Genomic DNA, 56389 nt, shown 5'->3' on the forward strand with positions numbered 1-56389 from the left:
TCCGCCTCCGCGTCGAGCGGGTTCCAGCCCGCGGTCGGGTTCTCGCTGCGGTCGGCGGGGACGAAGTGCTTGGGTCCGGTGGACGGTGCGGCGGCCGCAGGCGCGGCGGCGCGCGGCATGGCGCGGCTGCGCGGATCGACCGCGGCGAAGCCGGCCGGCGGCGCGAACACCGCATGGAGGATATTGGCCGCCACCTCGTGCCGGCTGGCGAAGCCCGCGACGAACTCAGACATAATCGTCCTCCGCCGCGCCCATCTGGATCGAGCCGTCCTTGGCGAGGTTGCGCGCGATCGCGATCATCGCCTTCTGCGCCTCCAGCACCTCGGCGAGCTTCATCGGGCCGCGTGCCTCCATCTCGTCGCGGATGCCGTCGGCGGCGCGCGCCGACATGCAGCCCAGGAAGCGGTTGCGGATCGCCTCGTCGACGCCCTTGAGCGACTTGACCAGCACCTCGCCATCGACGTTGCGGATGAGCGTGCCGAGGTTCTTGTCGTCCATCTCGAGCAGGTTCTCGAACACGAACAGCGCCTCTTCGATCGCCTTGGCGACGTCGCGGTCGATCTTGAACAGCTTGGGCATGACCCGCTGCTCGGTCGACTTGCGCGCGCCCGACAGGATCTTCGCCGCCTCGCGCGCACCGCCCAGCGACACCTGGGTGCCGCTGCTGCCGCCGCTGCGCTGGGCGAGCAGCGCCTTGAGCGTCTCGACCGCCTCCGGCGTGATCGGGCCGAGCTTGGCGATGCGGTGGAGGATGTCGGGCTGCAGCCCCTCGGGCAGGATCTCCAGCACCTGGCCGCCGATGGCGGGATCGAGATTGGCGATCACCACCGCGGCGATCTGCGGATGCTCCTTCTCGATCATCTGGGCGATGTCGACGGGCTCCATCCAGTCGAGCAGCTCGAGCTCGCACGCCGCCTCGGCCGGGGTGATGCGGGCGAGCACGCTCTCCGCCTTCTCGGCCCCCAGCGCGCGGTTCATCACCGCGGTAACGGTCGGACGCGGGTCGAAGGTGATGCTGGTCCGCTCGCGGGCGCGGTTGACGAATTCGTCGAGCACCGCCTCCACATCCTCCTCGGACACGTCGGCGACCGCGAACATCGCGGTGCCGAGCTGGCGCACCTCGTCGGGCTCCATCTTCTGGAGGATGGCGGCGGCCTCTTCCTCGCCGACCACCATCATCAGCACCGCCGCCTTCTCGATCCCCGTGAAGCTGCGCGATGTGGTCAGCGCGTTCACTTCTGGTCCGCCTGGATCATGTCGCGGACCGCCAGCGCGGCGCGCGCGGGATTGTCGCGGGTGAAGCCGCGGACCGCACCGATCCGCTGGTCATAGCCCTGGGTCGCCTCCATCTGGTCGACGGTGACCGCCGGCGCGACCATCGGCATCGCCGCGACCGGCTGGCCGTCCGGGCCGATCACCGGCGCCGCGAGCCGGCCCGCGCCCTCGGCATCGTCCCGCTTCTTCATCAGCGCCTTCGCGAGCGGGCGGACGCCGAGCAGCAGCACCAGCAGCGCGATCACGATGGCGGTGAGGTTGCGGGCCAGCATCGGCAGCCAGCTATTGTCGTACCAGGGCGCCTTGTCGGCCATGTCGCTGGCGGCGCCGGCGAACTGGCGGCTGATCACCGTCACCTGATCCTGGCGCTGCTGGTCGTAGCCGACCGCGCTCTTCACCAGGTCGGTGATCTGGTTGACCTCCATCGCGGTGCGGCGGCCCTTTTCCGGATCGCGCAGCACGACCGCGACCGACAGCCGCTTGACCGAGCCGGGCGCGGCGCGGGTCACCGAGACCGCGCGGCCGAGATCATAGGCGCGCTGGTAGCTGTCGGACTGCTTGTTGGGATCGGGCGCGGGCCCGCCCGCCACCGGCTGCGGCCCGCCGCTCGCGCCGACCGCGGGGGTCGGCACCTGGAGCTGGCTGGCGGGCGGCGGCGTGTTCGACAGCGCGCCGGGGATGCCGCCGGGGCCGCCGCCATCCTTCTGGTTGCCGGTCCACTGGCCCGTCTCGGCGCGCAGCGCGCCCTGCTTCTCGTAGCTCTCGCGCGTCGCCTGCGTCTCGTCGAGATTGACGTCGGCCTGCACCTCTGCGGAGAAATTGCCCGCGCCGAGCAGCGGGGTGAGCAGCTGGGTGAGCTGCTGGCGATACTTGTCCTCGACCCGGCGCTGGAAGTCGATCCGCTCGTCGCCCATCGCCCCGGCGGCGTCGCGGCCGCCCGGCTTGGTGAGGAGCGCGCCGGCCTGGTCGACGATGGTCACCGCGTCGGGCTTCATCCCCGGCACCGACGAGGCGACGAGGTTGACGATCGAGGAGACCTGCGCGTCCGACAGGCTGCGCCCGGCGGCGAGCTTGACGATCACCGAGGCCGAGGGCGCGGCATGGTCGCGGACGAAGACCGACTGTTCGGGCGTCGCGAGATGGACGCGCGCCTCGATCACCGTGTCGATGTCCTGGATCGAGCGGGCGAGCTCGGTCTCGCGCGCCTGGCGCAGCCGTTCGCCCTCCACCGCGCGGCTGACGCCCATCGGCAACTGGTCGAGAATGGCGTAGCCGCCCGGCGCCTGCTTGGGCAGGCCCTGGCTGGCGAGCAGCATCCGGGCGCGGCTGTAGCTTTCCTCGTCGACGGTGATCGCGCCGGTGCCGTCGTCGACATGGGCGCCGATGTTCGCCTGTTCCAGGCTCTGCATCACCGCCGCCTTGTCGGCATCGGCGAGGCCGGTGAACAGCGTCTTCTGCGTCGGCGTCGACAGCGTCGCATAGGCGAGCGCGGCGGCGCCGATCAGGCCGACCATCATCGCCATCGGCGCGGACCGGCGCACCGCCGGCTGGGCGAGCACGCCCTTGATCTGCTGGAGCGGATTGGCGAACCGCTCGGGCAGTTCGGCGGCGGGGGTGGTGGTGAGGGCAGTGCTCATCGATTACACCGGCATGCTCATGATGTCCTTGTAGGCGGACAGCAGTTTGTTTCTGACCTGCAGCGTCGCCTCGAACCCGACCGACGCCTGCTGGCGGGCGAGCATCACCTTGGCGATGTCGACCGTCTCGCCGCGCTCGTAGCTGTCGGACAGGCGGCTGGCCTCGTTCTGGCCGTCGTTGACCGTCTTCAGCGCGCTGTCGAGCGTGTCGGCGAAGCTGACCGGCTTCGCCTCCGCCGCGGGCGCGGCGGCCGGGGCCGGCGCGCTGGCGGCGCGGCCCAGCGCCTGGTTGCGTTCGAGGATCTGGGCCCGCAGCTGCATCACGCGGTCGATCCCGCCGACGCCGCCCACCCCGCCGACGCCGCTCATGCGATCGCCTTACGATCGGCGGCGGGGACGATCTCCTCGCCCTGTTCGCGGGCCCGGGCGAGGCGATAGCGCAGCGTCCGCTCCGAGATGCCGAGGCGGCGGGCCGTCTCGATCCGGCTGCCGCCACAGGCGCGCAGCGTGTCGCGGATCGCGGCGAACTCGCTCATCTGCACGACCTTGCCGAGCGATTCGGGCAGCGCCGGCCCGGCCTCGTGCATCGGCGGCAGTTGCGGCGCCGGCGTGTTCGACGGCGCCGGCAGCGTGCGGGTGAAGGTCATCGTGACCGGCCGGTCGAAGACGATATGGGCGGCGTCGATCGTCTCGCCGCCGGCGAAGAGCAGCGCGCGCTGGATGACATTCTCCAGCTCGCGGACATTGCCCGGCCAGTCGTGCGCCTTGAGGGTCTCGATCGCCTCGACGGTCGGCCACGGCACCGTCTGCCGGCCGCCCGAATGGCGCAGGATCATCGTTGCGGCGAGCGCGGGGATATCCTCCGGCCGCTGGGCGAGCGACTTGGTGGTGAGCGGGAAGACGGCGAGGCGGTAGTAGAGGTCGGCGCGGAACCGGCCCGCCGCCACCTCTGCCTGAAGGTCGCGATTGGCGCAGGCGATGACGCGCACGTCGATCGGCTGGGGCACGGAGGCGCCGATCGGCACCACCTCGCGCTCCTGCAACACGCGCAGCAGCTTCGCCTGGAGCGACAGCGGCATCTCGGCGATCTCGTCGAGCAGGATGGTGCCGCCGTCGGCGGCGCGGAAGAAGCCCTCCCCGCCCGACGACGCGCCAGTGAAGGCGCCCTTCTGGTGGCCGAACAGCAGGGCCTCGAGCATCGTCTCGGGCAGCGCGGCGCAGTTGATCGCGATGAACGGCTTGCCGGCGCGAGGCGAGTTCGAGTGGATGGTGCGGGCCAGCACCTCCTTGCCGGTGCCGGTCGGGCCGTTGATCAGCACGGTGATATCCGCCTGCGCGACCCGCTCGGCGAGCGCGAAGAGCGCCAGCGTCTCGGGATCGGCGGCGGTCGGCATCTCCGGCCCGCCGAGCAGCGCGGTGACGAAGGCGTTGCCGACCGCGGCATCCCGCGCGTCGAAGGCGATCCGGTGCGGCGCGCCGTCGCGGGCGGGCACGATGTAGCGACCGTCCGGGCCGCTCGGGTCGCCGACCACCAGCGTGCGGGCGGGCAGCGCCACCGGTTCGCCGGCCGCGACGACGAACAGGTCGCCGGTGCGGGGCGCCGAATCGGCGGCCGCGATGCCGAAGCCCTGGGCCCGCAGCGACGAGATCATCGCATAACGGCCCTCATTGATCGCGGCGGACGGGAAGATGGTGCGCATGGTTGCCCTCTGTTGTGGGGCCTGCATGCGACATTGGTGGTAAACCGCCGGTAAACTTCTGCCAGCGGCCGGCAGATATTTTCCGGGCGCGCGGGCCCGGGCGGGCGGGGTGTCCCCTTACGTGCGCGAGGGGCGGCCGGACCAGGCGAAACGGCGAAAAATCATCCTTAAACCCGGCGGCGGACGGCCGTTCCTTGTCCCGACGGCTCGGCCCTCTGCTCTGGGGGCGGCGGGGAAGCCGTGAAGACGGAGACCAGACATGACCGTTATCTCGACCAACACCGCGGCGCTCCGCGCCGCCAATGCCTCGACCTCGGCCGGTTCGGCCCTGTCGACCGCGATGGAGCGCCTGTCGACCGGCAAGCGCATCAACTCCGCGAAGGACGACGCCGCCGGCCTCGCCATCGCCAGCCGCATGACCAGCCAGATCAAGTCGATGGCCGTTGCCGTGCGCAACGCCAATGACGGCATCTCGATGGCGCAGACCGCGGAAGGCGCGCTGGGCGAAGTCACCACGATGCTGCAGCGCATGAAGGAGCTGGCGACCCAGTCGTCCACCGGCACGCTGGGCAATTCGGAGCGTCAGGCGCTGCAGGCCGAAGTCACGCAGCTGACCAACCAGATCGACGACATCTCGAAGACGACGAACTTCAACGGCATCAACCTGCTGGACGGTTCGGCCAAGAACATCCGCCTGCAGACCGGCGTGAATGCGTCCGAGCAGATCAACGTGTCGATGGCGAGCGTCTCGACCGCGGCGCTGGGCCTGGCGGGCAACCGCATCGAGGGCCAGACCGTCACCGGCCGCGTCGGCGACGTCAGCGGCCTGGCGGTCGACGACATCCTGATCAACGGCAAGAACGCGATCGGCAACACCATCACCGGTGCGACCGACGGCGCGAACAAGCTGGCCGAGCAGGTCAACGCCAACACCGCCCAGACCGGCGTGTCGGCCACCGCGTTCAACACCCTGAAGAGCGGTTCGATCGCGGCGAGCGGCGTCAGCGCCAACTTCACGATCAACACCGTGAGCGTCACCGGCGCCAATGCCGATGAGATCGCCAAGAACATCAACCGCGACGTCGCCGGCGTGGTCGCCCAGGTCAACAGCGACGGCACCCTGTCGCTGACCAACGACACCGGCAAGGACATCGTGATCGGCGGTTCGGACGCGGGCAAGGCGGGCTTCACCGCCGGCACCTATGGCGGCTATGTCGCGATGAACAGCTCGGACGGGAAGAACATCGCGGTTACCCGCAACACCAACGGCACCACCGCGGACCTCAAGAAGCTGGGCCTCAACGCCTCGACCGACGGCGCCAGCCAGATCAGCGGCGTCGCGACCAAGGACGCGCTGCTCGAGACCGACGACGTCAAGATCAACGGCGTCGCCGTCGGTCCGTCGACCGATGGGTCGGCCGGTTCGAAGGCCGCGGCGATCAACGCGATCACCGACAAGACCGGTGTGAAGGCGAGCGCCAGCACCACTGCCACCGTCAAGGTCGACGGCAGCAAGATCGTCGACGGCAACACGCTGGTCATCAACAGCGCCACGGTCACGATCACCAAGGCGTCCGGCGCCGCCGGTGCGACCATGGCCGACCTGGTCAAGTCGATCAACGATGCCAACACCGGCGTCGTCGCCTCGGCTGACACCAAGGGCAACCTGGTGCTGACCTCGGTGTCGGGCAACGACATCACGCTGAAGGAAGGCACGGCCACCGGCCTGCTGCTCGGCGCCACGGGGGCCGACGGCTCGACCGCGGTCAAGGCGGGCACCGACACGGCGGCGGTCGCGGGCGACTATGCCACCGGCGGCTCGGGCGTCACCGTCCGCGGCCAGGTCACGCTGAGCTCAGACAGCGGCGGCGACATCCGCGTCGAGGGCAAGGCTGCCTCGCTCGACAAGGTCGGCCTCGCGGCGCAGGGCGCTTCGACCGACGTGGTCGGCGGTCGCCTCAACATCGGCTCGGCGGCGTCGGCCCGTGCGGCGATGGGCGCGATCGACAAGGCGCTGGACATGATCTCCCAGACCCGCGGTACGCTGGGCGCCATCCAGAACCGCCTGCAGGTCACGGTCAACAACCTGACCACGACCACCGCCAACCTGACCGACTCGCGCAGCCGCATCGAGGACGCCGACTTCTCGACCGAGACGACGGCGCTCGCCAAGGCGCAGATCCTCAGCCAGGCCTCGACCGCGATGCTCGCCCAGGCGAACCAGTCGCAGCAGGGCGTGCTGAAGCTGCTCCAGTAATCCCGGACCGGCGCCGGCACCTGCCCCCAGGCTGACAGGGGTGCCGGCGCCGGCCCTTCCACGGGAGGGCAGGAACCCCGGCGACGTCGCCACCGACGTCGCCGGGGTTTTCGCGCGTCAGGCGGCCGCGACGGGCAGGAACTTGCCGGTGGTGCGATCGAGCCCGCGCGCGACGACGGCGTCGAGCGCCGTCACCGCCGCGACGAAGCCGATCGCGCCCCACACCGCGCCGCGCTTCGGACTGGCGCGCAGGGCGAGGCCCAGGCTGGTCAGGTCCATCGCGTCGCCGGCCAGCCGGTTCCAGATATTGGCCGAGGCCGCGGGCGCGGCGAGGATCGCGGCTCCCGACAGCATCTCGCGCCCGCCAAAGCCGCGCACCACGCCCTCATGCTCCTCGACGCCGAGCGCGCGGGCGATTCGCCGCGGCGCGATTAGCTCGGCCAGGCCCAGGCCGATCGAGAAGACCCCGAGGCCAAGCGAAAGCTTCCTGTAAATCATAGACTTAACCCTTCCGTCTGCATGCGGCAGGCAACGGAAGAGCCCGCGTCGCCGTTCCGGGCCGGTCGGTGCGAAGTGGCTGATGCAGGTCAGGACGGGGGCGGAAGGCCAGGCGGCCGGCAGACCGGCCGCCCGCCTCTCCTCATTTGGCCGAGCCGGCGAGCTTCTCGAACTCGGACTTGCGGACGTTGAGCATCAGCTGGCCGCCCTTCTTGCCGAAGACATCGGCCGGCACCATCGCCCGCGACGTATCCGACTTGAGCTGGACGCCCTGATCGTTGACCAGCTCGATCGTGCCGAGGGGCTGACCGGTCATGTCATAGACCGGCGTGCCGGGCGCAAAGTCGGCCGCGGTGGCCGCCACGATCGGCTCGCGTGCCCGCTTGCGCGCCTTCTTGCCCTCGGGATTGTTGGTGTCGAGCTCGTCGCGGATGTGATCGAGCGCGAATTGCTGGTTGCGCTCGTTGCCCGCCGACCGCGACGTGTCGTCGCCCAGCGTCGCGGGACCGGGCGCGGAGGTTCCGCTCTGCGCGTGCGCCACGCCGGTGACGAGCAGCGCCGCCGCAGCGGCCATTGCGATCTGCCTTGCCATGCCATCCTCTCCTCGCCGCCGCGCATCTTCGCGGGCGTGTCCGGGGCCAGCATATCAACGGGCCGGGATTTCGCAAAGGGAGGAGTGATTTAGGGGGTGGTCCCAGCCTGACCGAACCGGCGTCATCCCAGCGAAGGCTGGGATCTTCCGGTTGTCGGGCGAGGCAAGAGCGCTTGAGGCCCCAGCCTTCGCTGGGGCGACGGCCGAGGCTAAGGGGATCGGGCTGGAGAAGTGCCTACCCCCGCATCGCCTTCTTCAGCCGGGCGTGCGCGCTCGCCTTGATCTGGCAGATCCGCGCCGAGCCGACGCCGAACACCTGGCCGATCTCCTCGAGGTTCAGTTCCTCGACATAATAGAGCTGGATCACCTGCGCCTCGCGCTCGGGCAGGGCGGCGATCGCGGCGATCAGCTTCTCGCGCATCTCGCCCTCGGCCAGCTGGGCGAAGGCGTCGGGCGTATCGTCAGCGAACCAGGGCAGGTCGTCGGCATAGACCTCGTCGATCGAGTCGAACCGCACCGCCTCGGCCGAGACATATTCGCTCCGGAGCCGCTCGACGCTGACGCCGAGCTGCGCGGCGAGCGAGCCCTCGTCGGGCTTGTGGCCGGTCAGCGCGGTGAGTTTCTGCACCGCCTCCGCATATTGCTTGCGCCGGCGCATCGCGCCGCGGGTGGTGGTCGCCTGGCGGCGCAGCTCGTCGATCATCGCGCCGCGCAGGCGGGTGGCGAGATAGTGTTTGAACGTGACCTGCCCGCGATCCTCGAACCCGGCCGCGGCCTCGACCAGCGCGACCAGCCCGACCTGGATCAGGTCCTCGACCTCGACCAGCGTCGACATCGAGCCGTGGACATGCCAGGCGATGCGGCGGACCAGCGGAAGGTGCTGGCGAATCAGCGCCTCGCCCTCGCCGCGCGGCTTCTGCGCCGGGCGATAGGTCAGCGGGCCGGCGAAATCGCCGGCGGCCGCGGGGGCGGCGCTCTGGAAGGCGCCTTTCATCGGCTCGGCGCTCATGCCGCCAGCGCCGCGTGCTGCTGCTGGCTACCGATCACCGCGACTACCTCGACCGCCTTCTCCTCGGGCACCTCGAAGAAGGAGAGGACCGGCGTGTCGGGCAGGCAGGTGCGCACCAGCTTGCGGATCGCGAGGCGGATGGCGGGCTGCACCACGAGCGCGAAGGGCCTGGCCTCCGCGATCAGCGGCTGCGCCGCCTCCTGCAAGGCCTCGACGATGCGGCGGCCGAGATCGGGCTCGATGACATGGCGGCGCGCGGTGTCGGCGCGGGCGGCCTGGCCCAGCAAAGCTTCCAACTGTCCCTCCAGCGTCATGACGCGCAGGGGCTCGCGCACCCCGCACAGCTTCTGGATGATGAGCGGCCCCAGCGCGGGCCGGATCGCCTCGATCAGTTCCTCGGGATCCTGGCTGCGCGGCGCGACCGCGGCGATGGCGCCGGCGATGCGGCGGAACTCGCGCAGGGGGATGCCCTCCGCCAGCAGACCCTTGAGCACCTGGGTCAGCTGCGTCAGCGGCAGCGGCGCGGGGGTCAGCGAGGCGACGAGATGCGCGGCCTTCTCCTTCAGCTCGTCGAGCAGGCTCTGCACCTCGTCGGGGCCGAGCAGCTCGGCGGCGTTCTGGCCGAGGACATGGTTGAGATGGGTCGCCATCACCGTGCCGGGATCGACCACCAGATAGCCCGCGCCGGTCGCGACATCGGCGTCGCTGGCCGGGATCCAGATCGCGTCCAGCCCGAAGGTCGGGTCCTTCACCGTCTTGCCGCGCAGCCCGCCGACCGCCTGGCCGGTGTCGAGCGCCAGCATCTCGTCGGGCGAGATCTGGTCCTCGCCGACGCAGACGCCGCCGATCATGATGCGATAGGTATAGGGCGCCAGGTTGATGTCGTCGCGGACCCGGCATTGCGGCACGACGAAGCCCAGCTCCTTGGACAGCTGGCGGCGCACCCCGGTGATCCGCCCCATCAGCGGCGCGCCGCGACGCTCGTCGACCAGCGGCACCAGGCCGTAGCCGATATCGAAATTGACCTGCATCGAATCGGTCACCTCGTCCCAGCCGATCCTGGAGGGATCGGCGGGCGCGGCGCCTTCCGCTGCCGACGCGGTCGGCTCGACCGGCGGCGGGCGGCGCTCGATCTGGCGCAGCTTCCACGCGGCGAACCCGGCGATCGCGGCGGCGGGCAGGATGATGAGGTGCGGCATGCCCGGGAACACGCCGAGCAGCGTCAGGATCACCGCGACCGGCAGCCAGGTGCGCGACGAGCCGAACTGGCTGCCGATCTGGCCGGCCAGATCCTTCTCCGAGCTGACGCGCGTGACGATCGAGGCGGCGGCGATCGACAGCATCAGCGCCGGCAGCTGGGCGACGAGCGCGTCGCCGATCGCGAGCAGGATATAGCTCTTGGCCGCGTCGCCGATCGACATGCCGTGGCTGACCGGGCCGAGGATCAGCCCGCCGAGCACGTTGGCGGCGAGGATCAGCATCGCGGCGACCGCGTCGCCCTTCACGAACTTGGACGAACCGTCCATCGAGCCGTAGAAATCGGCCTCGGTCGAGACCTCGACGCGGCGCTTCTTGGCGTCGTCCGGCGTGATGAGGCCGGCATTGAGATCGGCGTCGATCGCCATCTGCTTGCCGGGCAAGGCGTCGAGAGTGAAGCGCGCCGAGACTTCCGACACGCGGCCCGCGCCCTTGGTGACGACGATCAGGTTGATGATCATCAGGATCGCGAAGACGAAGATGCCGACGACATAGTCGCCGCCGATCAGGAAGGTGCCGAACGCCTCGATGACATGGCCCGCCGCGCTCTCGCCCTCATGGCCGTGGACCAGCACGATGCGGGTCGAGGCGACGTTGAGGCCGAGGCGGAACAGGGTGGCGAACAGCAACACGGTCGGGAAGGCGCTGAAGTCGAGCGGCTTCTGCGCGTTGAGCGCGACCATCAGCACCGCGAGGCTGATCGCGATGTTGGCGACGAAGAAGATGTCGAGCAGCGCGGCCGGGATCGGCACCACCATCACGACGACGAGGAGCAGGATGGCGAGCGGCAGGGCGCCGCCGCGCAGCTGGGCGAGCATCTTCATCGCGCTCAGGCCCCCAGCCGCGCGAGCATCATATAGGCGAGCCGCGCGGTATCGGGCGTCGGACGCAGCACGCTGGCGGCCTGTGCCCCGGCCCGCCCGCCGAACTTGCCGAGCGTCGAACTGGCCCAGGCGAGCGCATCCTGCGCGCTCTCGCCCGAGCCGGTGACGACGGTGGTGTCGTCGCCCATCGCCAGCGCCTGCGCGGCGAAGGAGAGGTTGGCGGCGCGCGTCTCGGAGACGCTGTCCGCCCCCTGCCCCAGCTTGCCGGCGAAGCGGCGATAGATCTCGCCGAGCGAACGGGCCGAGCCGTCCGCCTCGAAGAAGACGCTGCGATTGGCGCGGGCCGCGGAGGGGAAGAGCGCCGCGCCGCTCGCCGAGGGATTGGCCTCCATCGCCGAGAGGAACTTCGAGGCGCCGCCGATCCCCAGGAAGTGCGCCATATAGAGGTCGGTACCGGTCGCCTCGCGGCCCAGCGTGGCGGAGATCGCCTGGCCGTTGTCGGCGGCGTGGCTCGCCGCCATCAGGCTGGCGGTGGCGGGATCGTTGCGCAGGTTCAGGATGGCGCGGCGCGTGGCGGGGTCGGACACGGTGTAGCGGCCCGAGCCGGTCTGGCTGATCGCGTCCGCGGCCCAGGACAGGCCATGTTCCGCGCCGTGCTTCTTCATCACCGCGAGCCAGCTCGACTCGATGAACTGGTAGAGCCCGGTCGCCGAGGAACTGCCCGCACGCGCCGAGGCGTTGAGGCCGCTCTCGACCCGCGCCTGGCCCATCAGATAGTCGAAGTCGACGCCCGTGCGCTGGCTGGCATAGGCGATGGCCGACTGGATGCGGCTGGCATTGACTGGATTGATGCTCACGAATGTCGTCCCCGTTCGGTGACGACACAGCAAGGGGCGTGCCAGATTGCGGCAGGCCCGCCGCGTGCGGCATCAGGCCGCCGGGCGAAAGGATGTTTTCCGGGTCCGCCGGGTCAGGCGTAGCTGCCCCGCAGCATCGGCGCGGTGCCGGCAAAGGCGTTGCCGGTCAAAGTTTGCAGGCGGCGGCGGGTATTTGCCGCCATCAGGTTGACGTAGATCCGGCACGTCTCGTTCAGCCGGTTCGCCTCGTCCGCCAGCTCGCGCAGGTCGGGGCCGGCGGGTCCGGTGCCGGCGGCGGCGATCGCATCGATCCCCGCCAGCTTGTCCGCGGTCGCCCGTTCGAGCGCACGCACGTCGTTCGATTTCAGCGCCGCGATCTCGGCATGCAGGGCATCGATCACGCGGATCAGCGCATCACGCCTTGTCATGGGGGTTCCAGGCGAGCTTGAGGGCGATCATCTGGTCGGCGATCGTCGAGGGCAGCAGCGGGAAGGTCCCCTTGGCGATGGCGGACCGGATCTCCGACACGCGGTCGCTATCCACCGGCGGCGCCGAGGCCAGCGACTTGGCCAGCGCCGTAGGGTCGGTCGAGGCGACCGTCGCCGAGGTATCGGTGGCCGTCGTGCCGCGCGCGGCCGACACGGGAGCGGCCGGCGCAACGCGCTTGACGCTCCCCACTCCCTTGAAACCAATCGAATCCATCATATCCGCACCTGTCGGTTCTGGCTGACACAGCAGGAAACGACCGGTTGCGGGGAGACTTTAGAAGTTTTTTATTGCCACCCCGGCAAGGTCGCGCGGCCGCTCTCCACGGCCACCGCCTGAACGGGCTGCGTTGCGCCCTCGACCTTGATCGCGAGCCGCGCGCCGGGGGCGGCATCGCCCATCGCCACGCCTTCGCGGGTGATCGCGAAACCGGCCGAACCCGCCTCGATCACCACCGGATCGCCGCGCCGGATCACCGGCTCCGCCTTGACCGCCGCGGCAGGGCGCGTCGGCGAGGCCGCGGCGACCGCGACGGGCGCGTTGGCCGGGCGCACCACCGGAACGAACAGCCGCCAGTCGGGGCCGGTACAGGCGACCACGACCGCGTCATGCGCCTCAGTCCGCCACGACAGCGACACCATCGGGCAGGACTGGAGCCTGAGCCGCGTGTCGATCGCCGTGCGCGGGCCGCCCTCGCTGCCCTGCGGCTTGCCGGTGAAGGCGACGACCGCGCGGTCGAGCGCGGCGATGTCCTGGAAACCCGGCACCGCCACGGCGGCGGCGAGGAGAAGAAACGGGGTCATGGTCGGTTCCTGCTGGGATCGCCGGCAAAGGCCAGCGTGACGGTGACGCCGGCCGGGCCGGTCGTGGTGGCGATCGCGACCCGGGCGGGCGCGAGCGGGGCGAGCCGGGCCGCCAGCGCGCGGGCGCGGTCGGCGGCGAGGATCGCGGCGGAGCGGGTGGCGGGGTCGACATCGCCCCGCGCGGCATCGGCGCTGCCGGTGACGGTGAGGACGACGCGCGGATCGATCAGCTGGTCCTTCGCCCAGCCGGCGATCGTGTCGGCACCGGCCGGCAGGGCCGCGGAGCCGGGCGCGAACCCGTCGAGCCGGTTGGCGGCGACCGCGAGCAACGGCTCGGCCGGCTTGCTGTCGACGAAGCCCTCGCGCAGCGACCGGGCGAGCTGGCGCGGATCGGCCTGATGCGCCTGCACCAGCACGAAGAATCCGACCATCAGCAGCGCGAGGTCGGCGAGCGTGACCAGCCAGAGCGGCCGGCCGGAAGCGATGTCTGGGAATTCGCCGGTCATGCGACGCTCTGCAGGGGCGGGCGCGGCGTCTGGCAGGCGGCGAGCGCGGCCAGCGGCGCCTCGAGCCGGGCGCGCTCGGCCGCCTCGGTACGCCCCGCGGCGCGCAGTCGCGCGGCGATGGGGGAGAGGACGAGATTGGCGAGCAGCGCGCCATAGAGGGTGGCGAGCAGCGCGATCGCCATGCCCGCGCCGATCGCGCTGGTGTCGGACATGCCGGCGAACATGCGCGCGAGGCCGATCAGCGTGCCGACCATGCCCATGGCCGGCGCCGCCTCTGCCGCGGAGGCCCACATCTCGGCCGCGGCGACGTGGCGGTCGATGCGGACGCCGCGGTGATAGCGGACCAGCGCCTCCACCTCGGCCGGCTCGTCGCCGTCGACGATCGCCATCACCGCGGCGGCGACGTCAGGATCGGCGATGATCGCGCGGTCGAGCTGGAAGACGCCGTGCTTGCGCGCGATCCGGGTCAGGGCGGCGATCTGCGCGACCAGCGCGTCGGCGACGAACGGCCGGCGCACCAGCACGCGCAGCGCGGCGATGCCGGCGACCAGATCGTGCAGCGGCGTGCGCAAGAGCGTGACCAGCACCGTACCGCCGAGCACAATGCCGAGCGCCGCGGGATCGAAAAGCGTCATCCATTCCATGCCCGCACGATACGCAAGGAGCGGGCCAGTTGCCGCGCCTGCCTTGCCGCCATCGGCCGACCGGCAAGCCTTGCCGCCCCGCCGGCAACATCTTGCCGCCCGACCCCGCCCGGACGGCAAACGTCCGGCAAACCGCGTCCGAGCGGCTCGATTCCCGGCAGCAGAGCAAAACTGGCACGGCGGTTGCTTAGCTGTCGGGGCGCATCCGGCGCGAAGGAGGCCGTCATGGCAGGAGACACGCTTTTCGGGGTACATGGAGCCGCGCTCCAGGTGCGCGCCCAGCGTATGGGCGTGCTCGCCTCGAACATCGCCAATGCCTCCACCCCCGGCTTCAAGGCGCGCGACTTCGACTTCCAGGCGGCGCTCGCCACGGCGGAGAAGAGCGGCGGCGCGGGGACGCTCGACGGCGCGCTCAAATATCGCGTGCCCCTCCAGACCTCGATGGACGGCAACACGGTCGAGCTGAGCCAGGAGCAGACCGCCTTCGCCGAGAACGCCGTCCAGTACCAGACGACGCTGTCGTTCCTCAACGGGCGGATCGCCCAGATCACCCGCGCGCTGAAGGGAGAATAAGGCATGGCCTCCAGCCCCCTCACCATCTTCCAGGTCGCCGGCCGCGCGATGACCGCGCAGCTGGTCCGGATGAACACGACCGCATCGAACCTCGCCAATGCGGGCGACATCGCGAGCTCGGCCGAGGCCGCCTACAAGACGATGAAGCCGGTGTTCCGCACCAGCTTCGACGCCGCCTCCGGCCTCGCCACCGTCGATGTCGAGAAGGTGGTCACCGCCGGATCGCAGCCGACCAAGCGCTACGACCCCGAAAATCCGCTCGCCGACAAGGACGGCAACATCTGGGAAGCCGCGGTCGACGAGACCCGCGAGCTGGTCGACATGATGGAGACCGCACGCGGCTACCAGAACAATGTCGAGGTGATGCAGACCGCCAAGTCGCTGATCATCGACACCCTCAAGCTGGGACGCTGATAGATGGCCACCACGTCCGCCACCGCTGCGAGCAGCGCCTTCGACCAGACGCTGACCGGGCTCGGCATCACCCGCGCGGGCTCGAGCAGCACGCCCAAGGCGACCGCGACGGGCACCAAGACCACGCTCGACCAGTCCGACTTCCTGAAGCTGATGACGGCGCAGATGAAGAACCAGGACCCGTTCAGCCCGGTCGACAACACGCAGATGGTCGCCCAGATGGCGCAATTCTCCAGCACCGCGGGCATCAGCCAGATGAACACGACGCTGACCGGCATCGCCAACAAGCTCAACGCGGCCAGCTCCGCCGACGCGATGGGCTATGTCGGCAAGGCGGTGCTGACCGAAGGCAAGACCGCATACGAGCGGACCAAGGGCGGCATCGCCGGCGCGGTCGAGCTCGACGGCGCGGCGACCGACGTGAACGTGTCGATCAGCGACAAGGACGGCAACGTCGTCAAGACGATCCAGCTCGGCAAGCAGGATACGGGCACCGTCACCTATGACTGGGACGGCACGGACGAGGCCGGCAACAAGATCGACAACGGCCCCTACACCGTCGCGGTCGATGCCGCGAACCTGTCGAAGATCGTCACCGCGCGCGGCCTTGTCTGGGCGCCGGTCGAATCCGCCTCGTTGCCCCCCGGCGGCGAACCCACGCTCAAGGTGACCGGCATCGGCACCGTCAAGACGACCGCGATCCGCGGCGTCGCCTGAACCCCTTTACCCCAGGAGTAGTCCCCCATGTCCTTCTACACCGCGCTTTCCGGCCTGCAGGCCGCCCAGACCGATATGTCGGTGATCAGCCACAACCTGGCCAACGTCGCGACCACCGGCTTCAAGAAGAGCCGCACCGAGTTCGCCGACATCATCGCGTCGAACGTCTCGACCGATCCGCGCAAGATGGTCGGTTCGGGCGCGGTGGTGAAGGGCAACACCCAGCAGTTCAAGGAGGGCAACCTCCAGACCACGTCGAACGCGCTCGACCTCGCGCTGGTCGGCGAGGGCTTCTTCGTGATGAAGTCGACCGGCACCAGCGACTCGATCACCTATTCGCGCAACGGCTCGTTCCAGGTCGACTCGAACCGCAACGTGGTCGACTCGCAGGGCAGCTATCTGATGGTCTATCCGGTCGACAATGACGGCAACGTCACCGCGACCGGGCAGGACGGCCTGACCAACCTCCAGCTCCAGCAGACCAGCGGCGAGCCGAAGGCGACCACCAAGGTGCAGACCGCGGTGCAGCTGTCCTCCACCTCGACGCCCAAGACGGCGGCGAACGTGTTCAAGCGGTCGGACACCACCACCTACACCAACTCGGTCGCGACCCGCGTCTATGACGCGAACGGCAATCCGATCACGATGACCAACTATTATGTCCGCACCGCGGGTGCGTCGCCGGCGGTGCCGGCCGGTACCGATGCCAATGGCAACCCGACCCCCGCCCAGCCCGCCACCACCGGCACCTGGGACGTCTATACCTATTTCGGCGACCAGCCGATGGAGGTGAGCGGCGTCGACAAGGTCACGCTGCAGTTCGACTCGACCGGTTCGCTGATCACGACCGCGCCGACCCAGCCGATCACCTTCGACGCCTTCAACCCGACCTCGGGCGCGGCGCTCCAGCAGGTCTCGCTCGACCTGCGCAGCTCGACCCAGCTGTCCTCGGCCTTCTCGGTCAATTCCAAGACGCAGAACGGCGTCGCGGTCGGCCAGCTGGCGGGCGTGACGGTCAACGACGCCGGCCTGATCTCGGCCAGCTTTTCGAACGGCGACATCGTGCCGCTCGGCAAGGTGGCGCTGGCCAAGTTCTCGACGCCCACGGGCCTGCGCCAGATCGGCAACAGCTATTGGGCGGCGACCGGCGTGTCGGGCGCGGCGAGCCTGGGCGCGGCCTCGGCCGACGGCTTCGGCTCGCTGATGTCGGGCACGATCGAGGGGTCGAACGTCGACATTACCGAGGAACTGGTCAACCTGATCGCGGCGCAGCGCAACTTCCAGGCGAATGCCAAGGCGCTCGATACCGCCAGCCAGGTCTCGCAGACCATCTTCAACATCCGCTCGTAAGCATCGGCGGCTGAGGGAGCGGACAGGTGGACAAGCTCGTCTATACGGCGGCGACCGGCCTCAAGGCGCATATGGCGGCGCAGGCGGCGATCGCCAACAACATGGCGAACGCGTCCACCACCGGCTTCCGGGCCGACCGGGTGGTGTTCGACCGGATCGAGCTGAAGGGCGGCGGCCAGCAGATCGAGGCGCGCGCGCCGACGTCGGAAGAGATTACCGATGCCGACCGGGCGCCCGGCGCGATCCAGCAGACCGGCCGCCCGCTCGACGTGGCGATGGCGGGCGACGCCTGGCTGGCGGTGCAGGCGGCGGATGGCAGCGAGGCCTATACGCGCCGCGGCGACCTCGAGATCGCGCCCTCCGGCGTGCTCCAGACCGGCGACGGGCATATCGTGATGGGCTCCTCCGGGCCGATCACCCTGCCCCCGGCCAGCGCGATCTCGATCGGCGGCGACGGGTCGATCTCGATCATCCCGGTCGGTGGCGACGCCACCCAGACCCAGGTCGTCGACAAGCTGAAGCTGGTCAGCCCCAAGGGCACCGCGACGCTGAAGGGGCTGGACAATCTGCTGCGGGTGAAGGGCGGCGGCGTGCTGCCCGAGAATCTCGACGCCAATGTGATCGGCGGCGCGCTGGAAGGGTCCAACGTCAACATGACCCAGTCGCTGGTCGACATGATCGAGAACCAGCGCAGCTACGAGGTTACGGCCAACCTCATGAAAACGGCCAAGGACATGGATGAGGGCGGGGCATCGCTGATGCGCCTGCCGAGCTGAGGAATTCACCGATGACCACTGCGGCCATGCATATCGCGCGCACCGGGCTCGACGCCCAGGACATGCGCATGCGCGTCATCTCCAACAACCTCGCCAACGTCAACACGACGGGGTTCAAGCGCGATCGCGCCGCCTTCGAGACGCTGTCCTATCAGGTGGTGACGGCGCCCGGCGCCGCCTCGACCAGCGAGACGCGCTACGCCACCGGGCTGAACCTCGGCACCGGCGTGCGGGTGCAGGGCACCGCGCGGATCGACACGCAAGGGTCGGCCCAGCAGACCGGCAACTCGCTCGACATGATGCTCGACGGCGACGGCTATTTCCAGGTGCAGCTGCCCGGCGGCCAGCTCGGCTACACCCGCGCCGGCAATTTCTCGAAGTCGGCCGAGGGGCTGCTCGTCACCGCCGAGGGCTATCAGGTGATGCCCGGCATCACCATTCCCGAAAACGCCACGGCGATCACCGTCGGGCTCGACGGCACCGTCACCGCGAGCGTGCCCGGCCAGACCGACCAGGCGCAGCTCGGCCAGATCCAGGTCGCCAGCTTCGCGAACGGCGCAGGCCTTCAGTCGAAGGGCGACAATTACCTGCTCGAGACCGCTGCGAGCGGGCCGGCCAATCTGGGCCAGCCCAACCAGGACGGGCGCGGCGGCATCCGCCAGGGCACGCTGGAGGCGTCCAACGTCAACGTCGTCGAGGAGCTGGTCGACATGATCGAGACCCAGCGCGCCTATGAGGTCAATTCCAAGATGATCTCGGCCACCGACGAGATGCTCAAGACCGCGAACCAGAACCTGTCATGAGCCGCGCTCCCCGCCCCAATCACGCGGCGATCGCCGCGCTCACCGCCGCCGCGGTCGCGGTCGCGGTCTGCGCACCGGTGCCGGCCCAGGCCGGGCTGTTCGGCAAGCGCCGCCCGCCCGAGGACTATTCGGCCGCGACCCCGCCGCCGATGGTCGCGACCCCGGCCGCCGCCAACGGCTCGATCTTCCAGACGAGCGAGGGCTATGCCGCGCTCTACGAGGGCTGGCGCGCGCGCAAGGTCGGCGACCCGCTGACGATCGTGCTGGTCGAGCGGACCGCGGCCTCCAAATCGGCCAGCTCCAAGCTCGACTCGGGCGGCGGGTTCGGCATCACGCCGCCTTCGGCCGGCCCGTTCAAGCTGTTCGACCCGGCCGAGGCCTCTGCCAGCGGCAAGCGCAATTTCGACGGCAAGGGCCAGGCCGATCAGGCGAACAGCCTGTCGGGCGAGGTCTCCGTGACGGTCGCCGAAGTCTATCCCAACGGCACCATGCTGGTGCAGGGGCAGAAGCGGGTGACGCTGAACCGCGGCGACGAATATGTCCGCATCAAGGGGATCGTGCGCACCGCCGATGTCGACCGCGACAATCGCGTGCCGTCGACCCGCGTCGCCGACGCCCAGATCTCGTATACGGGCAAGGGCGATGTCGCCCGCGCCAGCCGCCAGGGCTGGCTGTCCCGCTTCTTCTCCGCCGTCAGCCCGTTCTGAAGGATGCCGATCGTGAAGGCCTTCATGCGCTATATCCTCCCCTTCCTGATCCTGCTGACGACGTCGGCGCCGGCGATGGCCGACCGGATCAAGGACCTGGGCGGCTTCCAGGGCATCCGCACCAATCAGCTGACCGGCTACGGCATCGTCGTCGGGCTGCCGGGGACGGGCGACGACAATCTGGAATATACCGTCCAGAGCGTGAAGGCCGCGACCTCGCGCTTCGGACTGCAACTGCCGCCGGGCGCCAATCCGGGGCTGAAGAACGCGGCGGTGGTGATGGTGACGGCCGAGCTGCCGCCCTTCGCCAAGCCGGGGCAGAAGCTGGACATCACCGTCGCCTCGATGGGCAAGGCCAAGTCGCTGCGCGGCGGCTCGCTGATCCTGACGCCGCTGCTCGGCGCGGACGGGCAGATCTATGCGATGGCGCAGGGCAACCTCGCGGTCGGCGGGCTGGGCGCGGAGGGCGCGGACGGATCGAAGATCGTCGTCAACATCCCCTCGACCGGCCGCATCCCCGAGGGTGCCACCGTCGAACGCGCGGTCGCGACCGGGTTCGAGAATGCGCCGGCGCTGACCTTCAACCTCCAGCGCGCCGACTTCACCACCGCGCAGAATGTCGCGGGAGCGATCAACCAGCGGCTGGGCGCCGGCACCGCACAGGCGATCGACGCGGTCTCCGTCTCGGTCCGTGCGCCGGTCGGCGCGGACGTGCGCGCGACCTTGATGTCGACGATTGAGAATCTCGACGTGGTCTCGGCCGAGCCGCCCGCCCGCGTCATCGTCAACGCCCGCACCGGCACCGTCGTGATCAGCTCGGCCGTCCGGGTCGGCACCGCGGCGGTCACGCACGGCAAGCTGACGGTGCGGATCGACGAGAGCCAGCGGATCAGCCAGCCCGCGCCGCTGTCCAACGGCCAGACCGCGGTCGAGCAGCGCTCCAACGTCCAAGTCGAGGAGGAGAAGAAGCCGATGTTCCTGCTCAATCCCGGCCCCCGGCTGGCCGATGTGGTCAAGGCGGTGAACGCGATCGGCGCGAGCCCGGCCGACCTCGTCGCGATCCTTGAGGCGCTGAAGGAAGCGGGCGCGCTGAAGGCGGAGCTGGTGGTCCTGTGACGGCCCCCTCGCTCCTCCCCGCCGCGCCGACGGTCGCGACCAGCGGCATCTCCGCCGATGCCAGCCGGCTCAAGTCCCGCGAGAATCTGGAAAAGGCGGGCCAGCAGTTCGAGGCCGTCTTCACCGGCATGATGCTGAAGTCGATGCGCGAGGCGAAGCTGTCCGACCCCCTGTTCGACAGCAAGGCGCTCGACACCTTCCGCGAGATGCAGGACCAGAAGACGGTCGCCGCCATGGCCGAGCACACGCCGCTCGGCATCGGCAAGGCGATGACCGCATTCCTGTCGAAATCTCAACCCGATCTTAACGATCGCACCGGATAAAGGCGGGTCATGAGCGACCTCCTTGCGATCGGCGCTTCGGGCGTACGCGCGTATCAGACCGCGCTCTCCGTCGTTGGCGAGAATATCGCCAATGTGGGGACGACCGGCTATACCCGTCGCACGACGCGGATGACGGAGGTCTCCGCCGGGGTCGGCGCGGTCGATGCGCGTAGCGCCGGCAACGGCGTCCTGCTCGCCGGCATCGGACGCGGCGGCGACAATTTCGCGACCCAGCAGGTGCGCAGCGCCGGGGCCGACCTCGCCCGGACCGAGACCGGGGCGACCTGGCTCGACCGGATCGAAAAGGCGATGACCGGCAACCAGCTGACGGCGCGGGTCACCAGCTTCTTCAACAGCGCGACGGCACTCGCCGCCGAGCCGACTTCGACGGCGCTGCGCACCGGCATGATCAGCGCTGCCGACTCGGCTGCGATCGCCTTCAAGTCGACCGGTCAGGCGCTGGCGCAGATGGGCACCGATCTCGACCGTAGCGGCAAGCAGACGGTCGATACGCTCAATGCGCTGTCGTCCTCGCTCGCCAAGGTCAATGACGGGCTGGGCCGCACCCTGCCCAACACCGCCGCCGCGGCGCAGCTCGCCGACCAGCGCGACCAGATCCTCGAACAGATGAGCGCGATCGTCGATGTCGGCGTCGCGATGGACTCCTATGGCCGCGCCACCGTGACGGCGGGCGGCAATGGCGGACCGACGCTCGTCCGCGGCGATGTCGCCAGCTACGCCTCCTATACGCGCACCGGCGCGAACACCCAGTTCACGGTCGTGGTGCCCGGCGAACCCGCGTCGCTGACCATCAGCCCCAATGGCGGGGCGATGGCGGGGATCGCCGAGGCGGCCGAGCGGGTGTCGGACGCAACCGACGCCGTCAACGATCTCGCCGCCGACTTCGTCGGCAAGGTCAACGCGGCGCAGGCGCTGGGCAAGGACATGGCCGGGGTGACCGGCACCGACCTGCTGACCGCCAGCACCACCGATCCCACCGACATGACGGTCGCGTTCCGCGATCCGACGCTGATCGCCGCCGCCAAGAGCACCAGCATCCGCGACGGCAGCAACCTCGCCGAGTTCGCGGCGATCCGCACGACCGGCGACTTCGAGGCGAAGCTGACCGCGATCATCAACGAGAATGCGACCGCCTATCGCCAGAAGACCACGATCGCGGAGGCGCAGACCGCGATCCGCGACGGCGCCGCGACCGCGCTGAGCAGCGCGGCGGGCGTCAACATCGACAGCGAGGCCGTGGACCTGATGCGGTTCCAGCAGGCCTATCAGGCGTCGAGCCGCGTCATCCAGGCCGCGCGCGACACCTTCCAATCGATCCTGGAGATCCGGTAACCGCCATGCAGGTCTCCACGAGCAACTTCTACGCCGATACCGGCAAGCGGATGAGCGCGATGACGCAGCGCGCCCAGACGCTCCAGACCGAGATCGCGACCGGCAAGAAGATCCAGACTCCGTCCGACGCGCCCGGCGTCTCGCAGCAGCTCGCCGAGATCGCCAAGAAGGACGCCAACTCGGCAGTCTATGCCGACAATATGAAGACGGCGGGGTCGCTGCTCGACCAGGCCGACAGTGTCATCAAGCAGATCACCGCGCAGCTGACCCACGCCAAGGAGCTGGCGACCAGCGCGGCCACCGGCACCCAGTCGGCCAGCGAGCGCAAGATCATCGGCGCCGAGCTCGATTCGGTGCTGGGCTCGCTGATCGGGCTGGCCAACATCAACAATATCCGCGGCGAGCCGCTGTTCGGCACGCCCGGCAGCGTCAAGGCGGTCGTCGACAATGGCGACGGCACCTATACCTATACGCCGACCAACGTCTCGCCAGTGCCGATCGCGGACGGGCAGGACGTGCAGGCGACGGAAAGCGCGGGGCGGCTGTTCCAGCTCACCGACGGCACCGACGTGCTCGCCACGCTCCAGACGCTCGCCAAGGCCCTCCAGACCAGCGACCCGGACTCGCAGGCGACCGCCAACGGTTCGCTCGACACCATCCAGCAGGGGCTCAACCAGCTGGGCGACGTCCAGGCGTCGGTCGGCGCGCGCGGCGCGCGGATCGACCTCCAGCAGCAGCTGCTCCAGACCGCCGATACCGACCGGACCGAGCTGCGCTCGAAGCTCGAGGACACCGACATCCCCTCGGCGGTGGTCGAGCTCCAGCAGATGCTGACCGCGCTGCAGGCGACCCAGGCCAGCTTCTCCAAGCTCGCCCAGCTCTCGCTCTTCGACTATATCCGCTAGCGCTGGATGACCTGAGGGCACCCCCTCTGACCGGTCGCCCTGCGCGCGGTCGAAGGGCCTGGGATCCACCTGTGCTTCGACTTCGCTCAGCACGAACGGGTGATCCGGCTTCAGGATCAAAACCACCGTCATTTTGCCGTCATCCCCGCGCAGGCGGGGATTTAGACGCGCGGAAGCGTTCCGCGTCACTCGCAAAGGTCAGAGGTTCTGGATCCTCGCCTGCGCGGGGATGACAAAAAAAGAATCTCTCGCGCAGGTCTCGCCTGTGCCGGGATGACGCCCCGCCCCCCGACCGGCAAATAATGGCCGCACGTGGTAACGGGTTGGCGAGGAAATGCGGTTAATCGGGGAACCATGACGCCGGTGTTCCGGCTCGATGACTCCGGGATTGCCAAAAGATGTTTCCTGCAATCGGCCTTGTTGTCCTGTTCGGCATGGTGTTCGGCGGCTTCGCCATCACCGGCGGTGCCCTCGGCCCGGTGTTCGAGGCGATCCCGCACGAGATGCTCATCATCGGCGGCGCCGCGGCCGGCGCGCTGATCATCGGCAATTCGGGTAAGGAACTGAAGGCCATGGGCGGCGGCCTGGGCAAGGTGTTCAAGGGTCCGAAATACAAGAAGCAGGATTATCTCGACACGATCTTCCTCGTCTCGAAGCTGATGAAGATGCTGCGGATGGAAGGGCCGATCGCGCTCGAGCCGCATGTCGAGGATCCGCAATCCTCCTCGGTCTTCGCCGAATATCCCAAGCTCCTGAAGGACCATACGCTGATCAACCTGATCGCGGACACGCTGCGCCTGGTCGTCGTGTCGTCGGGCACGCTCGACGTGCATGCGGTCGAGGAGGTGATGGACCATTCGATCAAGACCCATCACCACGAGGTCGAGAGCCCGCAGCATACGCTGACCAGCCTCGCCGATTCGCTGCCCGCGCTCGGCATCGTCGCGGCGGTGCTCGGGATCGTGAAGACGATGGGCTCGATCGACAAGCCGCCCTCGGTGCTGGGCGGGATGATCGGCTCGGCGCTGGTCGGCACCTTCATGGGCGTGCTGCTCGCCTATGGCGTGGTCAATCCGCTCGCCAACCGGCTGAAGCAGGTGATCGATGCCGATTCGGCAATCTACGATGTGGTTAAGCAGATCATCATCGCCTCGCTCCACGGCCATCCGCAGCCGCTGGTCATCGAGGCGGCGCGCAGCGGCATCGACCACAAGAACCAGCCCGGCTTCGCCGAGGTGTTCGACGGCCTGCGCGGCAAATGATGTTTGTTCGGCTCACGCCGACGGGCGGCACCAGCCCGCTCCCCCACCCCGCCTCCCACAACGGTATCCTTGATGGGAGGCCGGGTGGGGGAGCAACGGGTCGGTCATGCCCCCGGCATGACCTGACCAGCGCGGGGCGCTGGTCGCCCGATGCTGGCTGGTGCCGCTGCTCCGAAGGAGCCCGATAATGGCGAAGGCTGCGCCGCACGGGTCGAACGTCCCGCCCAAGGTCATCGTCAAGAAGGTCTATATCGAGGGGCATGGCGGCCATCATGGCGGTGCGTGGAAGGTCGCCTATGCCGACTTCGTGACGGCGATGATGGCCTTCTTCCTGCTCCTCTGGCTGCTCGGCGCGACGACCGAGAAGCAGCGCAAGGGCCTGGCCGACTATTTCGCGCCGACCCTGCTCGATTCGAAGAAGCTGGGCATCGGCGGCAGCGGCCCGCTGGGCGGCGAATCGGTGATGTCGAACAACAAGACGGGGCCCAAGGCCGCCGCCTCGCTGATCGCGTCGATGGGCATGCCCGCCAAGCAGATGGACGGCGGCCCGCAGGTTGGGATGGGACCCAAGGGCTCGCTCCGCTCGCAGGCGCAGCTTCGCGAGGAGGACGCGAAGGCCTTTGCCAAAATGAAGCAGCAGATCCTGCAGAAGATGGCCGCATCGGCCGATCTGCAGAAGCTGGCCAAGCATGTCCGCTTCATCCCCACGGACACCGGGCTACGCATCGATCTCGTCGACGACGCCGATTATTCGATGTTCGCGCTGGGCACGACGATGCTCGACCGCAAGGCGTCCGACCTGATCGGGATGATCGCCGGCACGGTGCGCGACCTGCCCAACCCGATCATGATCCGCGGGCACACAGACTCGGTCCCGTATGGCGATCCGCGCGCGATGAACAACTGGATGCTCGCGACCGGCCGGGCCGAGGCGACGCGGCGGCGGCTGGCGCTGGGCGGGCTGCCGGAGAACCGGTTCGAGCGGATCGAGGGCGTCGCCGATCGCGAGCCGATGATCGCCGCCGACCCGAGCGACCCGCGCAATCGCCGCGTGGCGATCACGCTGCTCTATCGCAAGGGCGTGTTCGGGCAGTAGATCCACACGATGCCGACCGTCGCCCCGGCGCAGGCCAGGGCCTTGAGCGGCTCCTTTATCGCGCGATCACCGGAAGCTCTAAGCCTTCGCCGGGATGACGTCCGATCGGGTGCGGCCAGACCCGGATGACCCGGAATCGACCCGTCCATCCCGGGCGACGTCGCAGCACAGGTGAGGCCCAGGCTCTTCGACTGCGCTCATGGCGAACGGGTCCATCGATGCCGTCCGGCTCGAGGCATTGGCTCAACCCGCGGCCCGGCCCATGCGCCAGCGGAGGATGCGCAGGAAGTCCTCGGGATCGTCGAGGCGGAAGGCGATGGCGTCGATGCGGCGGCGGCGCGGGCCGGCGCGATGCTCGACGGGTCCGGACAGGCGCAGCAGGATGTTGGGCCAGGCGAGCAGCGCAGCGTTGAGCGTCGCCGGATCGCGCACCGCGGCCCCGTCGATCAGGCCGCCCTCGATCGAGACGATCCGGTCGAACGGCACCAGCCGGTCGATCAGGAAACCCGCCCGCACCCGCACGCCGTCCGGCGTCAGCAGCACGGGGCGGAGGCGGAAGGACTTGATCAGCCCGACCAGATAGACCAGCCCGAGATCACTCAGCACGAACATCACGATCGCGGCGGTGCGGCTCCAATGGCCGACGAGCAGGTGATACGTCCCGACCTCGATCCCCGAGAGGATCAGCAGCGCCGCGCTGATCGGCGCGAGATGGCGGTGATAGGCAAAGCCGCGGCATCCTGCCGGCACGTCCCCCGTCCCGCCCCAGCGGAACAGCGCCATGTGCAGGATCGACCATTCCGCCGCGGCGAAGCGGCCGAGCGGCGGCGGCAGCAGGTCGCCCAGCCCGATTCCGACCCGCGCCTCCAGCGATAGTCCGTCCGCCGCCGCCGCGCGCCGCACCGCGAGCGCGACATGGAGGAGCAGCAGCGCCGTCATGACGAGCGCCAGCGCGGGCATCGTGGAGAGGGCGTGTCGCATCGGTGCCGGTGCGCCGATCCAGACGGCCAGTGCGGCGAGCGCCAGCGTGCCGATCACGAGGCGCGCGGGCGGCCGCCGCGTGCGGGCGAGCAACGCCAGCATCATCGCGTCCGACACGATCCAGAGGTGCAGGAGCAGCGCCACCCGCGGCCAGGCCAGCGCCAGCGGCAGGCGCGCCGCCGTCGCGGCGAGGAGCGCGACCAGCGCCGGCGCGATCGTCGCCAACCTGCGCCGGTCGGACGTCAGCTCGTGCACCATCACCGGCACCTCCCGTGTCACGAAAAAGGGCGCCGCGATCGTCGCAGCGCCCCTTCAACTCTTCAAGCCTGACGAGTCGTTATTCGGCCGTAACGGCTTCCTTGCGGCGGCGGCCGGCGACCGGCGCACCCTCGGCCTTGGCGACCTTGGTGCCGGGCTTGCGACCCAGACCGATCTTCTTCGCCATGGCGCGACGGCTTTCCGAATAATTCTCGGCGACCATCGGATAGTCGGCCTTCAGGCCATAGCGCTCGCGATACTCGGCCGGGGAAAGACCATGGGTAGCCAGGTGGCGGCGCAGCGTCTTGTACGGCTTGCCGTCGATCATCGAGATGATGTGATCCTTCGACGCCAAAGACTTGCGGACGCTGACCGCAGGCACATAGTCATTACCGGTATCTTCGACCGGTGCAGGCTGTGCCCCCGAACCCAGCAGAACCGATACCGTCTCGTGCATCTTGCCGAGAAAGGCCGGAACCTCTTCAGCAGAGATGCGGGTGTTGGGATTACCCAGCCAAGCAATCGTCAATTCGGTCGCCAGCTCTACCGCGTTGGTATCGGCAATATCGTCGGCCATTTGATCCTCCATGTTCCGCAGACGGCCGTAACATCGCGCGACACCACGTCAACATCTTTGCGATCAAGATGTTTGATGGACGTCAAAAATGAACGATATGTGATAATAGAAGCCGGCGCTGGCTGAATGAGAGCCGCGCGGCTCCAAGGTTTCAGCCCGCGCCGCCCTGTTCGCGCTTCAACGCAGCCAGAGCAGCAAACGGCCCCGTCTGATCCTCCGTCAACACGCCCGCCCGCGCCAGCGCGCTCGCGGCATTTGGCCCGCGCACGAAGGGATCGATCGCGAGCGCCATCGTCTCGGCCGCCGCCTCGCCCAGATCGATCGCGCCCCCCTCGATCTCGATCGTGTCGAGCGCATCGGCGGACAGTTCGACCTCGTCACCGCCGGTCGCGGGCTCGACGAAGCGCAGCGCGACCGGCTCGTCGATCCGTGTCGTCAGCGGCTCGCCGGTCACCGAACAGGCCTGGCGCAGCTCTGCCGTCACCCGTCCGGTCGCGGCGATCCCCGCCGCCTCGCGGCGCAGCGCGAAGCTCGCCTCCAGCCGCTCGATGCCGGGCAGGTCGAAGCGCCGCGCCAGCGCCCGGCGCTCTTCCTCGTCGGCGCTGATCGTCACCGTCCGCTCGCCCTCGCCGATCGTGTCGAGCCGCTCGGGCCGGCTCCATTCGGGCGTGGTCATGGCAGCGCTCCTTCGTGCAGGGTGGCGATGGGCACCGCTCGCGCGGCGCGATGGAGGTCGCGCAGCCCCGCCGCGACATGCGCCACCGCCTCGCCTGCGGGCGCGTCACCCCGATAGAGGTTGCGGACCAGCGCCGCGTCGAGCGCTCCCGCCCCGTCGCGCGCTTCCGCCGCCAGCGCCTCGCGATAGGCGCCGAGGCGGCCGCCGAGCGCCGACATCATCCGGCCGACCTGCTTGCCCACCACCATGTCGCCGAAGCCGATCTGGCGCAGCTGCGCATCCATGTCGTCGACGAAATGCTCGGCGAGGTGCGCGGCCGGATCGGCGCCCGCCGGCTCCGCCTCGAGCCGGATGAGGACCATCGACAGGACCGCGGCGATCATGTCGAAGCGGCCGTCGACCGTGTCGGGCACCGCGCCCGCCTCGTACCAGTGCTCGGCGCGCGCGCGCGCGACCACCGCATTGTAGAGCGGCACCCATTCCACGTCCCGCTTGCGTCCGAATAGCGAAGCCAGCCAGCCCAATCGCGTCATCCCGTCCTGCCCGGCCGCTTGTGCGCGGCCGGCTCCTCGCATATCGAGACGAATGGCGGCCGATGCAATCGCGGGCCGGCCCGCCCTGTTGCCCAGCGTCGCCCGCGCGGAGTTGCTTCCTTCCATGCCCCCCGCCATCTCGCCCCTCGCCGCTCCCCGCCGCCGCGCGCGCGCCGCGCTCCTCGCGATCCTGGCCGGCGGCACGCTCGCGGCCGGCTGCGCGCCGCTGCGCTCCCATTCGGGCTATATCATCGACGCCGATCTGGTGAATTCGGTGCAGCCGGGCGTCGACAACCGCCAGTCGGTGCAGCAGGTGCTCGGCACGCCCACGGTGGCCGGCCAGTTCGGCTCGGGCGACTGGTATTACGTCTCGCGCGACAACCGCAACTACGGCTTCCAGACGCCGAAGGTGCGCGAGCAGACCACGGTCCAGATCAGCTTCGATCCCCAGGGCACCGTCACCGCGATCCGCCGCGGCAATATCGAGCAGGTCGCCTCGATCGAACCTTATGGCAAGGTGACGCCGACGCTCGGCCGCAAGCGCGGCTTCTTCGAGGATCTGTTCGGCAATATCGGCACCGTCGGCGCGGCGGGCATGGGCGGCGGGCAGCAGGGCGGCAATCGCGACCGTCCGTAAGAGGTAGTCGAGGACACGCGCAAAGGCGAGTCGTGGGCGACTCCACGACGGACGTGTTCGAGTCCTCTGTGAAAGTCAGCTCGTCATGCCGGACTTGTTCCGGCATCCACCGCGCCACACGCGCACATGCCGCAAATGTTACGGAGCCGTGGATCCCGGAACAGGTCCGGGATGACGTTTGGAAGACGTCACGGTCTCGACTTTTTCAAAGGCCCCTGGCTGTTCCGGCATGACAGATCGGGTCGGGAATGATCCCATCAAGGGAGCCTGTGGACGACCGATGGAGCGCAAGGCCACGGCCCCGTTCCCCACTTCGGCCACACGTCCACATCATTGATCTGCCACGGTTTGGCCGCGCCGCATGCTACGCAGCGGCGCGGCCGTGCCGTGCTTGGAACGGCACCGATCCCGAAAGGGGGAAGGGACCAATCGCGCAACGCCCGAATCCCGCTTTGGTTCGATCGGCACAGGCGATTGAATCGCACCTGTTGCGACCCGAATGACGAGCCCGCAGATCGCCGTCCGGGGCAATGGGGGTTGCCGGGATGGACACGGGCGCAGCGATCGCGCTGATCGCACGGGAAGGGCTGCTGTTCGCCGGCATCGGCTTCGCGATCGGCGGGGTCGACGATCTGGCGGTCGATCTGGTCTACTGGCTGCGGCGGCTGCTGCACGGACGCGCGGCCACGCCGCTGGAGCGCCTGCCGCTGGCGACCGAAGGCGGCCGGATGGCGGTGTTCATTCCCGCCTGGGACGAGGCGAGCGTGATCGCGGCGATGCTGCGCACCGCGCTCGAGCGCTATCGCCATCCCGATTATCAACTCTATGTCGGCGTCTATCCGAACGATCCGGCCACCATCGCCGCGGTGCGCGACGTGCGCGACCCGCGGGTCCGGATGGTGGTGGGCGACCGGCCCGGCCCGACCACCAAGGCCGATTGCCTCAACACGCTGTGGCGGGCGCTGATCGCGGAGGACGCAAGGCCGCGCGCAGTGGTGCTCCACGACGCCGAGGATGTCGTCCATCCCGACGAACTGACGGTCTTCGATGCGCTGATCGGCGAGCTGGATGTCGTCCAGCTGCCGGTCATTCCGCTGATCAAGCCAGGGTCGGCGACGAGCGCCGTCTATGCAGACGAGTTCGCGCTGTCGCATGGGGCGCATCTGCCGGTCCGCACCGCGCTGGGCGCCGGCATGCCGCTCGCGGGCACCGGCTGCGCCATTGCGACCCCTATGCTCGCGCGGCTCGCGGCCGAGCGCGCGGAGGGGCCGTTCGACCCGGCCAGCCTGGTCGAGGATTACGAGCTGGGCCTGCGGATCGCGGCGCTGGGCGGCCGGGGCAGGCTCGCGCACATCGCCGATGCGGACAGCCAGCCCGTCGCGGTGCGCGCCTATTTCCCCGCAACGCTCGGCGCCGCCGTCCGGCAGAAGACCCGCTGGATCACCGGCATCGCGCTGCTGGGCTGGGACCGGACCGGGTGGAGCCGCCGCTTTGCCCCGATCGACCATTGGTGGCGGGTGCGGGACCGGCGGACGCCGCTGGCGATGCTGGTCGTGGCGATCGGCTATGCGGCGATGCTGGCCTGGCTGCTCGCGGGCCGGCCCGCGCTGCCGCCGCTGACCATCGCGCTGTTGCGGGGCAATGCGGTACTGCTCGGCTGGCGGCTGGCGATGCGCGCCTGGTTCACCGGGCGCCTCCATGGGAGGCGCGAGGCGCTGCTGTCCGTGCCGCGGCTGCTGCTCGGCAATCTGATCGCGATGCTGGCCGCGATGCGGGCGATGCGGACCTATCTCGGCTGGCTGGCCGGCACGCCGCTACGCTGGGACAAGACCGCGCACGAGCATCCGGCGGCGCTGCCGTGAACGGCCGCCCGCTCCGCTTCCTGGCCGCGACGCTGGGCGGCTGGTCGCTGGTGCGGCTGGGCATGCTGTGGCCGGTGCTGGAACGGCTGCCCGAGCTGTTCGTCCCCGCGCCGCCGGCTGAGGCGAAGGCCTTTGCGGCGGAGGCCGGGCGACCGGCGGGGCCGCGACGACCGGTCATGAGCCACCCTCGGCCGGCGCGTCCTGTCCCGCCGGCAACGCCGGTCCCGGTTGCGCACGCCGGCGCACCGCTGGCCGAGGAAGCAGCGCTGGAAACACCATCGCAGCCCCCGCCCCTGCGATTGCCGGATCTGACGACGACGCCCGAAGAAGCGGCGCGACTGACGGTCAGCCTGTGGGGCATTGCGCGCGGCGGCGTGGATATGGCGCGGCCGGGAAGCCAGCTGGGCGGCTCGCAAGCGGGAGTGCGCGCGACGTGGCTGATCGACCGCCGCCACCGGCTGGCGCTGTCCGGCCGAGTATCGGGCGGACTGGACGGGCGCTCCACCGAGGCGGCGGTCGGGATCGACTGGCAGCCGGTCGCGGCGCCGGTGCATCTGCTGGTCGAGCAGCGCGTGGCGCTCGGCCGCGGGCGGGGTGGCCCGGCGGCGCTGGTCGTCGCAGGCCTCGATCCGCGGCCGCTGGCGCGGGGATTACGGATCGAGGGTTACGGGCAGGCGGGAGTGATCGGCCGGGACGGTCTGGACGGCTTCGCCGATGGCGCCGCGCGGGTGACGCGGCGGGTTCAGGCCGGCGCGTTGCGGCTCGATCTGAGCCTGGGCGCATGGGGCGGGGCGCAGCGCGGGGCGGCGCGGGTCGATGTCGGGCCGAGTGCCGGGCTTGCCCTGCCGATCGGAGGCCATAGATTGCGGCTGACGCTCGACTGGCGCCAGCGCATTGCAGGCCGGGCGCGGCCGGGGTCGGGTCCGGCATTGTCGGTCGGGATGGATTTTTGAGGGGTGCGGGTAGTCTGTGCCATCGGCGGACCGGCGTTCCGCTTCGCCGCGGTAGAGGCGAGCGCTTTTGCAGACCACTCGCCTGTCTCTACCTTCATCCGCGCGTCGGCGGAGTTCGTATTCTCCGACGCCATGAGTGATCCGGAAGGCTTCCGCGCGTCTGGATTCCCACCTTCGCGGGAATGACGGCGGGAGGAGGGGTGAAGGCGTCGCCGCAGCCGCGCACGTCCGGCTCTGGTGGGGAGCGGACATTTGATGTAGACTCGCTCATGACGGGGCGGAAGGTAGAGCGATGGCATCGCGTTCAACATGGCTACAGCGTGGTCTCGTCCTGTTCTCTGCCGCTGTGATAGCGCGAGGTCTGGTCGAGCGACGACCTGAAAAGCTCATTATGATCGCTGCACTGGGAGCTTCGTTCATCGCAGTTGTCGGAGTGGGATAACTCTTCGCGGTTCGACGCGAACGCTAGGCTGAAGGTCCGTTATTGGGCGGCCCCGAACGTCATCAAAATAGGGGCGAGCTTCCGGTTACTAGCTTCTCCGCAACGTTGCCGACTATCACAAACAAGATCGCTGCTAGAACCAGCCACCAACCTGCGTTGCGGCGGCGTGTGTTCAGCCAAAAGGCTGCGAGCGGCAGCCCGAGACCGATTGCTACGCCCGCGATCAAAGTGCTCCACGTCAATGCCAGTGATGTCTCCCTGCTCTTCCATGACATGGTGAGGCGATGTCCGCTATTGGGCGAAGCAGACATCGGGTCCGGTTTCACGAACCGCGTTGTGGCAAGAAGCGTCAGCCATCTTGGTAAACAGTGAGCGGCCGCTAATTGAGGTTGGGATCGCGAACCCCGACAGCGGCGCCAACCGCGGCCTGTGTTCCATCGTTCGCGACGAAGGTCAGGACCAGTTCGTCCGCGTTGGGGCCGACGAACAAGAGGCGATACTGGCCACTTACCCCACCCGAGGTGCCCAAACTGCCATTGGTGAAGGTGCTGGTCGCTGAGTTGCCCGACACCACACCACTTAACGGGAAGCCGCCGATGCCCCCAACAACACTTTTGAAGAAGTTTTGGCCACTCAGCAAGAGTTGGCCCGAAATCCTGCCGGTGGCGAAATCGACATCGATGACGTTGCCGTTCACACTCGACAGGAACCACAAGTCCGTATCCGTCGCATAGTTTCCGGAAGATAGCATCGAAAACCGCACGACGCCTGAATGAGGCATCGACGCGACGGGCGTGGGGACGCCATAGCCAAAATAAGTGAGCCTCGTCGCGCGGGTCGTGCCGTTCACGATGGTATGCTGCCAGCCGGCGGTTCCACCGTACTTTGCGGTCGTGTAGCCACTGCCCTTGATGTTCGAGCTGTACGTGGATTGCTGATACAGAGCGAGGTAATCTTCAACAGCCCCGGCGATGTTGGTGAAGAACACAACGCCGTTGCCGTTGGCAACCGTTGAGTCGCCAGAGAGCTGACGGCTCCCGAACAGGGTGGACGTGAACGCGTCGGAAAGGGCGTAACCCGCGGACGCGGTGTAGCTGGCCTGGAACTGCGGCGTGTCGATCGCCGTGACCCTGTCCGTCGTCGAGCCGCCCGTGATGATGCCGTTCGTCTCGCTGACGCCGCCAGTAGTTGTCAGTGACATGGTCGACGCGAGGAAGGCGCTGCCGCTCGCCGGCTTGACCTCGCCGGTGTTCAAAGTCCCTGCCGAAGGCGTGGGGGTCGGACTGGATGTCGGGGTTGGCGCGGGCGTCGACACGCCGATGCCACTAGCTCCCGAACCGCCGCCATCGCTCCCGCACGCGCTCAGCAACGCCATCGCTGCCAACGGCAACTTACCAGTCCAACGCACGGCCGACCCCCTCTTTCTGACAGGATACCTGCCATGCGGTACCGGTCAACTGTGGGCGTGGCTGACATTGCCACCAGGCTGGATGCGAATGTCCAGTACTGGACGGAAGCCGACATCGACAGGCGTATGACTAGGGTACGGGCACGCTCATCGAAGCCCTGCCCCCTCGGCGACCAAGCCGCGCGGCGGGGGATGCCTCCGCCTCCGCAATGTCCGCTATCGGGAGACCGCCGCCCCGTCCTATGCCGGCACCGGCTCGTGGTGCAGCATCCGCACCGCGACCGGGCGGTCGGCGAACAGCGCGCCGGCCGTCAGCCGCTCGCCGTCGACCAGGACGCAGGTGTCGCCCCACGCCTCGACCGCAGCCGTGCGCAGCGCCACCGCGCAGAGCAACCGCTCGCCCTCATGCTCGCGGGCGAAGGCGAGGATGTGGCCGGCCTGCGGACCTTCCACCGCAAGCGGGCGATAGCCGCCCATCGCGAACAGCGCCGGCTGTTCGCGGCGCAGCGCCAGCAGGCCGGCGATCAGCGCCTGTTTGGGGTCGCCCTTCGCCGCCAGCGCGGCGTCGCGCGCGGCATAGTCGACCGGCCGGCGATTATCGGGGTCGACCAGCGACAGGTCGAGCCATTCGGTGCCCTGATAGGTGTCGGGCACGCCGGGCACGGTGAGCCGCAGCGCCGCCTGCGCCAGCACATTGGCCATGGCCGGCCGGGCGAGCGCATCGCGGAAGGCGGTGAGATCGCGCAGGATCTCGGCCGAACGCTCCGGGTCGAGCAGCGCGTCGATCGCGCCGGCGACGAGCGCCTCATAGTCCTCCTGCGGCGCTTCCCAGCTGGAGCGGAGCTTGCCTTCGCGCAGCGCCTTTTGCTGCCACGCCTTGACCCGCTCGGCGAAGGCGGCGAGCCCCGCGGCATCGTCCTGCGCCAGCCCGTCCGGCCAGGCGCCGTAGAGCGTCTGCCACAGCATATAGGCGTCCGCCGGATCAACCCCCGCGAGCGCCTGTTCGGCCAGCCCGTTCCACCGCTCGACGGCGGCCAGCCAGCGGTCGGGCACCTCGCTCAGCACCGCCAGCCGCGCGCGGACATCCTCGCCGCGCTTGTGGTCGTGGGTCGCGGTCGCGAGCAGCGCGCGCGGCCAGTCGCGGGCGCGCGCCTCCATCGCGGCGTGGAACTCTTCGATCGAACCGGCGAACCGCAGCGGGTCGAAGCCGACATCGTTGCGCGAGAGCAGCCGGCCATAACGGTAGAAGGCGGTGTCCTCGACGCCCTTGGCCGCAACCGGGGCGGAGAGCTGCTGGAAGAGGCGCACCGCCTCCGCCGCCAGCGTCGCATCGCCGGGGCCGTCGCCGGCCAGCCAGGCGAGCACCGCATCGACGACGAAATCCTCGCCCGGCGGGATCAGCGGCGCGACCCGCGCGCGCGCGGCCTCGCGGATCGCGAAGTCGGCGGCGGGGGCCTGATCGCCCAGCCCATAGGTGCGATAGACGGGGAAGATCCAGAGCAGCCGCTCGACCGCGCGGCGCAGCATCTCGGGCGTCAGGACATTGTCGGGATCGCTCTCTGCCAGTGCGACGAAGGCGCGGACGCAGGCGGTCAGCTGTCCCTCGAACTGCCACGACAGCACGTCCTGCCGCGCCTGCAACTCCTCCGCAGCGAAGTCGGCGGGGCGGCCCGACAGCGCCGCCCAGGCCTCGCCCAGCGGCGCCTCGCCGACGGGATCGTGGAGCAGCGCCGCCACCTCTTCCATGAAGTCGTAGCCGCTGGTGCCGTCGATGCCCCAGTCCTTCGCCAGCGGCTCGCCCGCGCCGAGGATCTTCTCGACCCAGATGATCGCCGGGCGTCCGTCGTCGCGCGGCATGGCCTCGAAGCGGGCGCGCAGGCGGCGGCAATAGCCGGCGGGGTCGGTCAGCCCGTCGACATGGTCGATCCGGACGCCGTCGATCAGCCCTTCCTGCCACAGGCGGAAATAGAGGGCATGGGTGCGCTCGAACACCGGCTCCTGCCCGACCCGCACGCCGGCCAGCTCGTTGACGGTGAAGAAGCGCCGCCAGTTCAGCTCGTCGTCCGCGGTGCGCCACCAGGCGAGGCGGTAATGCTGGCGGTCGAGCAATGCGGCGAGGTCGTCGCCCTCGACCGGGCCGACGCCGCGATCCTCGGGGCGCAGGGGGAAGCGATGCTCGCCATAGGCGACCACCTCGTCGCCCTCGACCGCGATCGCGCCGTCGGCCAGCGCCTTGAGCAGCGGATCGCCGAGCACCGGCAGAACGATAGGGCGGGAATAGTCGATGTCGAAGACGCCGGCGAACTCGCTGTCCTCACCGCGCGCGAGCACGTCGTTCCACCAGTTATTCTCGCCGCCGGCCACGCCCATATGGTTGGGGACGATATCGATGATCGTGCCCATGTCGTGCGCACGCAGCGCCGCGACGAAGCGGCGGAAGCCGTCCTCGCCGCCCAGCTCCGGGTTGATCCGCGTCGGATCGACCACGTCATAGCCGTGGGTGGAGCCGGACGCGGCGACGGTGATCGGCGAGCAATAGGCATGGCTGATCCCCAGCCGCGCCAGATAGGGGACGATCCGCTCCGCATCGGCGAAGGTGAAGTCCTTGTGCAGCTGAAGCCGGTAGGTCGCGCGGGGGGTCATGTCGATCGGGCCTCGTTGATGGTGGCGAGGTGCGTCGCCGCGGGGTCGTGCGCCAGCGCCGCGCCGGTGTCTTCGGGCATCCGCCGCCGCCAGTTGGGATGTTCGTCGATGGTGCCGGGCAGATTGGGCTGCTCGACCAGCCCCAGCACATCCTCCATCGGCAGGATGACGAGGTCGCACGGGGTGCGGCCGACAAAGCCGATCGCGGCGTCCACGACCGGCGCGGGGTCATCGTCGGCGGGCTGTGGCCCGGATGCGGTGCCGGCTTCGGTAAAGCCCTGCCACCAGACCTTGCGCTGATGCGCCCGCTCGGCCCGGTTGGCGTCGTGATCGGGCCGGCCGCGCCCGAGCCTCTCGTTCCAGTCGAGTTCGCGGCCCGTCCACCAGCCGGCCATGGTCGGCAGGTCGTGGGTGCCGGTCATCGCCGCCGCCTGCCGGTCATAGCGGTCGGGCGGGATCAGCCGGTCGGGGCCGTCCATCTCGAACGGCATGACGCGCATACCCAGCATGCCGCGCGCGTCCATCCGCGGGCGGAAGCCTTCGGGCACGGTGCCCAGATCCTCGCCGATCACGATGGCGCGGGCGGCCTGCGACTCGATCGCCAGCACGCGCAGCATGTCGTCGACCGGGTAGGAGAGATAGGCTCCCTCCGCCGCCGAACAGCCATCGGGCACCACCCAGAGCCGCTGAAGCCCCATCGCATGATCGATGCGGATGCCGCCGGCATGGGCGAGCGCGGCGCGGATCGTGTCGCGGAACGGCGCGAAGCCGCGGCGGCGGAGCGCGACGGGGGAAAAGCCGGTGATCCCCCAATTCTGTCCCTCGGGTCCCAGAATGTCGGGCGGCGCGCCGATCGACAGGCCGGTGATCAGGTCCTCGGGCCGGCTCCACGCATGGCTGCCGCCCGCATCCATGCCGACCGCCAGATCCGCGATCAGCCCCAGCGCCATGCCGGCGGCGGTCGCGGCCGTCTGCGCCTCGGCGAGGCTGCGATCGGCGAGCCACTGGCAGAAGAGGAAGAAGTCCACCTCCTCGCCATGCGCGCGCACCCAGTCGGCGACGGCGGAGCCGGCGGGATCGTGAAAGGCCTCCGGCCAGTCCTGCCAGCCATAGGCCCCTTCGGGCAGGAAATGCGCGTGGAGCGCGTCGAACCGCGCGTGGCAGGCGAGCGCCTCGCCGCCCCGTTCGGCAAAGGCGGCGACCGCGTCCTTCACCCCCCCCGGCCGCGCGGCATAGGCGGCGCGCAGCTTGGCCATGCGCTGCGGGATCGCATCGGCCCAGTCGATCAGCTCGGGCGCGGCCTCGCCCGTCACCGGCAGGCCGACCAGCGCGGGATCGGCATAGAGGATGTTGAGGAACAGCCGGCTCGACGGCGCATAGGGGCTGTAGCGGCCGGGATCGGCGGGAAAGAGCGCGTGGACCGGGCTCATCGCCAGCGCGTCCGCACCCGCCGCGGCAAAGGCCGCCGCACTCTTCGCCAGCGTGCCGAAATCGCCGAATGCCGTGTCGCGCCTGTCGCGCAGCGCGGGGATCTGCACCGCCGGTCCCCAGATCCGCCGGCCGGGCGCGGCGTCTTCGACGGTGAAGCAGCGGGCCGGGGCGACCGCGACCTCCATCTCGCCCGCATCGGTGACGAGGCGGTGATAGCCGGGCCGGTCGATCGGCGGCAGCGTGCCGCCGTCGAGCGTCACGTCGCGCCGGCTGCCATCCTCCAGGATCAACTCGCCCCGCGCGCCCGCGCCCCGCACCGCGATCGGCGCGCCGACATCGCCGGAGACGAAGCCGGCGGCATCCTCCGCACGCTCGCCGGACAGGCGCTCGCGCGAGGTGGCGATCGCGGCGTCGCTATCGGCGGGATAGCCCATCGCACCCAGCACCCGCGCCAGCGCGGCGTCGGTGACGCGCTGCGCCTGCCCAGCGGCGTCGGTCCAGTCGACCTGCAGCCCCGCCTCGGCCGCCAGTTCATGGAGCGCGCTCATGCCAGCCACGCCGCCGCGCTGGCGGGTTCGCCGGGGGTGCCGACCGCCGCAAGGGGTTCGCCATCCGGAACCGCGACCGGCACCTCGCCGAGGTTGAGCGCGATCGCCAGCATCTGCCCGTCGCCCATCCGCCAGCGGGCGATCACCGCCTTGTCGCCCAGCACCTCCGCGCCCGCGCTGGTCGCGCCCTTCAGATTGGGCACGATGTGCGCGTGGCGGAGCGCGAGCAGCTCGGCATAGAAGCGCCGCCAGCCGTCCGCATCCGGGCCGTCCGTCACCCGCGACCGCTCGAACGTGTCGGCGGCGTTGGGATCGGGGATCGCCTCGCGCTTGTCGGGGTCGGCAAAGGCCGCGAATTTCGCGAACTCACCGCGCCGGCCCTCGCGTACCGCATCGGCCAGCTCATCATGAAAGTCGGTGAAGAAGAGGAACGGCGCCTCCGATCCCGCCCGGTCGCCCGCGAAGATCAGCGGGATCTGCGGGCCGAGCAACAGCAGCAGCGTCGCCGCGCGCAGCCGCTGCGGGTCGGTCAGCCGGGTCAGCCGCTCGCCCAGCGCGCGGTTGCCGATCTGGTCGTGGTTCTGGAGAAAGGCGACGAAGGCGGTCGGCGGCAGATGCGCGGACGGGGTGCCGCGGGGCTTGCCGTCATGGTTCACCGAGCCTTCGCCCTGATAGATGAAGCCCTCCGTCAGACAGCGCGCCAGCCGCGCCTCCGGCTCCTCGGCGAAATCGGCATAATAGGCGTCGCGCTCGCCGGTCAGCAGTACGTGGAGGACATTGTGGAAATCGTCGTTCCACTGGGCATCGTACCTGCCCGGCGCGAGCCGGTCGGCATCGTTGCGCTCGTTCTCCAGCACCAGATGCACCGGCCGGTCGAGGCTGGCGCGGATCTCCGCCGCCATGGCGTCGAGGAACCCGTCATTGGCGATGGCGTGGACCGCGTCGAAGCGCAGGCCGTCGATGCGATAGTCGCGCAGCCACATCAGCGCATTGTCGATGAAGAAGCGCCGGGGCGGATCCGCATCGACCGCCACCGCCCCGCCCCAGGGGGTCTTCACGTCCGGGTGGAAGAAGTCCTTGGCATAGGCGCCGAGATAATTTCCGTCCGGCCCGAAATGGTTGTAGACGACGTCGAGGAACACGCTGACCCCCAGTCCGTGCGCGCGGTCGACCAGGGCGCGCAACTCGTCGGGGGTGCCATAGCTTTCGGCCGGGGCATAGGGCAGCACGCCGTCATAGCCCCAGTTGCGGGTGCCGGCGAAGGCGTTGACCGGCATCAGCTCGATCGCGGTGACGCCGCTCCCGGCGATCTCGGGCAGGCGCGCGGCGAGGCCGGCGAAACCGCCCTCCAGCCCGACATGCATCTCCTCGATCACCATCGCTTCCCAGGGCCGGCCGGCCCAGTCGGCGCTGCGCCAGTCATAGGCCTCATGGTCGATCACCACGCTCCAGCCATGCACGCCGCCGTCCTGCGCCCGCGCGGCGGGATCGGGCACCGCCATGTCGCCGATGCGGAAGCGGTAGCGCGCACCCGCGCCGACCGGGGCGGTGGCTTCGTACCAGCCCTCGCCCGCCGCCTGCATCTCCAGCGGGTCGCGGCCGTCCACCTCCAGCGTCACCGCATCGGCGTCGGGCGCCCAGAGGCGGAAGGCGGTGGCGTCACCCTCTATCGTCGGACCCCAGCTGGTCATTCGGCGTCCATCTGCCACGCGATCAGCGCGGCGCCATGCGCGCCCAGCTCATATTCGTCCTCGATCGCCTGGTCGCGGATCGCGGGATCGGTGCTGTCGACCAGCACGATCCGCGCGGCATGGTCGGGCGGCGGCAGGCGGAAGCGAATCGCGTCCTCCGACCCGTTGAGCAGCAGCGACACCGCCTCGATCCGCCCGTCGTCCAGCCGCATCGCGCGGCGCATGACGAGGGCGCGCCCCTCCGGGTTGTTCCAGTCGTCGGGCGACAGCTGCTGCCCCCGCTCGTCCCACCATTCGATGTCGTTGACGCCGTGGCCGGGCGAATCCTCGCCATAGAGGAACGACTTGGCGCGCAGCACCGGATAGCGGCGGCGCAGCTCGGTCAGCCGCGCGGTGAAGTCGAACAGCGAGCGGCCCGCCTCGCTCTCCAGCTTCGTCCAGTCGAGCCAGCTGATCGTGTCGTCGTGGCAATAGGCGTTGTTGTTGCCGCCCTGGGTCCGCCCGAACTCGTCGCCCGCGACCAGCATCGGCGTGCCGAGCGAGGCGAACAACGTGGTCAGCATCGAGCGCTGCACGGTCGCGCGGGTGGCGTTGATCCCTGCATCCTCGGTCTCGCCCTCCGCACCCCAGTTGCGGCTGTAGTTCTCCGAATGACCGTCGCGATTGTCTTCCTTGTTCGCCTCGTTGTGGCGCTGCTCGTAGGCGACCGTGTCGTAGAGGGTGAAGCCGTCATGCGCCGCGAGCAGGTTGACGCTCGCCCAGGGCCGCCGCGCGCGCCGGTCGAACAGGTCGCCCGAGCCGGACAGCCGCGCCGCCAGATCGCCGCGCTGCGAGGGGTCGCCGCGCCAGAACTTGCGCACCGTGTCGCGATACTTGTCGTTCCACTCGGCGAAGCCGGGCGGGAAATTGCCGAGCTGATAGCCGCCCGGGCCGATATCCCAGGGCTCGGTCGACAGCTTGAGCCGGCCGAGCACCGGGTCCTGGCGCAGCACGTCGAAAAAGGCGTGGCCGGGATCGAAGCCCGTCTCCGTCCGCCCCAGCGTGAGGCCGAGGTCGAAGCGGAAGCCGTCGACGCCGAAGCTGGTCGCCCAGTAGCGCAGCGAGTCGGCGATCATCTGGATAACGCGCGCCTTGTCGGTGTTGAGCGTGTTGCCGGTGCCGGTGTCGTTGATCGAGTAGCGCGGCTGGTCCTTCACCAGCCGGTAGTAGCTGGCATTGTCGAGCCCGCGCCACGACAGGGTCGGGCCCTTTTCCGACCCCTCGCAGGTATGATTGTAGACGACGTCGAGGATCACCTCGATCCCCGCCGCATGCAGCCGCTTCACCGCACGCCGCAGCTCGTCCTGGCTCTGCCCCGCGAAATAGCGCTGCTCGGGCGCGAAATAGGACAGGGTATTGTAGCCCCAATAGTTGCTCAGCCCCTTCTCGGTCAGGAACCGGTCCTGGGTGAAGGCGTGGATCGGCAGCAGTTCGAGCGCGGTCACGCCCAGCCGCTTCAGATGGTCGATCACCTTGGGATGACCCAGCGCCTTGAACGTGCCGCGCTCCTGCGGGGGCACCAGCTCGAACAGCTTGGTCAGGCCCTTGACGTGCGCCTCGTAGACGACCGTCTCCGACCAGGGCGTGTTGGGCCGCCGGTCCTGCGACCAGTCGAAATGGTCGTCGACCACCACGCCCTTGGGCATGGCGGGCGCGCTGTCGCGCTTGTCGAAGGACAGGTCCTCGCGCTTCGAGCGGACCTGATAGCCGTGGAGCGCATCGGTCCATTTGATCTGGCCGTGCAGCTGGCGGGCATAGGGGTCCAGCAGCAGCTTGTTGGGGTTGAAGCGGTGGCCCTGTTCGGGCTCATAGGGCCCATAGGCGCGATAGCCGTAGAGCTGGCCCGGCCCCGCATCGGGGAGGAAGCCGTGCCACACCTCGTCGGTGCATTCGGGCAGCTCCAGCCGCGCCAGCTCGCGCCGGCCGCCAGAGTCGAACAGGCACAGCTCGATCTTGGTCGCATTGGCGGAAAAGACGGCGAAGTTCACGCCCCCCTCCACGCAGGTCGCGCCCAGCGGATAGGGAGAGCCCGGATCGAGCCGGTCGGGCAGTGAACTCACGGGCGAACCCCCTTTGGAATAGTCGATTTCAACCAGTCGCCCGTCAACGATGCCCGCACAGCGCCGTTCCTCGCGGATGCAGCAAATGTTGATAGATTGATGTTGCCCCGCTGCGACGCCTGTGAGACCACCCCGGCCGGTCAGCGGACAGACGGGAACGGGGACGGCCGGCAGCAGCGATGGCGACACAGGCCGCTTCCCCTTTCGACGCCACGCGTCATGCCGAAGGCTGGATCGCCGCCTATCGCGCCGCCGCGCCGGCGGGCGACATGCTCGCCGCCGCCGATCCGGCGCCGTGGCAGGCGATGCTGGAGGAACTGGCGACCGTCGCCTCCGACCTCGACCATGCGCGCGAGCGGGTGCGCCGCCATGCCGCCGACATCGGCACCGGTTTCCGCTTCATCGGCGAGGCGGACGAGCGGCCCTGGCCGGTCAGCCCGGTGCCGCTGCTGATCCCGGCGACCGAATGGGCCGGCATCGCCGCGGGCGCGATCCAGCGCGCCGAGCTGATCGAGCGGGTGGTGGCCGACCTCTATGGCAGTGCGCGACTGGTCTCGGGCGGGGTGCTGCCGGCCGCCCTGATCGCGGGCAGCCCGCAATTCCTGCGCCCCATGGCCGGGCTGACGCCGCCGGGCGGCTTCCACCTCCACTTCATCGCCTTCGACCTCGCCCGCGGCCCGAGCGGCGAGTGGCGGGTGCTGGCCGACCATCTGCGCGCACCGGCGGGCGCAGGCTATGCGCTGGAGAACCGGCTGGCGGTGGGACGGACGCTCGGCGGGCTCCAGGCCAAGCTCAACATCCAGCGCCACGCGCCCTTCTTCGCCGCCTTCCGCGCGGGCATCGCGGCGCTCTGCCGCCGCAGCGAGCCGCGGATCGGGCTGCTGACGCCGGGCCGCTACAATCCGACCTATCCCGAACAGGCGCATCTCGCCCGCTATCTGGGCCTGTTGCTGGTCGAGGGGGCGGACCTCGCCGCGCTGGAGGGCAAGCTCTACGTCCGCACCATCGCCGGGCTGAAGCGGGTCGACGCGCTCTGGTGCCGGCCCGACCCGCGGCTGCTCGACCCGCTCGCGCTCGACAGCCGCTCGCAGATCGGCGTGCCGGGACTGATCGACGCCTATGAGGCGGGCAGCGTCGTCCTCGCCAACGCGCCGGGCGCGGGGGTGGTGGAGGCGCGCGCCTTCGCCGCCTTCATGCCGGCGCTGGCGCAGGCGGTGCTGGGCGAGCCGCTGAAACTGCCGAATATCGCGACCTGGTGGTGCGGCGGCGCGCGCGAGCGGGACCATGTCGAGCGCGAACTCGACCGGCTGACCATCGCCCCCGCCTTCGGCCCCGCCCCGCTCGGCCTGCCGCAGGGCGCGACGCCGGGTGCGGCCATTACCGGAGAGGCGCGCGCGGCGCTGCTCGCCGACATGGCGCGCCGTCCGCAGGATTATGTCGGGCAGGAAGAGGTGCGGCTGTCGACCATGCCGGCCGTGGTCGGCGACGATCTGGTCCCGCGCCCCTTCACCCTGCGCGTCTTCGTCGCGCGGGGGGCGGATGGCGGCTGGACGGTGATGCCGGGCGGCTTCGGCCGGATCGGCGAGGCGCCGGAGACGAGCGCGGCGGCGATCGGCGAAGGCCTGTGGTCGGCGGATGTCTGCGTCCATGGCGCGGACCCGGTCGCGCCCGTCTCGCTGCTCGCCGCCCCCGATTCACTGCATGTCCGCCGCAATCCCGGCACGCTGCCCAGCCGGGTCGCGGACAATTTCTTCTGGCTCGGCCGCTATCTGGAGCGGGGCGAGGCGCTGCTCGGCGCGATCCGCGTGCTGATGGGCCATTCGATCGACGCGGACGGCGCGGCGGTGCTGCCGCCCGCCACCGTCGCGCGGCTGGTGGGGATGATCGCCGGGGCGGGCGCGGCACCCTATCCCGACATGCTGTCCCGCGCGGCGCTGACGGGCTTTGCCCGGACCGCGATGGAGGATCCCGCCACCTTCTCGGTCCGCGCGATCAACCGCCATGCGCGCAGCATCGGCGAGGCGTCGCGCGATCGCCTGTCGGCCGACATGGTCCGGCTGCTCGAGGCGCCCTTCCCCTCGCAGCGCGGACTGATGGAGCGCGCCGGTTCGCTCCAGCGCCGCTATGCCGCGATCGCCGGCCTCTATGCCGAGCATATGGTCCGCAACGATTCGTGGCGCTTCCACGATCTCGGCCGCCGGATCGAGCGCGCCATCGCCATCGCGCGCGCGCTCCGCCTGTTCGGACTGGCGGGCGCGGGCAGCGACGACCTGTCGACGCTGCTCGACCTCGCCGACAGCCAGATCAGCTATCGCCAGCGCTATCCTTCGGGCCTCGCCCGGATCGCGGTGGTCGATCTCGTCGCGCTCGACCCCAACAATCCCCGCGCGCTCGCCTTCCAGCTCGACCGCATCCGCCAGCGGCTGTTCCAGCTGCCCGTGCTGGGCGACGACGAGATGGCCGAGCCGCAACAGGCGCAGGCGACCGCCTTGCAGGCCGCGCTCTCCATCGCCACCGCCGCCGATCTCGATGCGGACGCGCTGGGCGATATCGAGCGCCGGCTGGCGGCGCTGTCCGACGCGATCGCGCGGCGGTACTTTCTCCAGGGCGCGGAACCGCTGCGCGCGGTGGGTCTGACGCTTGCGTAGGGGCGAGGCCAAGATCCTCCCCACTTGTGGGGAGGGGGACCGCGCCCGCAGGGCGTGGTGGAGGGGCGTGGCCGCGAACGCTGCGCCTGTGGCCTTCCCCCTCCACCATCGCTGCGCGATGGTCCCCCTCCCCACGAGCGGGGAGGATCTTCGGGCCCTGATCTACGACATCCGCCACATCACCCGGTTCGACTATGGCGCGCAGGTCAAGTTCGCGCGCTGCAACCTCAGGCTGAAGCCGATCGACTGGCCCGGCCAGCGGCTCGAACGGCACGAGCTGGTCGTGCGCCCCGTCGGCCGGCTCAGCCCGGCGCGGGCGGAGGCGGGGCTGGCCAACGTCACCCGGCTGGTCGTCGACGTGCCGGTGCGCGAGCTGGCGATCGAGAGCCTCGCGCGCGTCGCGGTCGACCGGCTGGTGCCGATGCCCGCCGCCGGCGACCCCAGCCTCGCCGCGATCGCCACGATGGCGCGCGACCATCCCGACCTGTCCGCGGCCGGGCCCGCCGCCTATCTCTACCCTTCCGCGCTGATCCCGCTCGACCGGGAGATCGCCGCCTGGTGCGCGCCCGATCTCGATCCGGCGCGCGGCTGTCTGGAGGCGGCGATCGCGCTCGCCTGCCGCATCCAGCGCGACTTCGCGTTCGACGGCTCGGCGACGGTGGTCGACACGCCGCCCGCCGACGCCTTCCGCCAGCGGCGCGGCGTGTGCCAGGATTTCGCCCAGATCATGATCGCGGGCCTGCGCGCGCACGGCCTGCCCGCCGCCTATGCTTCGGGCTATATCCGCACCCTCCCCCCGCCCGGCCAGCCGCGGCTGGTGGGGGCGGACGCCACCCATGCCTGGGTGCTGCTCTGGTGCGGCCCGGCGCTCGGCTGGGTGGGGGTAGACCCGACCAACGGCATTTGGATGGCCGGCGACCATATCCTGATGGCGATCGGCCGCGACTATGCCGAGATCGCGCCGGTCGACGGCGTGGTCCTGGGCTCGGGCGCGCAGGCGATGGACGTCAGCGTGGATGTGGCGCCGGTGGGGGAGTAGGGGTTCGCCAACTCCGCTTTTGCCCGATCCTGCCCCCGGCCGTTCGTGCTGAGCCTGTCGAAGCTCTGCCTCTCTTCCTCACCGCGCAGCGTGCCGCGAAGAGGAACAACAGCCCTTCGACAAGCGCAGGGCGAACGGTATCCTATGGGGCGCCCGATCAATCCTCCCCTTCCGTCACCGCATTGCCCTCGCCGCCCTTCGACCCCGAATAGTCGATCTCGGTCTGCCCGCCATGGCTCATGAAGCCGTCATTCTTCTCCGCCTTGCCCGTCTGCGGGTTGGGATAGGCGCCGCCCGCGCTCTCGCCGCCGCCCTGCTTGCCGTGCGGATCGTTGACGCCGTCGGGGGCGCCCTTGCGGCCGTCCTCGCCGGCGGCCTGTACGGGTTGCTTGTCGGTCATGCGCGGATCTCCTTCATCGGGTGTCCAACGCATGGCGCGCGATCCGCGTTGCGCTCGCGCAACGCCTGCCCCACATAGCGGGGTAACACACCAGGGGTAATCGATGGCCGATCCGTACCAGACCCTCGGCGTCGCGCGGACCGCGACCGAGGCCGATATCAAGAAGGCGTATCGCAAGCTCGCCAAGGAGCTCCATCCCGACCGCAACAAGGACAATCCCAAGGCGGCGGAGCGCTTCAGCCACGTCACCAACGCCTATGACCTCCTGTCCGACAAGGACAAGCGCGCGCGCTTCGACCGCGGCGAGATCGACGGCGACGGCAATCCCGCCTCTCCCTTCGGCTTCGGCGGCGGACGCCCCGGCGGCGGTCCGCGCCCCGGGGCGGCGGGCGGCGGCTTTCGCAGCGAGGGGTTCGAGTTCGGCGCGGGCGATGCCGAGATGGGCGACATCTTCGAGGGGCTGTTCGGCGGCGGCCGGCGCGGCGGCGGCGGCTTTTCGGGCGGCTTCGGCGGCTTCGGCCGCCAGCAGGCGGCGCCCAAGGGCGGCGACATCCAGTACAAGCTCGCCGTCCCCTTCATCGACGCCGCCACCCTCGCGCCCCAGCGGGTGACGCTGGGCGACGGCAAGTCGATCGAGCTGAAGCTGCCCGCCGGCGTCGCCACCGGCACCCAGATGCGCCTCGCCGGCAAGGGCCAGCCCGGCCCCGGCGGCGCGGGCGATGCGCTGGTGACGATCGAGGTGCAGCCGCACCGCTTCTTCACCCGCGACGGCGACGATGTGCGGGTCGACCTGCCGATCAGCCTGGCCGAGGCGGTGCTGGGCGGCAAGGTGAAGGCGCCGACCGTGGAAAGCGCGGTGATGCTGACCATTCCGGCCGGCACCTCGTCCGGCAAGACTTTGCGTCTGAAGGGGAAAGGCTTTCACAAGAGAGGCGGCGGCCGCGGCGACCAGCTGGTCACGCTGATGGTCGACGTGCCCGCCGACGATCCCGCGCTCCGGGCCTTTGTCGAGAGCTGGGATGCGGGCGCGGCGGGGAACCCGAGGGCGGCGATGGGCGTCTGATGACGCTGTGGAAGCGCTCGACTCCCTGACGCCCGAAGCGCGCGCGCGACACCCCGCCCGCGCGCGCCTCGACCGCCAGCTCGCCAAGGTCCGCCCGGGCAGCTACGCGTTCGAGGTCGTGAAGCGCGCCGCCCTGGGCGTGTTCAACGACGGGTTCACCCATGCCGGGAACCTTGCCTATCTCTCGCTGATGACGCTCTTCCCCTTCTTCATCACCGCCGCCGCGGTGCTGTCGATCCTGGGGCAGAGCGCCGAGACGGTGCATACGGTGGAGGGGTTCCTGCGGGTGCTGCCGCCCGACATCGCAGACCTTCTCGAAAAGCCGATCTCCGACGTGCTCGCCGCGCGCACCGGCAATCTCCTGTGGCTGGGCGGGCTGGTCGGCCTGTGGACGGTCGGCGGCTTCGTCGAGACGATGCGCGACATCTTCCACCGCGCCTATGGCGTGAAGGCGACCGCTCCCTTCTGGCGCTCGCGCCTGTCCTCGTCGGGGATCATCATCCTGTCGGTCGTCGTCGTGCTGCTGTCGTTCATCACGCAGGGGCTGCTGACCGCGGCGGAGCAGTTCGTCTATCGGCTGCTGCCCTTCGCGCAGGACTGGGTGGGGCTGATCGGCCTGTCGCGACTGGTGCCCGGCGCGATCATGTTCGGCGCGCTCTACATGCTCTTCTATTCGGTCACCCCGTCCAAATACCGCCACAGCGACTGCCGCAAATGGCCGGGCGCGCTGTTCACCACCGTCTGGTGGGTCAGCATGACCGCGGGACTGCCCTGGGTCCTGTCCAACCTCGGCGGCTATGATCTCACCTATGGCAGCCTGGCCGGCGTTGTGGTGATGCTGCTCTTCTTCTATCTGATCGGGCTCGGGGTCGTGTTCGGCGCGCATCTCAACGCCGCACTGGCGGAGCCGCCCGAACCGGCGCTACACGGCGTTGAGGCCGCTACGGCGTAGAAGAAGCAAGGGTCAGGGCAGCGTGAACGGATTGATGGCGGGCAAGCGGGGGCTCATCATGGGCCTCGCCAACGACAAGTCGCTGGCCTGGGGGATCGCCAAGCGATTGTCCGATGCGGGGGCGGAGCTCGCCTTCTCCTATCAGGGCGCGGCGATGGAGAAGCGGGTGCGCCCGCTCGCCGAGCAGCTCGGCGTCGCCCGGCTGTTCGACTGCGACGTCTCCGACATGGACGCGCTCGACGCGACCTTTGCGGCGCTGAAGGCGGAATGGCCGACGATCGACTTCGTCGTCCATGCGATCGGCTTTTCCGACAAGTCGCAGCTGCGCGGGCGCTATTACGACACCACGCTCGACAATTTCCTGATGACGATGAACATCTCGGCCTATTCGCTGGTCGCGGTGGCGCAGCGCGCGCGTGCGATGATGCCGAACGGCGGCGCGATCCTGACGCTGACCTATTACGGCGCCGAGAAGGTCATCCCCCACTATAACGTGATGGGCGTGGCCAAGGCCGCGCTGGAGACCAGCGTCAAATATCTCGCGGTCGATCTGGGACGGGAGAACATCCGGATCAACGCCATCTCCGCCGGGCCGATCCAGACGCTCGCAGCGCGCGGCATCGGCGACTTCAACTATATCCTCAAGTGGAACGAGCTGAACTCGCCGCTCCGCCGCACCGTGACGATCGAGGATGTCGGCGGCGCCGGCCTCTACATGCTGTCGGACCTGTCGTCGGGGGTCACCGGCGAGATCCATCATGTCGATGCCGGCTACAATGTCATCGGCATGAAGGCCGAGGACGCGCCGGACATCGCGCTGGCCTGACCCGCCGGCTCTGCCCGCCACCATGACGTCGTCCGCGATCGCCATCCATCCCGCCGGGCCGAGCCACGTCGCGGGCATCGACGCGCTGCTGCGCGGCGTCTTCCCGCGCGGCGATGAGGCGGATCTGGTCCGCCACCTGTGCATCGACGGCGACATGGTCCTGACCCTGGTCGCGGCCGAGGAAGACGGCGGCGCGGTGATCGGCATGGTCGCCTTCAGCCGCATGGCGGTGACGGTCGGCGACCGGCCGGTCCGCGCCGTCGCGCTGGCGCCGGTCGCGGTCGCGGCCGGGCAGCGGCGGCAGGGCGTAGCGGAGGCGCTGGTCCAGGCGGGACTCGACCGGCTGGAGCGGGAGGGCATCGTCCTCTGCTTCGTGCTCGGCGAGCCGGATTACTACCATCGCTTCGGCTTCCATGCCGACTATGCCCGCCACTTCGCCTCGCCCTATGCCGGCGACTATCTGATGGCGCTGCCGCTGCAGGGCGGGCTGATGCCCTGCGGCGTGCGCGGCGAGGCACGCCATGCGGAGGCGTTTTCGAGGCTGGGATAAGGGCGGCGGGGCGAAAGGCTCTCGCCCCTCGCTCTGTGGAACAGTGGCCTAATCGGTCGTCATCCCCGCGCAGGCGGGGTTCCAGACACGCGGAAGCGTGCCGCATGACGCACGAAGGTCGGAAGTTCTGGAGCCCCGCCTCCGCGAGGCCGCTGCGAAAGCCGCGACGGCAACCCATTCCTCTCGTCATCCCGGACGTGTTCCGGGATCCACCGTTCCGCAAAAGCACCAGCGTGTGCGTTTGCCGCGCCGTGGATGCCGGAACACGTCCGGCATGACGGCGTGAGTTTCGCAGAGCCCTCGTGGAGGCGGGGAGGACGAAGAGAGGGGCAGGCTCGGTACGCTCATCGCGCCTCCACCGATGAACGGCCCCTTCTCCCCGCCCCCGATCCGCGCCAGACTGCGCGATATGCTTGCCTTTCTCCTCGCCCTCCAGGCCGCGGCGCCCGCCCCCGCCGCTCCACCGATCGCCGCCGCCGCCAGCCCGGCCGCGCCCGCCACCGACTGGGGCGCGCGCGACGCGACCTACGTCATCCGCGACTTCCGCTTCCGCTCGGGCGAGACGCTGCCGGAACTGCGGCTCAACTATACCCGGCTCGGCACGCCCCACCGCAATGCGCAGGGCGAGATCGACAATGCGGTGATGATCCTCCACGGCACCGGCGGCACCGGCCGGCAGTTCCTGGCGCCGCAATTCGCCGACGCGCTGTTCGGCCCCGGCCAGCCCCTGGACCTCAAGCGCTACTGGATCATCCTTCCTGACAATATCGGCCATGGAAAGTCGTCCAAGCCCTCGGACGGGCTGCACATGCGCTTCCCCGCCTATGACTATGACGACATGGTCGAGGCACAGTACCGGCTGCTGCGCGACGGGCTGGGCATCAGGCGGATGCGGCTGGTGATGGGCACCTCGATGGGGTGCATGCACGGTTTCGTCTGGGGCGAGACGCATCCCGAATTCCTGCGCGCGCTGATGCCGCTCGCCTGCGAGCCGGTCGCGATCGCCGGGCTCAACCGCATGTGGCGCCAGCTCGCGATCGACGGGATCAAGGCCGATCCCGCCTGGGCGGCGGGCGAGTATCGCAGCCAGCCGCTCGCCGGGCTGCGCACCGCCGCCAGCCTGCTCTTCGTCGCCGGCGGGGCGCCGCTCTATTATCAGGCGCACTATCCCACCCGCGACGCCGCCGCCGCCTTCGCGCGGGAACGGGTCGCCGCCTCGATCGCGGGGATCGACGCCAACGACCTGATCTACCAGCTCGACTCCTCGCGCCATTACGATCCCTGGGCGCGACTGGAGGCGATCCGGGTGCCGACCGTCTGGATCAACTCGGCCGACGACTTCATCAATCCGCGCGGGCTCGACTTCCCGCAGCGCGCGGTCGCCCGCATGCCCGACGCCCGTTTCCGCCTGATCCCCGAGAGCATCGACACGCGCGGACACGGCACCCATACCGCCGCGCGCTTCTGGAAGGACGATCTGGTGGCGCTGCTCCGCCGTACCGAATAGCGCGGGGCATGGCCCCGGCGGGCGGCTCGGGGCATAGCGCCCGCCATGGCGCAGCGTCGCTCCTCCTCCTCCCGCCGCCGGAGCCGGCACGCGCCCGGCGCCTCCGAATGGTGGCTGCTGCTGCTCGGCACCGTGGCGTTCGTGGTGGTCGGCATCGGCCTGTTCGGCCCGCGCCGCCCCGCCGCGCTGCCGCCCGAGCGGGTCGAGCCGCTCTCCTTCGCCCAGGCCCGCGCCTCCAACGCCGCGGTGCCGATCCGCGGCGACCGCCGCCGCCCGGCGCGCCGCTATCGCTTCCGGGGCGGCCCGGCGGAGCGGGAGCAGGCGGTGGAATGCCTCGCCACCGCCGCGCTGTACGAGGTCGGCGACGATGCGGAGGGGCAGCGCGCGGTGATGCAGGTGGTGCTCAACCGCACCCGCGCGCCCGGCTTTCCGCACACCGTCTGCGGCGTCGTCTATCAGGGATCGCTGCGCACCACCGGCTGCCAGTTCTCCTTCACCTGCGACGGCTCGTTCGGGCGACGCCCGATCCATCTCGGCTGGGCCGCCGCCCGCCGCGCCGCGCGCCGCGCGCTCGCCGGCGACATCTACCCGCCGGTCGGCCGCGCCACCCATTATCATGCCGACTGGCTGGTGCCCTATTGGCGCGATTCGATGGTGAAGGTCGCGCGGCTCGGGCCGCACCTCTTCTATGTCCGCCGGCGCGAGGGGTGACGATGATGATGCTTGCCCGATCGCGTCGTCGCGGCTAGGGCGCGCTCCAGCATCAAGAGTCGGGCCGACGTCCGACGCCAACCTGCTCCCCGAGCAAGGTGGTGCCTTCCCGAAAGGGCAGGGATGTGGCCGGACCGGCAACCAAACGGGGTCTGAAGAGCCGCAGTCACGTCGACCGATGCCGGTGCCCCGCACGAGCACAAGGGACGGACATGACGACCGACGACCAGCAATTCGCCAGCGACAACTATGCCGGGATCTGCCCGGAGGCGCTGGCCGCGATGACGGCGGCGAATGCCGGCTCGGCCACCGCCTATGGCGACGATGGCTGGACCGAGCGCGCCGCCGATGCCTTTCGCCGGCTGTTCGACAGCCCGTGCGAGGTGTTCTTCGTGTTCAACGGCACCGCCGCCAATTCGCTGGCGCTCGCCTCGCTCTGCCAGAGCTATCACAGCGTGATCTGCTCCGCCTCCGCCCATGTCGAGACCGACGAATGCGGCGCGCCGGAATTCTTCTCCAACGGCTCGAAGCTGCTGGTCGCGCCCTCCGCCGACGGCAAGCTCACGCCCGCGGCGATCCGCAGCCTCGCCACCAGCCGCTCCGACATCCACTTCCCCAAGCCGCGGGTGGTCACCATCACCCAGCCGACCGAGACGGGGCAGGTCTATACGATCGAGGAGATCCGCGCGATCGCCGCGGTCTGCCGCGATCTCGGCCTCAAGCTCCACATGGACGGCGCACGCTTCGCCCAGGCCTGCGCGACGCTCGAATGCGCGCCCGCCGACATCACCTGGCGCGCGGGCGTCGACGTGCTGTGCTTCGGCGGCACCAAGAACGGCATGGCGGTCGGCGAGGCGATCGTCTTCTTCGACACCGCGCTGGCGCAGGATTTCGACTATCGCTGCAAGCAGGCCGGGCAGCTCGCCTCGAAGATGCGCTTCCTCTCCGCGCCCTGGGTCGGCCTGCTGGAGAGCGGCGCATGGCTGGACAATGCCCGCCACGCCAACGCCTGCGCCGAGCGGCTGGCGACGCGGATCGCCGACGTGCCGGGGGTGGATCTCATGTTCCCGGTCCAGGCCAATGCGGTGTTCCTCACCGCGCCCGCGCCGGTGCTCGACACGCTGCGCGCGCGTGGCTGGCGCTTCTACACCTTCATCGGCGGGGGCGCGCGCTTCATGTTCGCCTGGGACGCGCAGCCCGAGCGGGTCGACGCGCTGGCCGCCGCGATCGCCGAGGCCGCGGCGACGATACCGATCGCCGCGTGATCCGTGACCGCTATTCGGCGTCGGCCTGCCGTTCGGGGCGGGTCGCGTCGAAGGCGGGCAGCGCCAGGCACGCCGCCTCGATCGCCTCGAGCCGTCCGATGCCCGTCGGCGCCCCGAAGCGGCGGGCATTGGCCATTTGCGGGACGAGGCAGAGATCCGCCAGCGTCACCGCCGCGCCGAAGCAATAGGGCCCCGGCTGGTCCGCGATCAGCGCCGCGCAGGCGGTCAGCCCGCCCTCGATCACGTCGCGCGCCCAGCCGGTGACGGCCTCCTCCCCCAGTCCCAGGGCCCGCAGCCGCGCCAGCACCGACAGGTTCTGGACCGGGTGGACGTCGCAGGCGATCGCCATGGCGAAGCCGCGCACCCGCGCCGCGGCGAAGGGGTCGGCCGGCAGCAGCGGCGGCTCCGGCACGATCGCGTCGAGATAGTCGCAGATCGCCAGGCTCTGGGTCAGCACGCCCTGCGCCGTCTCCAGTGCCGGCACCAGACCCTGCGGGTTGATCGCCAGATAGCCGGGCGTCCGCTGCCCGCCATGACGCAGATGGTGGAAGGCATCGCGGTGGGCGATCCCCTTGAGATGCAGCGCAATCCGCACCCGCCAGCTCGCGGTCGAGCGGAAATAGCCGTGCAGGATCGGCGGCGGGGTCAGCGGATCGCCCATGCGGTCAAAGCCGCCCGTTGCGCACCGGCTCGCCGAAATCGGGGGTGCCGTCGGCCCGCCACCGGATCGGCTGGACGCGGGTATGCCGGTTGGGATCGAACAGCGGATCGCCCTGGATGTCGCGATAGTCGCGCGCATGATAGACCAGCATGTCGCGCCCGCGCGCGTCCACGGTGAAGCTGTTGTGCCCCGGCCCCCAGACATTGTTCTTCGGCGACGAGACGAACACCGGCACCGGCGACTTCTGCCACGATGCCGGGTCCATGATGTCCGCATCGGCGCGCGCGGTCAGCATCCCCATGCAATAGCGCGCATCGGTGGCGCTGGCCGAATAGGTCATGAACAGCCGCCCATGCCGCGCCAGCACCGCCGGCGCCTCGTTGACCTTGAAGCCCTGGATCTCCCAGTCGAGCGTCGGCACCGACAGGCGTGCGGGCTTCGCCGCCAGCGTCAGCGGCGTCGCCAGCAGCGCGAGATAGAGGTTGCTGTTGGTCTCGATCCCCGGCTCGCGCTGCGCCCAGGCCAGATAGCGCCGGCCGCGATGGACGAAGCTGGTCGAATCGAGGTTGAAGCTGTCCCATGGCGTCTGCAGCTGGCCCAGCACCGTCCAGCCGCCGGTCATCGGATCGCCGCCGTCGCACACGATCGCATGGGTGCGGATGCGGAACACGTCCTCGCCCCCGCCGCTCGGCCCTGCGGCGAAATAGACGATCCAGCGCCCGTCGATTCGGTGCAGCTCGGGCGCCCAGATGAAGCCGGACAGCGGCCCCTTTGCCGCGTGCCGCCACAGCACCGTCTCCGGCGCGGTCGCCAGCCCCCCGATCGAGCGCGCCCGGCGCAGCACCACCCGATCGTATTCGGGCACCGAGCCGGTGAGATAGTACCAGCCGTCGCTGTGCCGGAACACCTGCGCATCGGCGCGCTGGCGCACCAGCGGGTTGACGATCGGCACCTCGCCCCCGCCCGTCGCCGCCCGCGCCAGCCCCGGCCCCGCCGCCGCCAGCGCCACACTCCCCGACACGAACATCCGCCGCGACAGCTGATCCACCGGCATCCTCTCCCTCAATACTCCTACATCTGTGAACGCTGAGCGGAGGGAGTGCAAGCGGAGCGAACTCCCGGAACGCGCACGCGCAGACGGGGCCGTCGCTGTCCCAACGGGACGGGGCGGGTGCCGGCGATTGATCGGAGATGGCGGAGCTGTCAGTCTAACGCGAACCGCTCTCCACCTGATGCACGTGGGCCTTCGAGGCTGACAGCCTAGCTGGCGAGCACTTGCCACTCCGCCAAGGCGGCGGAGCGGCGTTCGCGGTAGGTCTGGCGATCAACGAGGTGGCGTTCGAGGTTGAAGTGGTTGGAGAGGCTGGCGTGGACGGAAGCGAACTTCTGGAGCGTCTTCATCCGCCGGAACCTCAGCATCGCGCGCTCCCGTCGTCGGAACGGCAGATGGCTGTTCTCCACCCGGTTGTTTGCCCAGCGACCTACCTCCTGGCGTTCACGACAGCCCAGTTCCGTCAAGGCGGCGGCGTAGCTGCGCAAGCCGTCAGTGGTGATCGCCTCGGGCGACCCGTGGCGCTTGAGCGCCTTCTTCATGAACGTGAGCGCTGCGGCTTTGTCCCTGCTGCGGGTCACATAGCTCTCCAGCACCTCGCCTTCCTGATCAACAGCTCGCCACAGGTAGACCATCTCGCCGTTCAGCTTCACGTACATCTCGTCCAGGTGCCAGCGCCAGTGGCGGAAGCCACGCATGCGGCTGACCCGTGTACGCCGAATGTCGCCCGCGAACATGGGACCGAATCTGTTCCACCAGAACCGCACCGTCTCGTGACAGACATCGATCCCCGCTCGAATAGCAGGTCCTCCACGTTGCGGAGGCTGAGCGGAAACCGCACGTACATCAGCACCACCAGCCGGATCACCTCAGGTGACGAGTTGAACCGGCGGAACGGCGATGGCGGCAGGGCGCGTGATCGGCGGGGCATGCCGACCCGCTATCACCCCCTGCCGCCACCCTGCCACGTTGGTCTGACAGCTCCAGCAGGTCCGTTCAGTGGTCTGAGGAAATCTTCGGTGTCGACAGCGGCTCGATCCGGACCTCGACCCGGCGGAGCGAGGCTGTGGCAAGGCCGTCGAAAGCGGGATCAGTGGACGGAGTGGATCGGTGCGTGAGGCTCTCGCGGATCAAACCGGCGGGGATGCCTCGCATGATAAGCGAGCGCGTGACAAGCTTAGTTCGCTCCTTCGCCAAGCTTGACGGTTCTACCAGCAGTTGTCCGGACACACGGTCG

General features: G+C 69.8%; 52 protein-coding genes, 4 pseudogenes and 1 riboswitch (2 of these 57 cut by a window edge). Of the genes and pseudogenes, 27 read left to right on the top strand and 29 right to left on the bottom strand.

The window, feature by feature from the left end; all coding sequences use genetic code 11:
- The 5 genes in view from IEX18_RS05830 to IEX18_RS05850 are tightly spaced (at most 3 nt apart) and all read right to left on the bottom strand, a layout consistent with a single transcriptional unit that may run on beyond the window.
- Positions 1-233, bottom strand: partial view of a FliH/SctL family protein gene (locus IEX18_RS05830; protein WP_188657702.1) — the beginning only. 523 nt of this gene lie to the left of the window's left edge; the window shows 233 of its 756 coding nt (coding positions 1-233); its start codon is at positions 231-233; the stop codon falls past the left edge of the window.
- Entirely contained in the window at positions 226-1236 is a 1011-nt protein-coding gene (gene fliG, locus IEX18_RS05835; RefSeq protein ID WP_188657703.1) for a flagellar motor switch protein FliG, read from the bottom strand. Before fliG ends, IEX18_RS05830 begins: the two co-directional genes overlap by 8 nt.
- Positions 1233-2912, bottom strand: a complete 1680-nt coding sequence (gene fliF, locus IEX18_RS05840) for a flagellar basal-body MS-ring/collar protein FliF (RefSeq protein ID WP_188657704.1) — start codon at positions 2910-2912, stop codon at positions 1233-1235. The genes fliG and fliF overlap by 4 nt, the downstream gene beginning before the upstream one ends.
- A 3-nt stretch (positions 2913-2915) precedes the next feature.
- Positions 2916-3281, bottom strand: a complete 366-nt coding sequence (fliE, locus tag IEX18_RS05845; protein ID WP_188657705.1) for a flagellar hook-basal body complex protein FliE — start codon at positions 3279-3281, stop codon at positions 2916-2918.
- A complete protein-coding gene (locus IEX18_RS05850) occupies positions 3278-4612 on the bottom strand; it encodes a sigma-54 interaction domain-containing protein (protein ID WP_188657706.1) in 1335 nt (444 codons plus the stop codon). Before IEX18_RS05850 ends, fliE begins: the two co-directional genes overlap by 4 nt.
- Before the next feature lie 259 nt (positions 4613-4871).
- On the opposite strand from IEX18_RS05850, the pseudogene IEX18_RS18800 reads away from it, so the two are divergent.
- Positions 4872-6281 (top strand): annotated as a pseudogene (locus IEX18_RS18800) (flagellin N-terminal helical domain-containing protein); the annotation flags it as partial.
- 324 nt (positions 6282-6605) lie between these two features.
- Positions 6606-6869 (top strand): annotated as a pseudogene (locus tag IEX18_RS18555) (flagellin); the annotation flags it as partial.
- 117 nt (positions 6870-6986) lie between these two features.
- Here IEX18_RS18555 and IEX18_RS05860 read toward each other — a convergent pair.
- From IEX18_RS05860 to IEX18_RS05905, 10 genes are all read right to left on the bottom strand, one after another.
- On the bottom strand, positions 6987-7367 hold the full coding sequence (locus IEX18_RS05860) for a hypothetical protein (RefSeq protein WP_188657708.1): 381 nt from the start codon (positions 7365-7367) through the stop codon (positions 6987-6989).
- A gap of 142 nt (positions 7368-7509) precedes the next feature.
- Positions 7510-7959 (bottom strand): hypothetical protein, encoded by a 450-nt coding sequence (locus tag IEX18_RS05865; protein WP_188657709.1) that lies wholly within the window; start codon positions 7957-7959, stop codon positions 7510-7512.
- Positions 7960-8194: 235 nt separating this feature from the next.
- Positions 8195-8968, bottom strand: a complete 774-nt coding sequence (locus IEX18_RS05870) for a sigma-70 family RNA polymerase sigma factor (RefSeq protein WP_188657710.1) — start codon at positions 8966-8968, stop codon at positions 8195-8197.
- Positions 8965-11049: a flagellar biosynthesis protein FlhA gene (gene flhA, locus IEX18_RS05875; RefSeq protein ID WP_188657711.1), complete on the bottom strand. Its 2085-nt coding sequence runs from the start codon at positions 11047-11049 to the stop codon at positions 8965-8967. The genes IEX18_RS05870 and flhA overlap by 4 nt, the downstream gene beginning before the upstream one ends.
- 5 nt (positions 11050-11054) lie before the next feature.
- Positions 11055-11906: a lytic transglycosylase domain-containing protein gene (locus IEX18_RS05880; RefSeq protein WP_188657712.1), complete on the bottom strand. Its 852-nt coding sequence runs from the start codon at positions 11904-11906 to the stop codon at positions 11055-11057.
- A 113-nt stretch (positions 11907-12019) separates the two neighbouring features.
- Positions 12020-12334 carry a flagellar protein FlgN gene (locus tag IEX18_RS05885; RefSeq protein ID WP_188657713.1) on the bottom strand — a complete coding sequence of 105 codons (315 nt, stop codon included), beginning with the start codon at positions 12332-12334 and terminating at the stop codon, positions 12020-12022.
- A complete protein-coding gene (gene flgM / locus IEX18_RS05890) occupies positions 12321-12611 on the bottom strand; it encodes a flagellar biosynthesis anti-sigma factor FlgM (protein ID WP_188657714.1) in 291 nt (96 codons plus the stop codon). Before flgM ends, IEX18_RS05885 begins: the two co-directional genes overlap by 14 nt.
- Positions 12612-12679: 68 nt before the next feature.
- Positions 12680-13195 carry a flagella basal body P-ring formation protein FlgA gene (locus IEX18_RS05895; protein ID WP_188657715.1) on the bottom strand — a complete coding sequence of 172 codons (516 nt, stop codon included), beginning with the start codon at positions 13193-13195 and terminating at the stop codon, positions 12680-12682.
- The gene (locus tag IEX18_RS05900) at positions 13192-13701 is read right to left on the bottom strand and encodes a flagellar motor protein MotB (protein WP_188657716.1); all 510 of its coding nucleotides are present in this window, start codon (positions 13699-13701) and stop codon (positions 13192-13194) included. Before IEX18_RS05900 ends, IEX18_RS05895 begins: the two co-directional genes overlap by 4 nt.
- Entirely contained in the window at positions 13698-14345 is a 648-nt protein-coding gene (locus IEX18_RS05905; RefSeq protein ID WP_308419321.1) for a motility protein A, read from the bottom strand. The genes IEX18_RS05900 and IEX18_RS05905 overlap by 4 nt, the downstream gene beginning before the upstream one ends.
- A gap of 225 nt (positions 14346-14570) precedes the next feature.
- Here IEX18_RS05905 and IEX18_RS05910 point away from each other — a divergent pair, with 225 nt between their 5' ends.
- The 13 genes from IEX18_RS05910 to IEX18_RS05970 all read left to right on the top strand — a co-directional run bounded on the left by IEX18_RS05910 (position 14571) and on the right by IEX18_RS05970 (position 25740).
- On the top strand, positions 14571-14918 hold the full coding sequence (locus IEX18_RS05910) for a flagellar basal body rod protein FlgB (protein ID WP_188657717.1): 348 nt from the start codon (positions 14571-14573) through the stop codon (positions 14916-14918).
- Positions 14919-14921: 3 nt separating this feature from the next.
- Positions 14922-15332 (top strand): flagellar basal body rod protein FlgC, encoded by a 411-nt coding sequence (gene flgC / locus IEX18_RS05915; RefSeq protein ID WP_188657718.1) that lies wholly within the window; start codon positions 14922-14924, stop codon positions 15330-15332.
- Positions 15333-15335: 3 nt separating this feature from the next.
- Positions 15336-16049, top strand: coding sequence for a flagellar hook assembly protein FlgD (locus tag IEX18_RS05920; protein ID WP_188657719.1), 714 nt, complete (start codon positions 15336-15338; stop codon positions 16047-16049).
- A gap of 27 nt (positions 16050-16076) precedes the next feature.
- On the top strand, positions 16077-17399 hold the full coding sequence (locus tag IEX18_RS05925; protein ID WP_188657720.1) for a flagellar hook protein FlgE: 1323 nt from the start codon (positions 16077-16079) through the stop codon (positions 17397-17399).
- A 26-nt stretch (positions 17400-17425) separates the two neighbouring features.
- Complete coding sequence (locus tag IEX18_RS05930; RefSeq protein WP_188657721.1) at positions 17426-18175, top strand: flagellar basal body rod protein FlgF; 750 nt, start codon at positions 17426-17428, stop codon at positions 18173-18175.
- A gap of 11 nt (positions 18176-18186) precedes the next feature.
- The gene (gene flgG, locus IEX18_RS05935) at positions 18187-18978 is read left to right on the top strand and encodes a flagellar basal-body rod protein FlgG (RefSeq protein WP_188657722.1); all 792 of its coding nucleotides are present in this window, start codon (positions 18187-18189) and stop codon (positions 18976-18978) included.
- Positions 18975-19685, top strand: coding sequence for a flagellar basal body L-ring protein FlgH (locus IEX18_RS05940; protein ID WP_188657723.1), 711 nt, complete (start codon positions 18975-18977; stop codon positions 19683-19685). The genes flgG and IEX18_RS05940 overlap by 4 nt, the downstream gene beginning before the upstream one ends.
- Positions 19686-19688: 3 nt before the next feature.
- On the top strand, positions 19689-20801 hold the full coding sequence (locus IEX18_RS05945) for a flagellar basal body P-ring protein FlgI (RefSeq protein WP_373284520.1): 1113 nt from the start codon (positions 19689-19691) through the stop codon (positions 20799-20801).
- Positions 20798-21124, top strand: a complete 327-nt coding sequence (locus tag IEX18_RS18560; protein WP_229664387.1) for a rod-binding protein — start codon at positions 20798-20800, stop codon at positions 21122-21124. Before IEX18_RS05945 ends, IEX18_RS18560 begins: the two co-directional genes overlap by 4 nt.
- 9 nt (positions 21125-21133) lie before the next feature.
- The gene (gene flgK / locus IEX18_RS05955; protein ID WP_188657724.1) at positions 21134-22477 is read left to right on the top strand and encodes a flagellar hook-associated protein FlgK; all 1344 of its coding nucleotides are present in this window, start codon (positions 21134-21136) and stop codon (positions 22475-22477) included.
- A gap of 5 nt (positions 22478-22482) precedes the next feature.
- The gene (locus tag IEX18_RS05960; protein WP_188657725.1) at positions 22483-23382 is read left to right on the top strand and encodes a flagellin N-terminal helical domain-containing protein; all 900 of its coding nucleotides are present in this window, start codon (positions 22483-22485) and stop codon (positions 23380-23382) included.
- A 398-nt stretch (positions 23383-23780) separates the two neighbouring features.
- The gene (gene motA, locus IEX18_RS05965; RefSeq protein WP_188657726.1) at positions 23781-24644 is read left to right on the top strand and encodes a flagellar motor stator protein MotA; all 864 of its coding nucleotides are present in this window, start codon (positions 23781-23783) and stop codon (positions 24642-24644) included.
- Positions 24645-24831: 187 nt separating this feature from the next.
- A complete protein-coding gene (locus tag IEX18_RS05970) occupies positions 24832-25740 on the top strand; it encodes a flagellar motor protein MotB (protein WP_188657727.1) in 909 nt (302 codons plus the stop codon).
- Between the two features lie 243 nt (positions 25741-25983).
- Here the strand turns inward: IEX18_RS05970 and IEX18_RS05975 are convergent, their stop codons facing one another.
- The 4 genes from IEX18_RS05975 to IEX18_RS05990 form a co-directional block, all read right to left on the bottom strand.
- A complete protein-coding gene (locus IEX18_RS05975) occupies positions 25984-27000 on the bottom strand; it encodes a hypothetical protein (RefSeq protein WP_229664388.1) in 1017 nt (338 codons plus the stop codon).
- 58 nt (positions 27001-27058) lie between these two features.
- A complete protein-coding gene (locus tag IEX18_RS05980; protein ID WP_188657728.1) occupies positions 27059-27556 on the bottom strand; it encodes a Ros/MucR family transcriptional regulator in 498 nt (165 codons plus the stop codon).
- 151 nt (positions 27557-27707) lie between these two features.
- Positions 27708-28232, bottom strand: coding sequence for a YceD family protein (locus tag IEX18_RS05985; RefSeq protein WP_188657729.1), 525 nt, complete (start codon positions 28230-28232; stop codon positions 27708-27710).
- On the bottom strand, positions 28229-28765 hold the full coding sequence (locus IEX18_RS05990) for a ubiquinol-cytochrome C chaperone family protein (RefSeq protein WP_188657730.1): 537 nt from the start codon (positions 28763-28765) through the stop codon (positions 28229-28231). Before IEX18_RS05990 ends, IEX18_RS05985 begins: the two co-directional genes overlap by 4 nt.
- 124 nt (positions 28766-28889) lie before the next feature.
- Between IEX18_RS05990 and IEX18_RS05995 the strand changes: the two genes are divergently transcribed.
- From IEX18_RS05995 to IEX18_RS06005, 3 genes are all read left to right on the top strand, one after another.
- Complete coding sequence (locus IEX18_RS05995) at positions 28890-29402, top strand: outer membrane protein assembly factor BamE (RefSeq protein WP_188657877.1); 513 nt, start codon at positions 28890-28892, stop codon at positions 29400-29402.
- A 545-nt stretch (positions 29403-29947) separates the two neighbouring features.
- Positions 29948-31264 carry a glycosyl transferase family protein gene (locus IEX18_RS06000; RefSeq protein WP_188657731.1) on the top strand — a complete coding sequence of 439 codons (1317 nt, stop codon included), beginning with the start codon at positions 29948-29950 and terminating at the stop codon, positions 31262-31264.
- Positions 31261-32217 carry a hypothetical protein gene (locus tag IEX18_RS06005; protein WP_229664389.1) on the top strand — a complete coding sequence of 319 codons (957 nt, stop codon included), beginning with the start codon at positions 31261-31263 and terminating at the stop codon, positions 32215-32217. The genes IEX18_RS06000 and IEX18_RS06005 overlap by 4 nt, the downstream gene beginning before the upstream one ends.
- A gap of 821 nt (positions 32218-33038) precedes the next feature.
- Here the strand turns inward: IEX18_RS06005 and IEX18_RS06010 are convergent.
- The 5 genes from IEX18_RS06010 to glgX form a co-directional block, all read right to left on the bottom strand.
- The gene (locus tag IEX18_RS06010) at positions 33039-33914 is read right to left on the bottom strand and encodes a hypothetical protein (protein WP_188657732.1); all 876 of its coding nucleotides are present in this window, start codon (positions 33912-33914) and stop codon (positions 33039-33041) included.
- A gap of 393 nt (positions 33915-34307) precedes the next feature.
- Positions 34308-36710: a malto-oligosyltrehalose synthase gene (treY, locus tag IEX18_RS06015; RefSeq protein WP_188657733.1), complete on the bottom strand. Its 2403-nt coding sequence runs from the start codon at positions 36708-36710 to the stop codon at positions 34308-34310.
- Complete coding sequence (malQ, locus tag IEX18_RS06020) at positions 36707-38689, bottom strand: 4-alpha-glucanotransferase (protein ID WP_188657734.1); 1983 nt, start codon at positions 38687-38689, stop codon at positions 36707-36709. The genes treY and malQ overlap by 4 nt, the downstream gene beginning before the upstream one ends.
- A complete protein-coding gene (gene treZ / locus IEX18_RS06025; protein ID WP_188657735.1) occupies positions 38686-40380 on the bottom strand; it encodes a malto-oligosyltrehalose trehalohydrolase in 1695 nt (564 codons plus the stop codon). The genes malQ and treZ overlap by 4 nt, the downstream gene beginning before the upstream one ends.
- Complete coding sequence (glgX, locus tag IEX18_RS06030) at positions 40377-42479, bottom strand: glycogen debranching protein GlgX (protein WP_188657736.1); 2103 nt, start codon at positions 42477-42479, stop codon at positions 40377-40379. Before glgX ends, treZ begins: the two co-directional genes overlap by 4 nt.
- 179 nt (positions 42480-42658) lie before the next feature.
- On the opposite strand from glgX, the gene IEX18_RS06035 reads away from it, so the two are divergent.
- Positions 42659-45127 carry a circularly permuted type 2 ATP-grasp protein gene (locus IEX18_RS06035; protein WP_188657737.1) on the top strand — a complete coding sequence of 823 codons (2469 nt, stop codon included), beginning with the start codon at positions 42659-42661 and terminating at the stop codon, positions 45125-45127.
- Positions 45128-45284: 157 nt separating this feature from the next.
- The gene (locus IEX18_RS06040) at positions 45285-46166 is read left to right on the top strand and encodes a transglutaminase family protein (protein ID WP_188657879.1); all 882 of its coding nucleotides are present in this window, start codon (positions 45285-45287) and stop codon (positions 46164-46166) included.
- A 157-nt stretch (positions 46167-46323) separates the two neighbouring features.
- Here the strand turns inward: IEX18_RS06040 and IEX18_RS06045 are convergent, their stop codons facing one another.
- Positions 46324-46566, bottom strand: coding sequence for a hypothetical protein (locus IEX18_RS06045; protein WP_188657738.1), 243 nt, complete (start codon positions 46564-46566; stop codon positions 46324-46326).
- 103 nt (positions 46567-46669) lie between these two features.
- Between IEX18_RS06045 and IEX18_RS06050 the strand changes: the two genes are divergently transcribed.
- The 7 genes from IEX18_RS06050 to IEX18_RS06080 all read left to right on the top strand — a co-directional run bounded on the left by IEX18_RS06050 (position 46670) and on the right by IEX18_RS06080 (position 53440).
- Positions 46670-47629 (top strand): DnaJ C-terminal domain-containing protein, encoded by a 960-nt coding sequence (locus tag IEX18_RS06050; protein WP_188657739.1) that lies wholly within the window; start codon positions 46670-46672, stop codon positions 47627-47629.
- Positions 47630-47636: 7 nt separating this feature from the next.
- Positions 47637-48581: a YihY/virulence factor BrkB family protein gene (locus IEX18_RS06055; protein ID WP_229664390.1), complete on the top strand. Its 945-nt coding sequence runs from the start codon at positions 47637-47639 to the stop codon at positions 48579-48581.
- 34 nt (positions 48582-48615) lie between these two features.
- Positions 48616-49407, top strand: coding sequence for an enoyl-ACP reductase FabI (fabI, locus tag IEX18_RS06060; RefSeq protein WP_188657880.1), 792 nt, complete (start codon positions 48616-48618; stop codon positions 49405-49407).
- Positions 49408-49429: 22 nt separating this feature from the next.
- The gene (locus tag IEX18_RS06065; protein ID WP_188657741.1) at positions 49430-49957 is read left to right on the top strand and encodes a GNAT family N-acetyltransferase; all 528 of its coding nucleotides are present in this window, start codon (positions 49430-49432) and stop codon (positions 49955-49957) included.
- A 409-nt stretch (positions 49958-50366) separates the two neighbouring features.
- The gene (locus IEX18_RS06070) at positions 50367-51464 is read left to right on the top strand and encodes an alpha/beta fold hydrolase (protein WP_188657742.1); all 1098 of its coding nucleotides are present in this window, start codon (positions 50367-50369) and stop codon (positions 51462-51464) included.
- Positions 51465-51509: 45 nt separating this feature from the next.
- Complete coding sequence (locus tag IEX18_RS06075; protein ID WP_188657743.1) at positions 51510-52175, top strand: cell wall hydrolase; 666 nt, start codon at positions 51510-51512, stop codon at positions 52173-52175.
- A gap of 44 nt (positions 52176-52219) precedes the next feature.
- A riboswitch (SAM-I-IV-variant riboswitch) is annotated at positions 52220-52330 on the top strand.
- A 57-nt stretch (positions 52331-52387) separates the two neighbouring features.
- A complete protein-coding gene (locus IEX18_RS06080) occupies positions 52388-53440 on the top strand; it encodes a threonine aldolase family protein (protein WP_188657744.1) in 1053 nt (350 codons plus the stop codon).
- Positions 53441-53450: 10 nt separating this feature from the next.
- On the opposite strand, the gene maiA is transcribed toward IEX18_RS06080, so the two are convergent.
- The 4 genes and pseudogenes from maiA to IEX18_RS06100 all read right to left on the bottom strand — a co-directional run.
- The gene (maiA, locus tag IEX18_RS06085; RefSeq protein ID WP_188657745.1) at positions 53451-54101 is read right to left on the bottom strand and encodes a maleylacetoacetate isomerase; all 651 of its coding nucleotides are present in this window, start codon (positions 54099-54101) and stop codon (positions 53451-53453) included.
- A 7-nt stretch (positions 54102-54108) separates the two neighbouring features.
- Positions 54109-55155 (bottom strand): annotated as a pseudogene (locus tag IEX18_RS06090) (glycoside hydrolase family 43 protein); the annotation flags it as partial.
- Positions 55156-55361: 206 nt separating this feature from the next.
- Positions 55362-56062: pseudogene (locus IEX18_RS06095) on the bottom strand (IS6 family transposase).
- An 86-nt stretch (positions 56063-56148) separates the two neighbouring features.
- Positions 56149-56389, bottom strand: the 3' end of a protein-coding gene (locus IEX18_RS06100; RefSeq protein ID WP_188657747.1) for an OmpA family protein. It continues 557 nt past the right edge of the window; the window shows 241 of its 798 coding nt (coding positions 558-798); the start codon falls outside the window, past its right edge; its stop codon occupies positions 56149-56151.

It is taken from the genome of Sphingomonas metalli (assembly GCF_014641735.1).
In the GTDB taxonomy this organism is placed as follows: domain Bacteria; phylum Pseudomonadota; class Alphaproteobacteria; order Sphingomonadales; family Sphingomonadaceae; genus Sphingomonas; species Sphingomonas metalli.

Bases quoted from the DNA above. Each gene is read 5' to 3' on its own strand.
- fliF (WP_188657704.1), bottom strand. From the start codon at position 2,912: ATGAGCACTGCCCTCACCACCACCCCCGCCGCCGAACTGCCCGAGCGG.
- fliE (WP_188657705.1), bottom strand. From the start codon at position 3,281: ATGAGCGGCGTCGGCGGGGTGGGCGGCGTCGGCGGGATCGACCGCGTG.
- IEX18_RS05850 (WP_188657706.1), bottom strand. From the start codon at position 4,612: ATGCGCACCATCTTCCCGTCCGCCGCGATCAATGAGGGCCGTTATGCG.
- IEX18_RS05860 (WP_188657708.1), bottom strand. From the start codon at position 7,367: ATGATTTACAGGAAGCTTTCGCTTGGCCTCGGGGTCTTCTCGATCGGC.
- IEX18_RS05865 (WP_188657709.1), bottom strand. From the start codon at position 7,959: ATGGCAAGGCAGATCGCAATGGCCGCTGCGGCGGCGCTGCTCGTCACC.
- IEX18_RS05870 (WP_188657710.1), bottom strand. From the start codon at position 8,968: ATGAGCGCCGAGCCGATGAAAGGCGCCTTCCAGAGCGCCGCCCCCGCG.
- flhA (WP_188657711.1), bottom strand. From the start codon at position 11,049: ATGAAGATGCTCGCCCAGCTGCGCGGCGGCGCCCTGCCGCTCGCCATC.
- IEX18_RS05885 (WP_188657713.1), bottom strand. From the start codon at position 12,334: ATGACAAGGCGTGATGCGCTGATCCGCGTGATCGATGCCCTGCATGCC.
- flgM (WP_188657714.1), bottom strand. From the start codon at position 12,611: ATGATGGATTCGATTGGTTTCAAGGGAGTGGGGAGCGTCAAGCGCGTT.
- IEX18_RS05895 (WP_188657715.1), bottom strand. From the start codon at position 13,195: ATGACCCCGTTTCTTCTCCTCGCCGCCGCCGTGGCGGTGCCGGGTTTC.
- IEX18_RS05900 (WP_188657716.1), bottom strand. From the start codon at position 13,701: ATGACCGGCGAATTCCCAGACATCGCTTCCGGCCGGCCGCTCTGGCTG.
- IEX18_RS05905 (WP_308419321.1), bottom strand. From the start codon at position 14,345: ATGGAATGGATGACGCTTTTCGATCCCGCGGCGCTCGGCATTGTGCTC.
- IEX18_RS05910 (WP_188657717.1), top strand. From the start codon at position 14,571: ATGGCAGGAGACACGCTTTTCGGGGTACATGGAGCCGCGCTCCAGGTG.
- flgC (WP_188657718.1), top strand. From the start codon at position 14,922: ATGGCCTCCAGCCCCCTCACCATCTTCCAGGTCGCCGGCCGCGCGATG.
- IEX18_RS05920 (WP_188657719.1), top strand. From the start codon at position 15,336: ATGGCCACCACGTCCGCCACCGCTGCGAGCAGCGCCTTCGACCAGACG.
- IEX18_RS05925 (WP_188657720.1), top strand. From the start codon at position 16,077: ATGTCCTTCTACACCGCGCTTTCCGGCCTGCAGGCCGCCCAGACCGAT.
- flgG (WP_188657722.1), top strand. From the start codon at position 18,187: ATGACCACTGCGGCCATGCATATCGCGCGCACCGGGCTCGACGCCCAG.
- IEX18_RS05940 (WP_188657723.1), top strand. From the start codon at position 18,975: ATGAGCCGCGCTCCCCGCCCCAATCACGCGGCGATCGCCGCGCTCACC.
- IEX18_RS05945 (WP_373284520.1), top strand. From the start codon at position 19,689: ATGCCGATCGTGAAGGCCTTCATGCGCTATATCCTCCCCTTCCTGATC.
- flgK (WP_188657724.1), top strand. From the start codon at position 21,134: ATGAGCGACCTCCTTGCGATCGGCGCTTCGGGCGTACGCGCGTATCAG.
- IEX18_RS05960 (WP_188657725.1), top strand. From the start codon at position 22,483: ATGCAGGTCTCCACGAGCAACTTCTACGCCGATACCGGCAAGCGGATG.
- motA (WP_188657726.1), top strand. From the start codon at position 23,781: ATGTTTCCTGCAATCGGCCTTGTTGTCCTGTTCGGCATGGTGTTCGGC.
- IEX18_RS05970 (WP_188657727.1), top strand. From the start codon at position 24,832: ATGGCGAAGGCTGCGCCGCACGGGTCGAACGTCCCGCCCAAGGTCATC.
- IEX18_RS05980 (WP_188657728.1), bottom strand. From the start codon at position 27,556: ATGGCCGACGATATTGCCGATACCAACGCGGTAGAGCTGGCGACCGAA.
- IEX18_RS05985 (WP_188657729.1), bottom strand. From the start codon at position 28,232: ATGACCACGCCCGAATGGAGCCGGCCCGAGCGGCTCGACACGATCGGC.
- IEX18_RS05990 (WP_188657730.1), bottom strand. From the start codon at position 28,765: ATGACGCGATTGGGCTGGCTGGCTTCGCTATTCGGACGCAAGCGGGAC.
- IEX18_RS05995 (WP_188657877.1), top strand. From the start codon at position 28,890: ATGCCCCCCGCCATCTCGCCCCTCGCCGCTCCCCGCCGCCGCGCGCGC.
- IEX18_RS06000 (WP_188657731.1), top strand. From the start codon at position 29,948: ATGGACACGGGCGCAGCGATCGCGCTGATCGCACGGGAAGGGCTGCTG.
- treY (WP_188657733.1), bottom strand. From the start codon at position 36,710: ATGACCCCCCGCGCGACCTACCGGCTTCAGCTGCACAAGGACTTCACC.
- malQ (WP_188657734.1), bottom strand. From the start codon at position 38,689: ATGAGCGCGCTCCATGAACTGGCGGCCGAGGCGGGGCTGCAGGTCGAC.
- treZ (WP_188657735.1), bottom strand. From the start codon at position 40,380: ATGACCAGCTGGGGTCCGACGATAGAGGGTGACGCCACCGCCTTCCGC.
- IEX18_RS06035 (WP_188657737.1), top strand. From the start codon at position 42,659: ATGGCGACACAGGCCGCTTCCCCTTTCGACGCCACGCGTCATGCCGAA.
- IEX18_RS06045 (WP_188657738.1), bottom strand. From the start codon at position 46,566: ATGACCGACAAGCAACCCGTACAGGCCGCCGGCGAGGACGGCCGCAAG.
- IEX18_RS06050 (WP_188657739.1), top strand. From the start codon at position 46,670: ATGGCCGATCCGTACCAGACCCTCGGCGTCGCGCGGACCGCGACCGAG.
- fabI (WP_188657880.1), top strand. From the start codon at position 48,616: ATGGCGGGCAAGCGGGGGCTCATCATGGGCCTCGCCAACGACAAGTCG.
- IEX18_RS06065 (WP_188657741.1), top strand. From the start codon at position 49,430: ATGACGTCGTCCGCGATCGCCATCCATCCCGCCGGGCCGAGCCACGTC.
- IEX18_RS06070 (WP_188657742.1), top strand. From the start codon at position 50,367: ATGCTTGCCTTTCTCCTCGCCCTCCAGGCCGCGGCGCCCGCCCCCGCC.
- IEX18_RS06075 (WP_188657743.1), top strand. From the start codon at position 51,510: ATGGCGCAGCGTCGCTCCTCCTCCTCCCGCCGCCGGAGCCGGCACGCG.
- IEX18_RS06080 (WP_188657744.1), top strand. From the start codon at position 52,388: ATGACGACCGACGACCAGCAATTCGCCAGCGACAACTATGCCGGGATC.
- maiA (WP_188657745.1), bottom strand. From the start codon at position 54,101: ATGGGCGATCCGCTGACCCCGCCGCCGATCCTGCACGGCTATTTCCGC.